At 59.3% G+C, this 57028-nt stretch carries 52 protein-coding genes and 1 pseudogene (1 of these 53 cut by a window edge); 27 read left to right on the top strand and 26 right to left on the bottom strand.

From position 1 onward, the window contains the following. The 8 genes from ftsW to lpxC form a co-directional block, all read left to right on the top strand. Positions 1–1047, top strand: the 3' portion of a protein-coding gene (gene ftsW / locus MO767_RS16745; RefSeq protein ID WP_282481485.1) for a putative lipid II flippase FtsW. It extends 165 nt beyond the left edge of the window; the window shows 1047 of its 1212 coding nt (coding positions 166–1212); its start codon lies beyond the left edge, outside the window; the stop codon is at positions 1045–1047. Continuing rightward, entirely contained in the window at positions 1037–2107 is a 1071-nt protein-coding gene (gene murG / locus MO767_RS16740) for an undecaprenyldiphospho-muramoylpentapeptide beta-N-acetylglucosaminyltransferase (protein ID WP_282481406.1), read from the top strand. The genes ftsW and murG overlap by 11 nt, the downstream gene beginning before the upstream one ends. Continuing rightward, positions 2100–3560: a UDP-N-acetylmuramate--L-alanine ligase gene (murC, locus tag MO767_RS16735; RefSeq protein ID WP_282481405.1), complete on the top strand. Its 1461-nt coding sequence runs from the start codon at positions 2100–2102 to the stop codon at positions 3558–3560. Before murG ends, murC begins: the two co-directional genes overlap by 8 nt. After that, entirely contained in the window at positions 3557–4513 is a 957-nt protein-coding gene (locus MO767_RS16730) for a D-alanine--D-alanine ligase (protein WP_282481404.1), read from the top strand. The genes murC and MO767_RS16730 overlap by 4 nt, the downstream gene beginning before the upstream one ends. 4 nt (positions 4514–4517) lie before the next feature. After that, a complete protein-coding gene (locus MO767_RS16725) occupies positions 4518–5387 on the top strand; it encodes a cell division protein FtsQ/DivIB (protein ID WP_282481403.1) in 870 nt (289 codons plus the stop codon). A 15-nt stretch (positions 5388–5402) separates the two neighbouring features. Further along, positions 5403–6662, top strand: coding sequence for a cell division protein FtsA (gene ftsA / locus MO767_RS16720; protein WP_033061341.1), 1260 nt, complete (start codon positions 5403–5405; stop codon positions 6660–6662). Between the two features lie 68 nt (positions 6663–6730). Beyond that, entirely contained in the window at positions 6731–7924 is a 1194-nt protein-coding gene (gene ftsZ, locus MO767_RS16715; protein ID WP_033061342.1) for a cell division protein FtsZ, read from the top strand. 112 nt (positions 7925–8036) lie between these two features. Continuing rightward, complete coding sequence (gene lpxC, locus MO767_RS16710; RefSeq protein ID WP_095130494.1) at positions 8037–8948, top strand: UDP-3-O-acyl-N-acetylglucosamine deacetylase; 912 nt, start codon at positions 8037–8039, stop codon at positions 8946–8948. A 69-nt stretch (positions 8949–9017) separates the two neighbouring features. Here the strand turns inward: lpxC and MO767_RS16705 are convergent, their stop codons facing one another. The 7 genes and pseudogenes from MO767_RS16705 to MO767_RS16675 form a co-directional block, all read right to left on the bottom strand. Beyond that, positions 9018–10514, bottom strand: a complete 1497-nt coding sequence (locus MO767_RS16705; protein ID WP_282481402.1) for a sensor domain-containing diguanylate cyclase — start codon at positions 10512–10514, stop codon at positions 9018–9020. Positions 10515–10661: 147 nt separating this feature from the next. Beyond that, positions 10662–10877: pseudogene (locus MO767_RS16700) on the bottom strand (OprD family outer membrane porin); the annotation flags it as partial. A 274-nt stretch (positions 10878–11151) separates the two neighbouring features. Further along, the gene (locus tag MO767_RS16695) at positions 11152–11376 is read right to left on the bottom strand and encodes a hypothetical protein (RefSeq protein ID WP_282481401.1); all 225 of its coding nucleotides are present in this window, start codon (positions 11374–11376) and stop codon (positions 11152–11154) included. 313 nt (positions 11377–11689) lie between these two features. Beyond that, complete coding sequence (locus tag MO767_RS16690; protein WP_282481400.1) at positions 11690–13054, bottom strand: heavy metal sensor histidine kinase; 1365 nt, start codon at positions 13052–13054, stop codon at positions 11690–11692. Then, a complete protein-coding gene (locus tag MO767_RS16685; protein ID WP_007916978.1) occupies positions 13044–13721 on the bottom strand; it encodes a heavy metal response regulator transcription factor in 678 nt (225 codons plus the stop codon). The genes MO767_RS16690 and MO767_RS16685 overlap by 11 nt, the downstream gene beginning before the upstream one ends. 9 nt (positions 13722–13730) lie before the next feature. Beyond that, on the bottom strand, positions 13731–16832 hold the full coding sequence (locus tag MO767_RS16680; RefSeq protein WP_282481399.1) for a multidrug efflux RND transporter permease subunit: 3102 nt from the start codon (positions 16830–16832) through the stop codon (positions 13731–13733). Continuing rightward, entirely contained in the window at positions 16829–17989 is a 1161-nt protein-coding gene (locus tag MO767_RS16675) for an efflux RND transporter periplasmic adaptor subunit (protein WP_282481398.1), read from the bottom strand. Before MO767_RS16675 ends, MO767_RS16680 begins: the two co-directional genes overlap by 4 nt. A 640-nt stretch (positions 17990–18629) precedes the next feature. Between MO767_RS16675 and MO767_RS16670 the strand changes: the two genes are divergently transcribed. Beyond that, entirely contained in the window at positions 18630–18887 is a 258-nt protein-coding gene (locus tag MO767_RS16670) for a hypothetical protein (protein WP_282481397.1), read from the top strand. 142 nt (positions 18888–19029) lie between these two features. Continuing rightward, positions 19030–20169 carry a transporter substrate-binding domain-containing protein gene (locus MO767_RS16665; protein ID WP_282481396.1) on the top strand — a complete coding sequence of 380 codons (1140 nt, stop codon included), beginning with the start codon at positions 19030–19032 and terminating at the stop codon, positions 20167–20169. A 60-nt stretch (positions 20170–20229) separates the two neighbouring features. Here MO767_RS16665 and MO767_RS16660 read toward each other — a convergent pair whose 3' ends face one another. From MO767_RS16660 to norR, 5 genes are all read right to left on the bottom strand, one after another. Next, a complete protein-coding gene (locus tag MO767_RS16660; protein WP_282481395.1) occupies positions 20230–20979 on the bottom strand; it encodes a YkgJ family cysteine cluster protein in 750 nt (249 codons plus the stop codon). Positions 20980–21062: 83 nt separating this feature from the next. Next, positions 21063–21389, bottom strand: a complete 327-nt coding sequence (locus MO767_RS16655) for a hypothetical protein (protein ID WP_282481394.1) — start codon at positions 21387–21389, stop codon at positions 21063–21065. Positions 21390–21431: 42 nt separating this feature from the next. Further along, positions 21432–21890, bottom strand: coding sequence for an N-acetyltransferase (locus MO767_RS16650; protein ID WP_282481393.1), 459 nt, complete (start codon positions 21888–21890; stop codon positions 21432–21434). 27 nt (positions 21891–21917) lie between these two features. Next, positions 21918–22820 (bottom strand): chemotaxis protein, encoded by a 903-nt coding sequence (locus tag MO767_RS16645; RefSeq protein ID WP_008147551.1) that lies wholly within the window; start codon positions 22818–22820, stop codon positions 21918–21920. Between the two features lie 286 nt (positions 22821–23106). Then, positions 23107–24657: a nitric oxide reductase transcriptional regulator NorR gene (gene norR / locus MO767_RS16640; RefSeq protein ID WP_282481392.1), complete on the bottom strand. Its 1551-nt coding sequence runs from the start codon at positions 24655–24657 to the stop codon at positions 23107–23109. A gap of 156 nt (positions 24658–24813) precedes the next feature. Between norR and hmpA the strand changes: the two genes are divergently transcribed. Then, entirely contained in the window at positions 24814–25995 is a 1182-nt protein-coding gene (hmpA, locus tag MO767_RS16635) for an NO-inducible flavohemoprotein (RefSeq protein ID WP_282481391.1), read from the top strand. A 53-nt stretch (positions 25996–26048) separates the two neighbouring features. Here hmpA and MO767_RS16630 read toward each other — a convergent pair whose 3' ends face one another. The 5 genes from MO767_RS16630 to MO767_RS16610 form a co-directional block, all read right to left on the bottom strand. After that, a complete protein-coding gene (locus MO767_RS16630) occupies positions 26049–26705 on the bottom strand; it encodes a PAS domain-containing protein (RefSeq protein ID WP_282481390.1) in 657 nt (218 codons plus the stop codon). A gap of 92 nt (positions 26706–26797) precedes the next feature. Further along, the gene (locus tag MO767_RS16625) at positions 26798–27925 is read right to left on the bottom strand and encodes an FAD-binding oxidoreductase (RefSeq protein WP_282481389.1); all 1128 of its coding nucleotides are present in this window, start codon (positions 27923–27925) and stop codon (positions 26798–26800) included. A gap of 155 nt (positions 27926–28080) precedes the next feature. Further along, positions 28081–29028, bottom strand: coding sequence for an ornithine cyclodeaminase family protein (locus MO767_RS16620; protein WP_282481388.1), 948 nt, complete (start codon positions 29026–29028; stop codon positions 28081–28083). A gap of 126 nt (positions 29029–29154) precedes the next feature. Continuing rightward, positions 29155–30642: an ATP-dependent RNA helicase RhlB gene (gene rhlB / locus MO767_RS16615; RefSeq protein ID WP_282481387.1), complete on the bottom strand. Its 1488-nt coding sequence runs from the start codon at positions 30640–30642 to the stop codon at positions 29155–29157. Between the two features lie 98 nt (positions 30643–30740). Beyond that, on the bottom strand, positions 30741–31397 hold the full coding sequence (locus tag MO767_RS16610) for an alpha/beta hydrolase (RefSeq protein WP_282481386.1): 657 nt from the start codon (positions 31395–31397) through the stop codon (positions 30741–30743). A 467-nt stretch (positions 31398–31864) separates the two neighbouring features. Here MO767_RS16610 and MO767_RS16605 point away from each other — a divergent pair, with 467 nt between their 5' ends. From MO767_RS16605 to MO767_RS16590, 4 genes are all read left to right on the top strand, one after another. Then, positions 31865–32896, top strand: a complete 1032-nt coding sequence (locus MO767_RS16605; protein ID WP_282481385.1) for an amino acid ABC transporter substrate-binding protein — start codon at positions 31865–31867, stop codon at positions 32894–32896. Between the two features lie 65 nt (positions 32897–32961). Then, positions 32962–34143 carry an amino acid ABC transporter permease gene (locus MO767_RS16600; protein WP_282481384.1) on the top strand — a complete coding sequence of 394 codons (1182 nt, stop codon included), beginning with the start codon at positions 32962–32964 and terminating at the stop codon, positions 34141–34143. A 10-nt stretch (positions 34144–34153) separates the two neighbouring features. Next, the gene (locus tag MO767_RS16595) at positions 34154–35251 is read left to right on the top strand and encodes an amino acid ABC transporter permease (RefSeq protein ID WP_282481383.1); all 1098 of its coding nucleotides are present in this window, start codon (positions 34154–34156) and stop codon (positions 35249–35251) included. Positions 35252–35261: 10 nt separating this feature from the next. Beyond that, positions 35262–36026: an amino acid ABC transporter ATP-binding protein gene (locus MO767_RS16590; RefSeq protein WP_008147575.1), complete on the top strand. Its 765-nt coding sequence runs from the start codon at positions 35262–35264 to the stop codon at positions 36024–36026. A gap of 64 nt (positions 36027–36090) precedes the next feature. Here MO767_RS16590 and MO767_RS16585 read toward each other — a convergent pair whose 3' ends face one another. Both MO767_RS16585 and MO767_RS16580 read right to left on the bottom strand, forming a co-directional pair. Further along, on the bottom strand, positions 36091–36579 hold the full coding sequence (locus MO767_RS16585; protein WP_282481382.1) for a type II toxin-antitoxin system MqsA family antitoxin: 489 nt from the start codon (positions 36577–36579) through the stop codon (positions 36091–36093). Continuing rightward, positions 36576–36887 (bottom strand): type II toxin-antitoxin system MqsR family toxin, encoded by a 312-nt coding sequence (locus MO767_RS16580; protein ID WP_282481381.1) that lies wholly within the window; start codon positions 36885–36887, stop codon positions 36576–36578. The genes MO767_RS16585 and MO767_RS16580 overlap by 4 nt, the downstream gene beginning before the upstream one ends. 167 nt (positions 36888–37054) lie before the next feature. Between MO767_RS16580 and MO767_RS16575 the strand changes: the two genes are divergently transcribed. The 5 genes from MO767_RS16575 (at position 37055) to MO767_RS16555 (ending at position 40989) form a co-directional block, all read left to right on the top strand. Then, positions 37055–37714: a FadR/GntR family transcriptional regulator gene (locus tag MO767_RS16575; RefSeq protein ID WP_282481380.1), complete on the top strand. Its 660-nt coding sequence runs from the start codon at positions 37055–37057 to the stop codon at positions 37712–37714. After that, positions 37704–39020 (top strand): CynX/NimT family MFS transporter, encoded by a 1317-nt coding sequence (locus tag MO767_RS16570; RefSeq protein WP_282481379.1) that lies wholly within the window; start codon positions 37704–37706, stop codon positions 39018–39020. Before MO767_RS16575 ends, MO767_RS16570 begins: the two co-directional genes overlap by 11 nt. A 113-nt stretch (positions 39021–39133) precedes the next feature. Beyond that, entirely contained in the window at positions 39134–39604 is a 471-nt protein-coding gene (locus MO767_RS16565) for a nuclear transport factor 2 family protein (RefSeq protein ID WP_282481378.1), read from the top strand. 40 nt (positions 39605–39644) lie between these two features. Then, positions 39645–39965, top strand: a complete 321-nt coding sequence (locus tag MO767_RS16560; protein WP_282481377.1) for a GIY-YIG nuclease family protein — start codon at positions 39645–39647, stop codon at positions 39963–39965. An 88-nt stretch (positions 39966–40053) separates the two neighbouring features. Beyond that, the gene (locus MO767_RS16555) at positions 40054–40989 is read left to right on the top strand and encodes a glutathione S-transferase family protein (protein ID WP_282481376.1); all 936 of its coding nucleotides are present in this window, start codon (positions 40054–40056) and stop codon (positions 40987–40989) included. 125 nt (positions 40990–41114) lie between these two features. Here the strand turns inward: MO767_RS16555 and MO767_RS16550 are convergent, their stop codons facing one another. Both MO767_RS16550 and yejK read right to left on the bottom strand, forming a co-directional pair. After that, entirely contained in the window at positions 41115–41465 is a 351-nt protein-coding gene (locus tag MO767_RS16550; protein WP_282481375.1) for a glutaredoxin family protein, read from the bottom strand. Continuing rightward, the gene (gene yejK, locus MO767_RS16545; protein WP_008147593.1) at positions 41465–42469 is read right to left on the bottom strand and encodes a nucleoid-associated protein YejK; all 1005 of its coding nucleotides are present in this window, start codon (positions 42467–42469) and stop codon (positions 41465–41467) included. Before yejK ends, MO767_RS16550 begins: the two co-directional genes overlap by 1 nt. Before the next feature lie 395 nt (positions 42470–42864). Between yejK and MO767_RS16540 the strand changes: the two genes are divergently transcribed. Next, positions 42865–43146: an HU family DNA-binding protein gene (locus MO767_RS16540; RefSeq protein WP_007905514.1), complete on the top strand. Its 282-nt coding sequence runs from the start codon at positions 42865–42867 to the stop codon at positions 43144–43146. 182 nt (positions 43147–43328) lie between these two features. Here MO767_RS16540 and rlmF read toward each other — a convergent pair whose 3' ends face one another. From rlmF to MO767_RS16515, 5 genes are all read right to left on the bottom strand, one after another. After that, the gene (gene rlmF, locus MO767_RS16535) at positions 43329–44351 is read right to left on the bottom strand and encodes a 23S rRNA (adenine(1618)-N(6))-methyltransferase RlmF (protein ID WP_282481374.1); all 1023 of its coding nucleotides are present in this window, start codon (positions 44349–44351) and stop codon (positions 43329–43331) included. A 120-nt stretch (positions 44352–44471) separates the two neighbouring features. Continuing rightward, the gene (locus MO767_RS16530; RefSeq protein ID WP_282481373.1) at positions 44472–47318 is read right to left on the bottom strand and encodes a valine--tRNA ligase; all 2847 of its coding nucleotides are present in this window, start codon (positions 47316–47318) and stop codon (positions 44472–44474) included. A 138-nt stretch (positions 47319–47456) separates the two neighbouring features. Then, positions 47457–47852, bottom strand: a complete 396-nt coding sequence (locus tag MO767_RS16525) for a DNA polymerase III subunit chi (protein WP_282481372.1) — start codon at positions 47850–47852, stop codon at positions 47457–47459. A gap of 8 nt (positions 47853–47860) precedes the next feature. Next, positions 47861–48289 carry a DNA polymerase III subunit chi gene (locus MO767_RS16520; protein ID WP_282481371.1) on the bottom strand — a complete coding sequence of 143 codons (429 nt, stop codon included), beginning with the start codon at positions 48287–48289 and terminating at the stop codon, positions 47861–47863. Between the two features lie 60 nt (positions 48290–48349). Continuing rightward, positions 48350–49840 carry a leucyl aminopeptidase gene (locus MO767_RS16515; RefSeq protein ID WP_282481370.1) on the bottom strand — a complete coding sequence of 497 codons (1491 nt, stop codon included), beginning with the start codon at positions 49838–49840 and terminating at the stop codon, positions 48350–48352. 306 nt (positions 49841–50146) lie between these two features. Between MO767_RS16515 and lptF the strand changes: the two genes are divergently transcribed. The 6 genes from lptF (at position 50147) to era (ending at position 56919) form a co-directional block, all read left to right on the top strand. Beyond that, on the top strand, positions 50147–51265 hold the full coding sequence (lptF, locus tag MO767_RS16510; RefSeq protein WP_282481369.1) for an LPS export ABC transporter permease LptF: 1119 nt from the start codon (positions 50147–50149) through the stop codon (positions 51263–51265). Continuing rightward, positions 51258–52319, top strand: coding sequence for an LPS export ABC transporter permease LptG (gene lptG, locus MO767_RS16505; protein WP_282481368.1), 1062 nt, complete (start codon positions 51258–51260; stop codon positions 52317–52319). Before lptF ends, lptG begins: the two co-directional genes overlap by 8 nt. Before the next feature lie 171 nt (positions 52320–52490). After that, positions 52491–54290, top strand: coding sequence for a translation elongation factor 4 (lepA, locus tag MO767_RS16500; RefSeq protein WP_008151572.1), 1800 nt, complete (start codon positions 52491–52493; stop codon positions 54288–54290). Positions 54291–54295: 5 nt separating this feature from the next. After that, entirely contained in the window at positions 54296–55150 is an 855-nt protein-coding gene (lepB, locus tag MO767_RS16495) for a signal peptidase I (protein WP_282481367.1), read from the top strand. Between the two features lie 184 nt (positions 55151–55334). Further along, a complete protein-coding gene (rnc, locus tag MO767_RS16490; RefSeq protein WP_033053426.1) occupies positions 55335–56024 on the top strand; it encodes a ribonuclease III in 690 nt (229 codons plus the stop codon). Beyond that, on the top strand, positions 56017–56919 hold the full coding sequence (gene era, locus MO767_RS16485; RefSeq protein WP_008151577.1) for a GTPase Era: 903 nt from the start codon (positions 56017–56019) through the stop codon (positions 56917–56919). Before rnc ends, era begins: the two co-directional genes overlap by 8 nt. Positions 56920–57028 lie beyond the last annotated feature (109 nt).

Genomic DNA, 57028 nt, shown 5'->3' with positions numbered 1-57028 from the left:
TATTACATGATTCGCCACCTTATCTACATCGTGCTGGGCCTGGGTGCCTGCATCGTCACCATGATGATTCCGATCGCCACCTGGCAACGCCTGGGCTGGCTGATGCTGATTGGTGCGTTCGGTTTGCTGGTGATGGTGATCATTCCGGGGATCGGCCGTGAAGTGAACGGTTCGATGCGCTGGATCGGCTTCAGTTTCTTTAACGTTCAGCCTTCCGAGATCGCCAAGGTGTTCGTGGTGATCTACCTCGCCGGTTATCTGGTGCGTCGCCAGAAAGAAGTGCGTGAAAGCTGGATGGGCTTCTTCAAGCCGTTCATCGTTCTGCTGCCGATGGCGGGTCTGTTGCTGATGGAGCCGGACTTCGGTGCCACCGTCGTGATGATGGGGGCTGCTGCGGCGATGCTGTTCCTCGGCGGGGTCGGGCTGTTCCGTTTTTCCTTGATGGTTGTCCTGGCGGTCGCGGCGGTGGTGTTGTTGATTCAAGTGCAGCCGTATCGAATGGCGCGCCTGACCAACTTTGCGGATCCGTGGGCCGACCAGTTCGGTGCCGGCTATCAGTTGTCTCAAGCGTTGATCGCTTTTGGTCGCGGTGAATGGCTGGGCGTTGGCCTGGGCAACAGCGTGCAGAAACAGTTCTACCTGCCGGAAGCCCACACTGACTTCGTGTTCTCGGTCCTGGCCGAAGAACTGGGTGCCGTGGGTTCTTTGTGCACGGTGGCGCTGTTCGTCTTTGTCTGTATTCGTGGCATGTACATCGGTTACTGGGCCGAGAAGGCCAAGCAATTCTTCGCCGCCTACATCGCGTACGGCCTGTCGTTCCTGTGGATTGGTCAGTTCCTGATCAACATCGGGGTAAACGTCGGCCTGCTGCCAACCAAAGGTCTGACCCTGCCGTTCCTCAGTTATGGCGGCAGTTCGTTGGTGATCTGCGGTGCCTGTCTCGGCTTGTTGCTGCGCATCGAGTGGGAGAGTCGAACCCACCTGGGCAGTGAAGAGACGGAGTTCCATGAGAGCGACTTCGCCGAGGAGTCAACCCATGGGCGCTAACGTGCTGATCATGGCGGGCGGTACCGGTGGCCACGTGTTCCCGGCGCTGGCCTGTGCTCGTGAATTCCAGGCCCGCGGTTACACCGTGCATTGGCTCGGGACACCGCGTGGCATCGAGAACGATCTGGTCCCGGTGGCCGGTATCGAACTGCATCGGATCAATGCCAGCGGATTGCGTGGCAAGGGCAAATTGTCCCTGCTCAAGGCGCCGTTCATGTTGCTCAAGTCGATCTGGCAGGCGCGGGCGATCATTCGCCAGCTGCGGCCGGTGTGTGTGGTCGGCTTTGGTGGTTATGTGACCGGTCCTGGTGGCGTTGCCGCCAAACTGGCCGGCGTGCCGGTAATCGTTCACGAGCAGAACGCCGTGGCCGGTACCGCCAATCGGTTGCTGGTGCCGTTGGCCGCCCGAGTCTGTGAAGCGTTCCCCGACACCTTTACCCTGTCGGGCAGCCGTCGAACCACCGGTAACCCGGTGCGCACCGAGCTGTTCCTCGAAACACCGCGACAGGCTCTGGCCGGTCGCAAGGCGCGTTTGCTGATCCTGGGTGGAAGCCTGGGCGCAGAACCGTTGAACAAGTTGCTGCCTGAAGCCCTGTCGCAAGTCGCCCCCGACCTGCGCCCGGAGGTGTTTCATCAGGCCGGCAAAAACCACGATGAAGTGACTGCGCAGCGCTATCGCGCGGCTGGCGTCGAGGCGCAAGTGCAGCCTTTCATCAAAGACATGGCCCAAGCCTATGGCTGGGCCGACCTGGTGGTGTGCCGTGCAGGCGCGTTGACCATCAGTGAACTGGCCGCCGCCGGTCTGCCCTCGATGCTGGTGCCTTTGCCCCACGCGATCGACGATCACCAGACCCGCAACGCCGATTATTTGGCCCGTGAAGGCGCTGCCTTCCTGATGCCGCAAAGAACGACTGGCGCAGCGGATCTTGCCGCACGCCTGACAGAGGTCCTGATGCAACCACAACGACTGACCGACATGGCCACCGCGGCACGCCGCCTGGCCAAACCCGATGCAACCCGTAACGTGGTCGATACCTGCCTGGAGGTGGCCCATGGTTGAGAATCAGAAAGCCATGCCGCAACCGGAAATGCGCCGCATCCGTCGCATCCACTTCGTCGGAATCGGCGGCGTGGGCATGTGCGGTATCGCCGAAGTGTTGTTGAACCTGGGCTATGAAGTGTCCGGTTCCGACCTGAAAGCGTCGCCGGTCACCGAGCGTCTCGAGTCCTTCGGCGCCCAGATCTTTATCGGCCACCGCGCCGAGAACGCCGCGAACGCCGATGTGCTGGTCACCTCCAGTGCCGTGAACACGTCCAACCCGGAAGTCGCCACCGCCCTGGAACGCCGCATTCCTGTGGTGCCTCGCGCTGAAATGCTGGCCGAGCTGATGCGCTACCGCCACGGCATCGCCGTCGCCGGCACCCACGGCAAAACCACCACCACCAGCCTGATCGCTTCGGTGTTCGCGGCCGGTGGCCTGGACCCGACATTCGTCATCGGTGGCCGTCTGAATGCCGCGGGCACTAATGCCCAGCTCGGCACCAGCCGTTACCTGATCGCTGAAGCAGACGAAAGCGATGCGAGCTTCCTGCACTTGCAGCCGCTGGTGGCTGTGGTCACCAACATCGACGCCGACCACATGGCGACCTACGACGGTGACTTCAACAAACTGAAGAAAACCTTCGTCGAGTTCCTCCACAACCTGCCGTTCTATGGTCTGGCGGTGGTGTGCCTGGACGATCCGGTGGTGCGTGAAATCCTGCCGCTGGTGAAACGCCCGACGGTCACCTATGGCTTCGGCGATGACTGCGACGTGCGCGCGATCAACGTGCGCCAGCAGGGCATGCAGACCTTCTTTACCGTGCTGCGTCCTGATCGCGATCCGCTGGATGTCTCGGTGAACATGCCGGGCAACCACAACGTGTTGAACGCACTGGCAACCATCTGCATCGCCACTGACGAGGGTGTCAGCGATGAAGCCATCGTCCAGGGCCTGTCCGGGTTCCAGGGTGTCGGCCGACGCTTCCAGGTCTACGGCGAACTGCCGGTAGAAGGCGGCAACGTGATGCTGGTCGACGACTACGGTCACCACCCGACCGAAGTCGCCGCGGTCATCAAAGCCGTGCGCGGTGGCTGGCCGGAACGCCGTCTGGTGATGGTCTACCAGCCGCACCGTTACAGCCGGACCCGCGACCTGTACGACGATTTCGTCAATGTATTGGCCGACGCCAACGTCCTGCTGCTGATGGAAGTCTACCCGGCCGGTGAAGAACCGATCCCGGGCGCCGACAGCCGCAAGCTGTGCAACAGCATCCGTCAGCGCGGTCAGCTCGACCCGATCTACATCGAGCGCGGTGTTGACCTCGCGCCCATCGTCAAGCCGCTGCTGCGTGCCGGCGACATCCTGCTGTGCCAGGGCGCCGGTGACATCGGTGGTCTTGCACCGAAACTGTTGAAAAGTCCGTTGTTTGCAGGCGCCGTTGCTGCGCCGAGTGTGGGGAAGTTGAAATGACTGCTGCTTACGCCAACCTCGTCTCCACTATTGCGCCGAAAGATTTCGGCCGCGTCGCCGTACTCTTCGGCGGCAAGAGTGCCGAGCGTGAGGTTTCCCTGAAGTCGGGTAACGCGGTTCTCGACGCGCTGCTGAGCGCCGGTGTGGATGCGTTCGGCCTCGATGTGGGCGATGACCTTCTGCAGCGTTTGCTGAACGAAAAGATCGACCGCGCCTTCGTCATCCTCCACGGTCGTGGCGGTGAAGACGGCAGCATGCAGGGCCTGCTGGAATGCCTGGGTATTCCGTACACCGGCAGCGGCATTCTTGCTTCCGCGCTGGCCATGGACAAGCTGCGGACCAAGCAGGTCTGGCACAGCCTGGGTATTCCGACGCCACGCCATGCAGTACTGAGTTCTGAGGCCGATTGTATTTCGGCGGCGACGGAACTGGGCTTCCCTTTGATCGTCAAACCGGCCCATGAAGGTTCAAGTATCGGGATGGCCAAAGTGACCTCCGCGTCGGAGTTGATCGACGCGTGGAAAGCGGCCAGTACCTACGATTCGCAAGTGTTGGTCGAACAATGGATTCAAGGTCCGGAGTTCACCATCGCCACCCTGCGTGACCAGGTGTTACCACCGATCGCCTTGGGCACGACGCACAGTTTCTACGACTACGACGCCAAGTACGTGGCTTCCGATACCCAGTACCGGATTCCGTGTGGCCTGGACAGCAACAAAGAAAAAGAACTGATGGACCTCACGGCGAAAGCCTGTGAGGCGCTGGGTATCGCCGGTTGGGGCAGGGCTGACGTGATGCAGGACGCCGACGGGCAGTTCTGGTTCCTGGAAGTCAATACCGCACCTGGCATGACCGATCACAGTCTGGTGCCGATGGCAGCTCGTGCTGCCGGTCTGGATTTCCAGCAACTGGTTCTGGCGATTCTGGCCGCAAGCATTGAGCCGCGAGGTTAAGAGCATGCAAGGCGCACAGCTGAGACATCAGCCCCCCGCACCGACCGGCCGCAAGCCGGTACCTCGGGGTGCCAGCCGAATGGTGGCCAAAGAGCCGATGTCTGCGCGCCTGCCGAAAGCCAATTTTGGTTTTCTGAAATCCTTGTTCTGGCCGGTGCTGTTGGTTGCACTGGGTTTCGGCACTTACGAAGGCGCGCAGCGTTTGTTGCCGTACGCCGACCGGCCGATCACCAAGATCAACGTGCAGGGCGACTTGAGTTACATCAGCCAGCAAGCGGTGCAGCAGCGGATCGCCCCGTACGTGGCGTCGAGCTTCTTCACCATCGATCTTGCGAGCATGCGCACCGAGCTTGAAACAATGCCATGGATTGCCCACGCCGAAGTGCGTCGGGTGTGGCCGGATCAAGTGGTGATCCGCCTGGAAGAACAACTGCCGGTGGCCCGTTGGGGCGATGAGTCGCTGTTGAACAACCAGGGTCAGGCGTTCACCCCGCGTGAGCTGGCGAATTACGAACACTTGCCACAGCTGTTCGGCCCACAACGGGCCCAACAGCAAGTGATGCAGCAATACCAGGTGCTGAGCCAGATGCTCAGGCCGTTGGGCTTCTCGATTGCGCGCCTGGAGTTGCGTGATCGAGGCAGCTGGTTCCTGACCACCGGCGCCGGCAGTGCGGGCCCGGGAATCGAACTGTTGCTGGGACGCGGAAACCTGCTGGAAAAGATGCGCCGCTTCATTGCCATCTATGACAAGACGCTTAAAGAACAGATTACGAACATTGCGCGCATCGATCTGCGCTACGCCAACGGCCTCGCTGTTGGCTGGCGGGAACCTGTAGCGCCCACGATAGCCCAACCCGCTGTCGCGAAGAATTAAGAAGAGGCAGGACCCATGGCAAACGTGCAAAGCGGCAAAATGATCGTCGGTCTCGATATCGGCACCTCCAAGGTGGTGGCGCTGGTCGGCGAGGTCTCGGACGACGGCACGCTGGAAATCGTCGGGATCGGTACCCATCCGTCCCGTGGCCTGAAAAAAGGCGTGGTGGTGAACATCGAGTCCACCGTGCAGTCGATTCAGCGCGCGATCGAAGAAGCGCAGCTGATGGCGGGTTGCCGCATCCACTCGGCGTTTGTCGGCGTGGCCGGCAATCACATCCGCAGCCTGAACTCTCACGGCATCGTGGCGATCCGTGATCGCGAAGTCAGCTCCGCCGACCTCGAGCGAGTTCTGGACGCCGCCCAGGCCGTGGCAATCCCGGCTGACCAGCGCGTGCTGCACACCCTGCCGCAAGATTACGTGATCGATAACCAGGAAGGCGTTCGCGAGCCCCTGGGCATGTCGGGCGTACGGCTGGAAGCCAAGGTCCACGTGGTCACCTGCGCCGTCAACGCCGCACAGAACATTGAAAAATGCGTGCGTCGCTGCGGCCTGGAAATCGACGACATCATTCTCGAGCAACTGGCTTCGGCCTACTCGGTCCTGACCGACGACGAGAAAGAACTGGGCGTGTGCCTGGTAGACATCGGCGGCGGCACCACCGACATCGCGATCTTCACCGAAGGTGCGATCCGTCACACCGCGGTGATCCCGATTGCGGGCGATCAGGTGACCAACGACATCGCCATGGCGTTGCGCACCCCGACCCAGTACGCCGAAGAAATCAAGATTCGCTACGCCTGCGCCCTGGCCAAACTGGCCGGTGCCGGTGAAACCATCAAGGTCCCAAGTGTCGGCGACCGTCCACCGCGCGAGCTGTCTCGTCAGGCCCTGGCCGAAGTGGTCGAGCCTCGCTACGACGAACTGTTCACGCTGATTCAGGCCGAACTGCGTCGCAGCGGCTACGAAGACCTGATCCCGGCCGGCATCGTGCTGACCGGTGGTACGTCGAAGATGGAAGGCGCAGTCGAATTGGCCGAAGAAATCTTCCACATGCCGGTCCGCCTGGGCGTGCCGCATGGCGTCAAGGGCCTGGACGATGTGGTCCGTAACCCGATTTATTCCACTGGCGTTGGCCTGTTGATGTACGGCCTGCAAAAGCAGTCCGACGGGATTTCGTTCTCGGGCATCAGCAGCCGCGACAGCTACAGCAATGAAGAACCGAAAGTCGCCTTGCTCGATCGCTTCAAGAGCTGGGTACAAGGCAATTTCTAAAGATTTACCGCAGCACCGCAGCAAAAAGCAGTAGGCGAAAAAACTAGAGAACGTAAAGGAGAGGGAAAATGTTCGAACTCGTAGACAACATCCCCGCAAGCCCGGTTATTAAAGTTATCGGTGTTGGCGGAGGCGGCGGCAACGCCGTCAACCACATGGTCAAGAGCAACATTGAAGGCGTTGAATTTATCTGCGCCAACACTGATGCCCAAGCGCTGAAAAGCATCGGCGCGCGGACCATCTTGCAACTGGGCACCGGCGTGACCAAAGGTCTCGGCGCTGGCGCCAACCCTGAAGTAGGTCGTCAGGCCGCTCTCGAAGATCGTGAGCGCATTGCCGAAGTCCTGCAGGGCACCAATATGGTGTTCATCACCACTGGCATGGGCGGTGGTACCGGTACCGGTGCTGCGCCGATCATTGCTGAAGTGGCCAAGGAAATGGGGATCCTCACCGTTGCGGTGGTGACTCGTCCGTTCCCGTTCGAAGGCCGCAAGCGCATGCAGATCGCCGATGAAGGCATCCGTCTGCTGTCTGAAAGCGTCGACTCGTTGATCACCATTCCCAACGAGAAGCTGCTGACCATCCTTGGCAAGGACGCAAGCCTGCTGTCCGCATTCGCCAAGGCCGACGATGTACTGGCCGGTGCCGTTCGCGGTATCTCCGACATCATCAAGCGTCCGGGCATGATCAACGTCGACTTTGCCGACGTACGGACCGTGATGAGCGAAATGGGCATGGCGATGATGGGCACTGGCTGCGCCAGCGGTCCGAACCGTGCACGTGAGGCCACCGAAGCGGCCATTCGCAACCCATTGCTGGAAGACGTGAACCTGCAAGGTGCACGCGGCATCCTGGTGAACATCACCGCCGGTCCTGACCTGTCCCTGGGTGAGTACTCCGACGTGGGTAGCATCATCGAAGCTTTCGCTTCGGAGCACGCGATGGTCAAGGTCGGTACCGTTATCGATCCGGACATGCGCGACGAGCTGCACGTGACCGTGGTTGCCACCGGTCTGGGCGCGAAAATCGAGAAGCCTGTGAAGGTTATCGACAACACCATGCACACGTCCGTGGCATCGCAGCCGCAGCAACAAGCGCCTTCCCGTCAGGAAGCGCCGGCTGTGAACTACCGTGACCTGGACCGTCCGACCGTCATGCGCAACCAGGCTCAGGCCGGTGCTGCGACTGCCGCGAAGATGAATCCGCAAGATGATCTGGACTACCTGGATATCCCGGCTTTCCTTCGTCGTCAGGCCGATTAATGGAATGTATCAGGGCTATGAAGGTGATTGGTGTTCAGCAAAGGTCTGGTCTGCTATCATCGCCAGCCTTTGTTGATACCAGTTCGCAATTTGCGCTGAAGCGGCCCAAGCCATGATTAAACAACGCACACTGAAAAATATTATCCGTGCTACAGGTGTAGGCCTGCACTCCGGGGAGAAGGTATACCTGACCCTCAAGCCTGCACCTATCGACACCGGCATTGTGTTTGTTCGTGCCGATCTCGACCCTGTGGTGCAGATTCCTGCCCGCGCGGAAAACGTTGGTGAAACCACGATGTCGACCACATTGGTCAGTGGTGACACCAAAGTGGATACGGTGGAGCACTTGCTCTCGGCCATGGCTGGCCTGGGCATCGATAACGCCTACGTCGAGCTCTCCGCGTCTGAAGTTCCGATCATGGATGGTAGCGCTGGACCTTTCGTATTCCTGATCCAATCGGCCGGCCTGGAAGAACAGGACGCCGCCAAGAAGTTCATCCGGATCCTGCGGGAAGTGACAGTGGAAGACGGCGACAAGCGCGCCACTTTCGTCCCTTTCGAAGGTTTCAAAGTGAGCTTCGAGATCGATTTCGATCACCCGGTTTTCCGTGACCGCACACAAAGTGCAAGCGTGGATTTTTCCAGCACTTCGTTTGTAAAAGAAGTCAGCCGCGCCCGTACCTTTGGTTTCATGAGTGATATCGAGTACCTGCGCAAGCACAACCTCGCACTCGGCGGCAGCGTTGAAAACGCTATTGTGGTCGACGCGGATGGTGTACTGAACGAAGACGGCCTTCGCTATGAAGACGAATTCGTGAAGCACAAGATCCTCGATGCAATTGGTGACCTCTACCTGCTGGGCAATAGCCTGATTGGTGAGTTCAAGGGCTTCAAGTCCGGACATGCATTGAACAACCAGCTGCTGCGCAAGTTGATTGAGCAGACAGATGCTTGGGAAGTCGTGACTTTCGAAGACGCCAGCACTGCACCGATCTCTTACATGCGTCCCGTTGCGGCCGTGTAAGTAAAAAACCTCTCTAGTTTTTTAAAGGCTGCCTTCGGGTGGCCTTTTTTTATGCCTGCGGGAAAGGCCTCAATCCGCAGCAACCACCCGGTTACGCCCACTTTCCTTGGCCTGATACAGCGCCTTGTCCGCTGCGAACAGTAGCTGTTCCAGACTTATCTCGAAGGAAGTGGTCCAGGTACTGATACCGATACTGACAGTAATCGGCGACTCGGCACCTGGCACCAGCGGCAACTGCTCCACTGTCGCTCGGATGTGTTCGGCAATCTGTTGCGCACCCTGGCTGTCGGTTTCCGCGAGAATCACCGAGAACTCTTCGCCGCCGTAACGGGCGACCAAATCCGCTGGTCGCCTCACATTGTCGGAGATCACCTTGGCCACCGAGCGCAAGGCATCATCGCCACCCTGATGCCCATGTCGATCGTTGAACGCCTTGAAGTGGTCGGCATCAATCATCAGCAGCGACAATGGCTGGCCGGAACGTTGAGCGCGGAACCACTCATGACGCAGGACCTGATCCAGCGTTCGGCGGTTGGCCAGGCCGGTCAAGGCATCGGTGGCCGCCAGTTGCGCCAGTTCCTGTTCGGCGTTGTGGCGCAGGCGCAGTTCCCGGCTGAGCAGCCAAGTCAGCCAGAGCAAGCTGATGCACAGCGCAATAGTCGCCACGCTAACCACTACCGCCGTGCGCTTCCACGAGGCAAACACTTCATCACTGGACAGTGCAGCGATAACGATCAACGGCAAGTTTCCCACCTTGGAGAACGTATACAGGCGTTTGTCCTTGTACTGGCTTGAAACACTGGTGAAGCTGCCGTTGCCTTCTTTGACGATGCGCTGAAAGTTGGGACGGCTGCTGAAGTCCTTGCCAATCAACTCTTCGGCCAAGCGGGGCTCCTGGGCCAGAAGAATCCCGTCCGAGCTGATCAGGTTGACCGAACTGTCACGACCGATGCTCAAGCTGTTGAACAGCTGATCGAAATAACTCAAGCGCATGGCGGCTTCGGCCACGCCAAGAAATTCGCCCTGTGAGCCGCTGACCCGGCGACTGAAGCTGATTCGCCATTCATGTTCAGCCTGTCTGGAACGGAAGGGACGGCTGATGAGCATGCTCGGGTCGCGATTGTTCACGTGCGACTGAAAGTATTCGCGGTCAGCAAAATTGCCCTTTCTGGGCTCTACCGAGGCCGAGTCGGCGATCACGTCGCCCTTGTTGTCCAGCAACAAAATGTCGCCCTTGTACGGCGCGGCAGCGGCACGGTCAAACAAGGCCAGATGGCGGATGGCAGGGGAAACGTTCTTGAGGTCTTCACGCTGGGAGGCAGCGATCAAGCCGAGCAAGGACAGGTCATAGAGTTCGACATTGCGCAGCACATCGGCGTCGATCAATTGCACGATATTGGTTGCTGCGCGAGTGGCAGACTGTTCAGCATTGGCGCGTTCGCGAATGAGCAGGAACGCCACGATGCTCAATATCGCAATCACCAGCAGCAAACTGCCGAGAACCAGAAGCCGTTCCGATCGCGTCGACCGGATCGGATGGTGAGATGTTGCACTGCTCACACTCATGGTTCTGACTTCTGCTAATGCGGCGTTATGAAAGTGTTTTGCAAGACTCAGGCAGAATCCCAGAAACCGTTTGCGTTCGGAGCGCCTGTATAAATCCCGGATAAAAAAAAGGCCAGCAAAACATGCTGGCCTTTTACTTATTGAAGCTTAGAAGACATTGCGCGGGTAGTCGACGATCACCCGATATTCATCGGTGTCCTGATCCACCGCGCCGTGGCCATTGCCGCCACGGTTGCTCGCCCATTGCAGGCGCAGCGCCAGGTTTTTGGCCTTGCCGTCCTGAACCACATACTTGAGTTTCCATGAGCGTTCGTTCGGGCCGTTGAAGTCCGAATATTGCTGGGAATTGCCGAGCGCTAGAGTCATCTGCGGCGTGAGCAGCAAGCGCCACCGTTGCAGTAATTGCAATGAATGACGGACTGAATCTAAGAGGGGGTCGCACTAACGGTAAAGCTCATTTGGTCAACTAAGAACCTCATTGTTTTGAAACTCAGGATGTTTGTTGTTAGGGGATATGAACTAAGGCTGTTTAAAACCATAACGAAAAAAAGCCGCTGATGGCAGCGGCTTTGAAGACAACTTTTCAAAGGGAAGAGCCGATGAAAAGTGTCGAGGAAAACAGAGTGATACTGGGCAATCAGCTGTCTTTCTCAACCGTTGGCTTGGCCTGAATGGCCGACGCTTGAGGGGTTTGCGCAGCTCCATGAGCCTTGGCCGTCATTTCGCTCTGATACTGTTCGAATGCAGCAGCGCGTGCGGATTTTTGCGCGACGAACGTCTGCGACTCTTCAGCGATGGCGAACGGAGACATAAACAAAGAGGACAAAACGAAAGCGCTGGCAATACCCATAGTGTTGGACATCTTTAAAACCTTCTTGCTTGGCAAGTGCTGTTTGGTGCGGCAAAGATAAGGGGGATTGGAGAGGGGAAAAAGAGCGGATTCATGAAAGGACTGTTGCGCTTAAAGCAACAGTAGATAGCCGGAGTGAACAAAATCCTGTGGCGAGGGGACTCTGTGGCGAGGGGGCTTGTCCCCGTTTCAGTGCGCAGCGCTGGCAGGATTTCGGTAACGCTATAGATTTTTGGGGCCGCTCCGCAGCCCAACGGGGACAAGTCCCCTCGCCACAGAAGCCCTTTCACCACAGAGTCCCCTTGCCACAGAGGGTCGGATTGGATCAGACAGGGAGGTGAATTCCGAAGGTATTCATACCGTGATCACTGCGCACAAACACATCTCCGCCGTGCATCAGCGCAATCGCCTTGACGATCGCCAACCCCAACCCATGGTTGTTGCCACTGTTGCTGCGCGACGCATCCACCCGATAAAAGCGCTCAAACAACCGCGGCAAATGTTCGCTGGCAATCGGCGACCCAGGGTTCGCAACCCCGATGCTGACCTGATGCTCCTCAACCTCGATCCGCACCTCAATCACCTGCCCAGGCTCGGTGTGCTGCACCGCATTGCTCAGCAGATTAATCAACGCCCGGCGCAGATGAGCAATCTCGATCCGCACTTGGGCATCACCACTGACCCGCACCTGAACCTGCGCGTCTTCAAGAATGAAATCCAGATATTCCAGCGTCGTCGCCACCTCGTCGGCCAGTGAGGTGGACGTCAGTTTGGTGGCTTTGCTGCCCTGATCCGCGCTGGCGAGAAACAGCATGTCGTTGATGATCGAACGCAGCCGCTCAAGCTCTTCAAGGTTCGATTGCAGTACTTCAAAGTAGTGTTCGGCGGATCGCCCGCGGGTCAGCGCAACTTGGGTCTGGCCGATCAGATTGGTAAGGGGCGAGCGCAGTTCATGGGCCACGTCCGCGTTGAACGACTCAAGGCGCGAGTAAGCCTCTTCGACCCGCTCCAGTGTCGAGTTAAACGAATTGACGAACTGATTCAGTTCCGGCGGCAGCGGCGATAATTGCAGGCGACCGGACAACAACGGCGGTGCCAGCCGCTGGGCTTCCTGGGACAACTTGATCAGCGGCTTGAGGCCGATCCGCGCCACCCAATAACCGAGGGCCGACGCCAGCAACACGCCGATGATCGCCAGGCTGATCAGGGCAATCAGCAGATGATGTTGAGTCTGCAAAAACGTCTCGGTGTCGATGCCGATCATGAAGCGCAACGGCGGGCGCTGGTCCTTGGCCGGGAACTGGCTGACTAGCACTTTCAGCGGATAAGGCTGATTTGGCAGATTCAAGTCGCGCATGCCCAGCGGCCCTTCGGCAAAGGCGCGGACCTGCGGCGTCAGGTTGCCGTATTCGTAGTGCGGATCACCGCTGATGATCCAGAAGCTGATGCGCTTGTCTTCTTCGCCGAGCAGTTTGAGCTTGTTGTTGATCTTCACCCAATGCTCGGGCGTGCCATAACGGCCGACGGTGGACTCGAGCACGCTGTAGCGCGCGTCCAGTTCAGCCTCGGGCAGCAAACCCAGGCCTTTATCGACCTGTTGATACAGCGCCCAGCCGATCAATAGAAACACCAAAAGCGCCACCAGCGTGAACATCCCACTGAGGCGCAGGGCAATCGAATTACTGGACACCACGGCTCTCCAGCACATAACCCATGCCACGAATCGTGTGCAGCAGTTTCTCGTCGAACGGCCCGTCGAGCTTGGCGCGCAGGCGTTTGATCGCAACTTCGACGACATTCGCGTCGCTGTCGAAATTGATGTCCCAAACCATTTCGGCGATGGCGGTTTTCGACAGGATTTCACCCTGACGGCGGGCCAGCACGCTCAATAGCGAGAACTCCTTGGCGGTCAGGTCCAGGCGCGTGCCGGCGCGGGTGGCTTTGCGGCTGATCAAATCTATCCACAGGTCGGCGATGCTCACCTGCACCGGTTCGTGGCCACCGCTGCGACGCGTCAACGCCTGAAGGCGCGCCACCAGTTCCAGAAAGGAAAACGGTTTGCCAAGGTAATCGTCGGCACCGTCGCGCAGGCCTTTGATGCGATCTTCCACACGCTCGCGGGCGGTGAGCATGATCACCGGGGTTTGCTTGCGCGCACGCAACGCGCGCAAAACGCCGAAGCCGTCGAGGCCCGGCAGCATGACGTCGAGGACGATCACCGCGTAGTCGCTTTCCAGCGCCAGGTGCAGGCCTTCAACGCCGTCGCGCGCCAGGTCCACGGTGTAACCCTGTTCCGTCAGACCGCGGTGCAGATAATCCGCGGTTTTTTCCTCGTCTTCGATAATCAGAACGCGCATGACCCCGCCTCAGTCTGTGGTTGCCAGCGCCGGCATCGGTGCGGGTTTGGGCTTATGGAAAAGCCGCTCAAGCCACAAGTATATGACCGGAGTGGTGAACAACGTCAGCGCCTGGCTCACCAGCAAGCCGCCGACCACCGCGATCCCCAAGGGCTGGCGCAGTTCGGCGCCGGTGCCGTAACCGAGCATCAATGGCAGCGCGCCGAGCAGGGCGGCGAGGGTGGTCATGATGATCGGCCGGAACCGTGTGATACAGGCCTGGTAGATCGCTTCTTCCGGCGGCAGCCCGCCCTTGCGTTGCGCTTCGAGCGCGAAGTCGGTCATCAGGATGCCGTTCTTCTTCACGATCCCGATCAGCAGCACCAGCCCGATCAGCGCCATGATCGAAAAGTCCTGGCCGCAAATCCACAACATGATCACCGCGCCGAGTCCCGCCGACGGCAGCGTCGAGATGATGGTCAGCGGATGCACGAAGCTCTCGTAAAGCACGCCGAGAATGATATACACCGCCACCAGCGCCGCCAGGATCAACCACGGTTGGCTGGCCAGCGAGCTCTGGAACGCCTGGGCCGCGCCCTGGAAGTTGCCGCTCATGGCGGCCGGCATGCCGATTTCAGCCTTGGCCTGGTTGAGCATGATCACCGCATCGCCCAGCGCCACACCGGGCGCCAGATTGAACGACAGGTTGGCGGCCGGGAACATGCCGTCATGGGCAATGGACAGCGGACCCACGGTCGGCGCATCGAATTTCGCCAGCGCTGACAGCGGCACCATTTCCCCGCTCAGGGGCGAGCGCAGGTAGAAATAGTTGAGGCTTTCGGCCTTGCCGCGCTGCTTGGTATCCAGTTCCAGAATCACGTTGTACTGGTTGATCTGCGTCTGGAACTCGTTGATCTGCCGCTGGCCGAAGGCGTCGTACAGCGCTTCATCGACATCACTGGCGGTCAGGCCGAATCGGGCCGCGGCGCTGCGGTCGATGTTGATGTGGGTGATGCTGCCGCCCAGTTGCAGGTCATTGGAAATGTCACGGAACGCCGGGTTACTGCGCAGTTTTTCCGTGAGGCGCTGGGTCCAGGTGCTGAGGACTGCACCGTCGTTGCTCTTGAGCACGTATTGGTACTGGGCGCGGCTCGGGCCGGAACTGAGGTTGATGTCTTGGCCGGCGCGCAGGTACAGCACGATGCCCGGGACTTTCATCAGTTGCGGACGAATCCGGTCAATGAACTGGCTGGCGGAGACGTCGCGGTCGCCGCGTTTTTTCAGGGAGATCCAGAAGCGACCGTTGGCGATGGTCTGGTTGCTGCCAGAAACGCCGACCGAGTGGGAAAACGCCGCGACCGCCGGATCCGCGGCGACGATTTCGGCCATTGCCAGGTGTTTTTTTACCATGTCGCCGTAGGAGATATCCGCGGCGGCTTCGGTGGTGCCGAGGACAAAACCGGTGTCTTGCACCGGAAAAAAAACCTTGGGGATAAAGATGTAACCGGCAATCGCCAGGCACAGAGACAGGAAGAACACCCCGATCATCAGCTTCTGGTGGGCGAGGGCGCGGCGCAGAAGTTTTTCATAGCCTGTCAGCAAGCGTTCGCCAAACGTAGGTTTGCTGTGGGCGTGATGCACCGGCGCGCGCATGAACAGCGCGGCCAGCGTCGGCGCCAACGTGAGTGAGACCACCACCGAAATCATGATGGTCGAAGTGGCGGTCAGAGCGAATTCCTTGAACAGCCGCCCGACCACGCCGCCCATGAACAGCAACGGAATGAACGCCGCCACCAGCGAAAAGCTGATGGAGACCACGGTGAAACCAATCTCGCCGGCACCTTTGATCGCCGCCTCGCGCATGCCGTCGCCAGCCTCAAGGTGACGGTGAATGTTCTCCACCACCACAATCGCATCGTCGACCACAAACCCCACGGCCACCACGATCGCCACCAGCGTCAGGTTGTTCAGGCTGAAACCCATGATGTACATCAGGGCGAAACTGGTGATCAGCGAAACACCCAGCACCGCCGACACAATCATCGTCGCCGACCATTGGCGCAGGAACAGCGCCATCACCGCCACTACCAGCATGATCGCTATCAGCAGGGTGACTTCCACTTCGTGCAGCGAGGCGCGGATGGTCTGGGTGCGGTCGACCAGCACCTTGACCTGCACCGATGCCGGCAACATGGCTTCGAGACCGGGCAAGGCAGCCTGAATGCGATCCACGGTTTCGACGATGTTGGCGCCCGGTTGCCGGGAAATCACCAGGTTCACCCCAGGCTTGTCACCGGCCCAGGCTTGCACGTAGGCATCTTCCGAACCGTTGACGACTTTGGCCACATCCTTGAGGTGAACCGGGGCACCGTCCTTGTAGGAAACGATGAGTTGGCTGTATTCCTCAGGATGGAACAACTGGTCGTTGGTCGACAGCGTCGAAATGCTCGACTCGCCGTACAAAGCACCTTTGGCCAGGTTGAGGCTGGTGTTCTGGATGGCCAGACGAATGTCCGCCAGTGTCAGGCCGATGGCCGCGAGTTTGTCGGCCGAGGCCTGTACGCGGATCGCCGGACGTTGCTGACCGGTGATGTTGATTTGGCCTACACCGTCGATCTGGCTGATCTGACGGGCGAGCAAGGTTTCCACCAAGTCGCTGAGTTCGGTGCCGGGCATTTGGGTCGAGTTGACGCTGAGGATCAGCACCGGGCTGTCGGCCGGGTTGACCTTCCTCCAGGTCGGCAAGGTCGGCATGTCTTTGGGCAGTTTGCCGGCGGCGGTGTTGATCGCGGCCTGTACTTCCTGAGCAGCGGTGTCGATGCTTTTGTCGAGGGTGAATTGCAGGGTCAGGTTGGTCGAGCCCAGTGCGCTGCTCGAGGTCATTTGGGTCACGCCAGGGATGGCGCTGAATTGCACTTCAAGCGGCGTGGCCACCGATGACGCCATGGTCTCCGGGCTGGCACCGGGCAATTGCGCGGCGACTTGGATGGTGGGGAATTCGGCTTCCGGCAATGGCGCGATGGGCAGGCGCGGGAAAGCGATGACACCGAGCAGCACCAGTGCAAAGGTCAGCAGAATCGTTGCAACCGGATGGTCGATGCACCAGGCAGAGATCGAGCCATGGCCCTTCATGGTTTCGGCTCCGATTGGACCACTTGCGGCGGGTCAGTCACTACATGCACCGTCGAGCCGGGCTTGAGTCGCGACTGGCCGTCGCTGACCAGCACATCGCCCGGTTTAACGCCTTTGATGATGTCCTGACCGCTGCCTTGATAGACCATTTGTACGGTGACGGTTTCGACCTTGTCGCCGTTGACCCGGTATACGAAATGTTGATCGAGACCGCGTTGTACGACGGTGGGCGGCACCACCAGCGCAGCTTTATCCAGTGCTGTCTGAATTTTTACCGTCACCAGCAGGCCCGGCCAGAATTTCTGCCCGGGGTTGTTGAATTCAGCTTTGGCGCGAATGGTCCCGGTGTTGGCGTTGATCTGGTTGTCGATCAGGGTCAAATGACCTTCGCCCAGCAGATTGCCGGTTTCGCCGTCAGTGTCGGCGCCGATGTAGGCCTTCACCTGAGCATGTTCCGGATCGTTGATCAGCCCCTGCAGGGTCGGCAGCATTTGCTGTGGCAGGGAGAACTCCACGGCGATCGGGTCGATCTGGGTCACCGTGAACAGGCCTTGAGCGTCGGTCATGCGCAGGAAGTTGCCTTCGTCTACCGTGCGAATACCGACGCGGCCGGTGACTGGAGAGCGAATCTGTGTGTAGGAAAGCTGCACTTGAGCGGCGTCGATCGAGGCCTGGTTACCTTGGGCGGTAGCTTTGAGTTGGTTGACCAGCGCCTGTTGCTGGTCATAAGTCTGTTTGGAAACGCCGTCGTCCACGCTCAATAGCTTGTAGCGCTTGAGGTTGACCAGTGCGACTTGCAATTGCGCCTGACTTTCGCCGAGTTGCGCTCGGGCCTGATCGAGGCTGGCGCGGATCGAGCGGTCGTCGATGGTGGCGAGCAGGTCGCCTTTGTTCACCAGTTGGCCTTCCTTGACCAGGATTCTGGTGAGGATACCGTCGATTTGCGGGCGCACTACCACGCTGTGCAGCGACAGCACTGAGCCGATGCCGCTGACGTAGCGGGGGACGTCTTTTTCGGTGACGTTCACTACCCGAACGGGGATCGCAGAGGGCGCGGTCAGTTTGGTGGTAGCGGGCTTGATGGCGTACCACAGGCCCAGCGCTGCCAGAACGATCAGAAGGGCTGCGAGCAAGGTGGGTATTTTCTGAATTCGCATGCGAGTGGGGCGCCGAGTCTGGGTGGTCGGAATTTTTTCAGGTTTATACCTTCCTTTATAAACCTGTTCTCCCGTCAGGAAGGTGACTGCTAACTGACGGCGCTGTCAGTTTGGACCTCTGCGGATCGACGCCGGCCCCCCTGTAGGAGCTGCCGGAGGCTGCGATCTTTTGATCTTGGCGGCCAGGTAGCCGATCAAGCTCTTGTGGACCGAGTACATATCCATTCCTGCGGTAACGGCCGCTGAGGGTTTCGCCCTTACGGCGACTCACTTTTTTTACAAGCGCCTAAAAAAAGTAAGCAAAAAAACGCTCGCCCCAAGCGTCCGGCCCCTCGCTTAGGCTCGGCGTTCCTTCGTTCCGGTATCCATCCGGGGACACTGCCCTCCGGTCTGCTTCGCGACGACCTACATGCCGCGTGTTCGACTGCGTCGAACGGCGCTGCGCGCCTCTGATCAGCGAGCCGGACACAGCAAAACCGTGTTGACGGAAAAGCTCAGGGCGTGAAGGCGTCAGGTCAGTCACTACAAAACCCGACGGACTCGCTTGCGGCGTGAAGCTTGCGGCTCCCGACACAGGTATACTGCCGCCTTTCGCGGCTCGCTGATCGGGCCCGACTCTATTGCATCACCCGGAGCTTTCATGACTTCCCCGACACAACCGCCGGTTGCCGACGCTTTGAGCGACGACCAGGCAGACCTGCCAGACAGCGTCGACTCCAGCGCAGACAGCGAAACCAAAGCCGCGGTCCCCGCGTTCAAGTTCCCGTTCAAACCCGGCGACCTGGCCGCGGCCAAGAACGCCAGCCAGCCTTGGTACAAAAATGGCGCCAAGAATGGCCATACCAAGACGCCGGGTGCGGCGCCTCCTGGCACTCGTCGCTCCATGGGTAAACGCTGACTGTCAGGCATTTTGTTGAGCGGTAATTGCTCTTCCTGTAATTGAGACCGTTCCCACAAGGATGAGCGATTCGTCCTCTGGGAAAGTCGGCGGCCACTCGTCAAAGATTCATACCCCTGAATTTTTGATGAAGGCCGCCAAAATGTCTCTTGTAAAAACCCTCTCTCTCCTTTCGCTAGTGGCCCTGGTCACCGGCTGCATGTCGGTTGTGCCCGATCCGCAGATCCGTTTCGGTGTCGAAGCCCTGGTTCCACCGTTCGAGAGTCGTAACGACAAGGGTGAGCTGGTCGGATTGAATATCGAGTTGGGCAATGCACTGTGTGCCGAACTCAAATCCCGCTGTGTCTGGGTTGATCAGGATTACGCGACCAACATTCATGCCCTCGAATCCAACCTTTTCGACGTGATCATGCCGATGACGGCAACATCGGCGCGTCGAGAACGGGTCGATTTCACCGATGATCTTTACCCCCTGAGCAGCCGTCTGGTGGCGCGCAAAGGGGCGAATCTTCAACCGGATGTGCGATCGCTCAAGGGCAAGCGTGTCGGCGTCCTGACAGGCACCAGCCGCGAAGCGTTCGCCAAGTCCCGCTGGGCCCCGGCCGGAGTGACAATTCGCAGTTTTGCTCTCAACAATCAATTGATCGCCGGCTTGCTGGCGGGTGAGCTCGACGCGACCCTGCAAGACTCGATTGAAATCACCCAGGCGCTTTTAAGTCAGCCTCAGGGGCAAGGTTTTGATTTTGTCGGTCCGGCGCTCAAGGACCCCATGCTGGGCAGTGGCGTGGCCATGGCTGTGCGAAAAACCGACACCCTGCTGCGCGATAACCTGAATGCGGCGCTTGAGCGTCTTAAGCAAAATGGCCAGTACCAGGCGATTACCCAGCGTTATTTGCCACCCGCAGCACCAGACTCGCCACGCTACTTTCCGAATGAGGAAGGTCTGCCATTCTCCGATGCGGTGCAGGTCGGCGAGACCCTTTACTTTTCCGGGATGATCGGCCTCGGGGCTGATGGTGAACTGGTGAAGGGCGGCATCGGCCCGCAGACGACCCAGGCCATGGAGAACTTGCGTACCGCGCTGCAACGCAACGGTTCGTCCCTGGCTCATGTAGCCAAATGCACGGTCATCCTTGACGACATAAGGGATTTTTCCGCCATGAGTGCTGTGTATCGCAGTTTCTTTCCGGCGGATCGTTTGCCCGCACGTACGACGTTTGCCGGCAAGTTGGTCGAGAACGCGCGGGTAGAAGTGGAATGTCTGGCGGTGACGGCCAGCTGATTTTTTTGACGACGGGCCACTGCGCAACGGGATTGCGCAATGGTTCCGAAGTCTTGCGTCTTAGGCTGCCCGCAACGAAATGAACGCGTAATTCTCGGGAGCATCAGTCGCCACGTGCGCCCCGGCCGCCTGCACTTGCCCGGCAATGTCCTCACCCGACACATGAAACAACCAGTCAGCGTCAGACTCAGCCAATGGCTGCGCCGCAACCTGATCGATGACCCTCGCAAACGCCGTCATGTCCGGCAGATAAGCAGTAAACCCATCGCCCTTCAGTGCTGTAGTCCGAATCCCCAGCAACGCGCAAATCGCATCCTTGGTCCGAATGTCATCGCGATCCGCCTGACGGGAGCGCTGGATTAATCCGACCAGTTCCTGATCCACCAACTCACCGCCCACAATCAGATCCGCTCCCTTTTCCCACGACTCGGGAGGACATTCCTTCACGGCAATGTTCAGGGGGATGTGCGGATTGATTTCCATCGGGTAGATGCGGCACACCAGCGGCCGGCGTTCGTAGATGCGGCAGAGGTTGTCTTCGTCAAGATTCCGGCAAGGACCGACGTTGTAGGCGGCAAAGGTGATGGCGATGTATGCCTCGGATGCGCCGCTTCGAACCCTCACCGAACGGCGTTCGGCGTGTTCGCGTTGCTGCACTGGCAGGCCCAGGCCATTGCCCAGGAAACCTTCCACCAGCACGATCACCTGACCACCATCAGCCGCCCACATCCGGGCTTCAGGCAGGGTCAGGGGTACGTGGTGGTCGTTGCAGCATTTGCCACAGCCTACGCAGGAAAACGTCGTATTCATTGAACGGCCAGTCGCATAAAAGGACATGAAGCGGCGACAGAATGCCGACGCAAGGGCCGCTATCAAAGCAAGTTATACGCCAGTCACTGCGCCTTGGTGGTGGGGCGGATGGAGTCCCATTCGGTGACGTAAGCGGTTTTGCTTTTCTTGTTGTAGAGACACAGTTCGGTGCCTTGCTGGCCTTTCATGTGTTTTTGCGGGTATTGGCCTTGCAACAGCAGCGCGGTGTAGCCAACCCGGTCATCGAACTGGGCGGCGTTGCCCACGGGTTTGGCATTCTTCAAGCCGCTGGCCTGGGTACAACTGGCGAGCACGGCTTTGTCGTAGGCGGCCCAGGCGTCGGGGCTGGAAGCCTGAGCCTGGGAGGCGAGAGCGGTGAGGCAGAGGAGGGTCAGGGTTGAGGCTTTCATGTTCGGCATCCTTGGGCGGGTATTGACCAAGGTCTGAGTATGTCAGGCCGGAACCGGTTCCCGGCGGATCACACGCATCCCGGCGCTTTCATACAGCCGCTGCGCCCGAAGGTTGTCTTCCAGCACCTTCAAATCCACAAAACCTTCGCGCCGCTGCTGAAATATGTTGAAAGCATGTAGCAGCAACGCGCGTCCTAGTCCTTGCCCCTGAACTCGCGGATGCACCACCAGGTTCTTGATGTAGGCGCTGGTCCAGCACTGGCAAACACCCACAATACCTTCGGCATCCAGAGCGATGAAGCACAGGCTCGGATCGTATTCCGGATCGGTTTCAAATCGCTGCTGCCAGACGTCCAGTGCCGGCACGCGACCGCCACCTTGCTGATAACCCAGTTCCATCAAACGATGAATAGCTTCTGCCAGTTCGGGGCGGTATTCACTGAGGACGATTCCCTGAGGCCAAGCGATCGCCGGCACACCTTCAGCGAGGTTGCGCCGCATCAGAAAGCAGAAGTCCTTGCTCAAGACTCAATGACCTTGTTCAGCGACAGCCTTGGCTGCTTCGATCAGGCACTTGGTCAGTTCCGGAGAGGAGAACTTGGTCAATACCGCGTTCGCGCCGGCAAGACGGGCCTTTTCGCTGTTCATCGCACTGTCCAGAGAGGTGTGCAGCAGCACATAGAGGTGCGAGAAATCCGGGGTTTCACGCAAGGTGCGGGTGAAGGCGTAGCCGTCCATTTCGGACATTTCGATGTCCGAGACGATCAGGTTGATCTGCTGGGCCGTGCCTTGCAGGTCCAGCAGGCAGTCGATGGCTTCCTTGGCACTGCGGGCTGTATGGCATTGCAGGCCGAGGTTGCGCAAGGTGTGAACCGATTGCTGCAACGCCACCTGACTGTCATCGACCACCAGAATCCGCGCGTTGCCGAGTACTTCGGCGTCTTCCATGCTCAATTCGGTCGGGGCCGTTTCGATCTGTGCCGGGGCGATGCCATGGATCACTTTTTCGATGTCCAGCACCTGTACCAACGTGCCGTCTACCGAGGTCACGCCAGTGATGTACGAACGCACGCCGCCAGAGCCAAAGGGCGGCGGACGGATGTCGGTGGTCAGGCAGTGGACGATCTTGCTCACCGCTTGAACGTGCAAACCCTGCTTGGAACGGCTGACATCGGTGACGATCAGGCAGCCACCGTTCGGGTCTTCCAGTGGTCGTTCGCCGATGGCACGGCTGAGGTCGATCACCGACAACGAGGCACCGCGCAGGGTGGCGATGCCTTTGACGTGGGGATGCGACTCCGGCAGCTTGGTCAGCGGCGGGCAGGGAATGATTTCACTGACTTTCAGCAGGTTGATCGCCATCAGCTTGCCGCTGCGCAAGGTAAACAGCAGAAGCGAAAGTGAATCTGCGCGGGCTTTGTTTGAAGACATAAAAACCTTCTGTGGAAAAAGGTGATGGGCGACCGCGAGGATCGCCAACAGCTATCGATGCCGGGTTATCGACTTGTTGCGGGCAGGCTTTAGGCTTATTCCGTCGCCGGCCCGGTCAGTGCGATCCCTGTAGCAGCTGCCGAAGGCTGCGTCCGGCTGCGTAGCAGTCGTAAATCCCGAGCCCTCGGTGCACCAGATACAGCACGGTGAATGGTTTGGCGAGGACTGCGGTCGAGCGCGACCCCGGCTCGAACGCAGCCTTCGGCAGCTGCTACAAGGGATCGCGTTATTTCATGCCCAATCTTTTGGCCATTCTTCCAAGATTCGCCCGATCCAAGCCTAGCTCACGCGCCGCACTCGCCCAATTGTTATGGTGCCGTTCCAGACAGGCGTTGATCAGTCGACGCTGATAATCCTCGGTCGCCGCCCGCAAGTCTCCCGAGACCAAAGCAGCAGGGCTGGCAGGGACTGGCTCGGTGGCAAGCGCAACGCTGCCATTGGGCAAATCCAGATCCGCCGCGCTCAAACTCAGAATCTTCGGCCGCTCCTTGCAGTTACCCAGCGCCTTCAAGGCACTGCGGCCAATCAAGTGCTCCAGCTCCCGCACATTGCCCGGCCATGCATACGCCAGCAATGCTGCCTGCGCATCGCTGTTCAGGCGCAGGCTGTTGAGGCCCATGCGTGAACGGTTCTGCTCGAGGAAATAGCCGCTGAGCAGCAGCACATCCCGCCCACGATCACGCAGTGCGGGTACCAGCAACGGATAAACGCTCAGGCGGTGATAGAAGTCGGCACGGTAGCGGCCGCTGCGCACTTCCTCCGCCAGGTCGCGATTGGTCGCGGCGATCAGACGTACGTCCACCTGATGTTCTTTATCCGAGCCCAATCGCTGCAGCTGACCACTTTGCAGGACTCGCAGCAATTTGGCCTGGACGGTCAGGGACAGTTCACCGACCTCATCGAGAAACAGCGTGCCGCCATTGGCCAGTTCAAACTTGCCGCGCCGATCGTTCATTGCGCCGGTGAAGGCGCCGCGGACATGGCCGAACAATTCGCTCTCCACCAGCGTGTCCGGTAGCGCGGCACAGTTGAGGCTGATGATCGGCTTGTCGGCCCGAGGCGATGCGGCGTGGATGGCTTGGGCGACCAGTTCCTTGCCGACCCCGGTTTCGCCGGTGATCAGCACGGTCAGATCGCTGCCGCCCACCAGGTTGATTTCTTCCACCAGCCGTTTGTGGGCCTTGCTCTGGCCAATCATCTCGCGGTTCTGCTGGCCGCTGGCTTGTCGGTAAACCTCGGCACGCTGGTGTTCGTCTTCGACACGATTGGCCAGGCGTTCGATGCGCTCGGCGGCGTTGACCGTGGCGGCGGCGAGGCTGGCGAAGGCTTCCAGGGCGTCCAGTTCGATCGGTTCGAAGCGCTCCGGATCGAGTGCGTCGAGGGTCAGCAAACCCCACGGACGCTCGTCGATAAACAGCGGGCAACCCATGCAGTCGTGGACTTCCAGATGCTCATCGAGGCCATCGACCAGTCCGTCGTAGGGGTCGGGCAAGTCGCTGTCGGCGGCGAAACGGGTCGGGCCGTGGCTGCTGAGCAGCGCTTCGAAGCGCGGGTGTTCGCTGACTTTGAAGCGTCGGCCGAGGGTGTCGGTGCTCAACCCGTCGACGGCCAGCGGCACCAGCCATTCGCCATCAAGGCGCAGCAGCGCGGCAGCATCGCACGGGAGCAAGGCGCGCATGGCTTCGAGCAGGCGCCGGTAGCGCTCGCCTTCGGGGAGTTCGCGGGACAGGTCGGAGACCAGTGGCAGCAGGGCGGTAAGCAGGGATTTTGCAGTCATAGTGACTCCATGTAGTCGGTATGACTATAAGTCAGCCTGTGTCGATATGACTATAAAGATTTTAACTAATTGATTTATAAGGTTTTATTTTCTGGCACGGAAACTGATAAGTACAAGGCAGTCAGTTAGCAATCCAAGTAGATCAGGAGTCGCCTTATGCTTAGCGTTCAAGACCGTGCAATCGTCAAATCCACCGTGCCCTTGCTGGAAAGCGGTGGCGAAGCATTGATCACTCATTTCTACCGCATGATGCTCTCCGAGTACCCGGAAGTCCGCCCGCTGTTCAACCAGGCCCACCAGGCCAGCGGTGATCAGCCGCGCGCCCTGGCAAACGGTGTCTTGATGTATGCGCGGCACATCGACCAACTCGACCAGTTGGGCGACCTGGTGGCCAAGATCATCAACAAGCACGTGGCCCTGCAAATCCTCCCGGAACACTACCCGATTGTCGGCGCCTGCCTGCTGCGAGCCATCTCTGAAGTGCTGGGCGACGAGATCGCCACGCCTGAAGTGATGGCCGCCTGGGGGGCTGCTTATGGTCAATTGGCCGACATCCTGATCGGCGCCGAAACCAGCATCTACGACCAGAAAGAACAGGCACCGGGCGGCTGGCGCGGGGCGCGGGAATTCATCGTGGTGGGCAAGGTCGAGGAGAGCGCGGAAATCATCTCGTTCTACTTCGAACCGGCGGACAAAGGCCCGATTCTGGCGGCAGAACCCGGCCAGTACATCGGTATGAAACTGATCCTCGATGGAGAAGAGATTCGTCGTAACTATTCGCTGTCGGCCCTGGCGAACAAAGGCCAGTACCGGATAAGCGTCAAACGTGAAACCGGTGGTCGCGCCTCCAACCATCTTCACGATCAATTGCACGTGGGCGCCAGCATCCAGCTGTTCCCGCCATCGGGCGAGTTCACCCTGACCGAAAGCGACAAACCGTTGGTGCTGATCAGCGGTGGCGTCGGCATCACCCCGACCCTTGCGATGCTCGAAGCGGCGCTGGCGACTGAACGGCCGGTGCACTTTATCCACTGCGCGCGTAACGGTAGCGTTCACGCCTTCCGTGACTGGATTGATGGCTTGGCCGAGCGTCACCCTCAACTCAAACGCTTCTATTGCTACGACGAAGATGATGGCGTGAGCCCGGCGGCGCACAAGGTTGGCCTGTTGAGCCAGGAGCAACTGGGCGAGTGGTTGCCGCAGCAGCGCGATCTGGACGCGTACTTCCTCGGTCCTAAAGGCTTCATGGCGGCGGTCAAGCGCCACCTCAAAGCCTTGGGTGTGCCGGAGAAGCAAAGCCGTTACGAGTTCTTCGGGCCGGCTTCGGCGCTGGAATAACGCTAACGCCGGGTACTCTGTGGCGAGGGAGCAAGCACCCTCGCCACAGGTTTTCAGCCCTTCAATTCCTTCAAATGCTTGTACACAGTCGCTCGGCCCATGTTCAGCACGTTCGCCACATAGTTGGAGGCGCTTTTGCCTTTGAAGGCGCCCTCGGCGTGCAGTGCCAGCACCAGTTCGCGTTTATGGTCACGGGTCAGCAGGTTCAGGCTCAACTGACGTTCGCGTAGCCAGGCGTGGAGGAAAGTGTTGATGCGCTCCTGCCAGTCATCGCGAAACAGCGAGTCCGGTTGCGGAATCAACTTGCTCGGTGACAGGAACAGATCCAGCGCGGCCTTGGCATTTTCGAACAACGAAATATTCAGATTGATGCACAGCACCGCCAGCGGATGACCTTCGCTGTCGCGCAGCACGCTGCTCAGGCTGCGAATCTTCTGGCCATCCCAATTGAGCTTTTCGTACGGCCCGATGTTTCGTTCGCTGATCTCTTCGCTGAGCATGTCCTCCAGCGCCGAGTCGTCACCGATTTCCCGTTTGGACAGGTTGTTGGCGATGTAGTCGACCTTCTGGGTACGCAGGTCGTGCAGCACCACCTCGGCGTGAGGAAAGAACAATGTGGCGATGGCATCGGCGATCGCGCGGAAATTGTCCAGCGGCGAGCTCCTCAATGCAGAGTCATCACCGGCCGGTTCGTGTTCTTGGGCGTTCATAAAGTGGAGCTCCAGACAGCATCAGCGCCCCGTCAAAAAAGGGCGCTGGGAGTTTGCCGCAATCGTGTCGACACGTCACCTGCGTCCGAAAGTCATCCCAGCCGAGCGGGGGAGAGCATCCCGGGGTTCAGACCGAAGCGAGTCAGTTGCTCGGGCAAGGCTTCACCGCGCACCAGTGCAGCGCTGGCCTGGCCCATGGCCGGCGAGGTCTGGATGCCATAACCGCCTTGTGCCGCTACCCAGAATAGCCCCGGCACCAGTGGATCGAAACCGGACATCAAATCCCCATCGCTCACGAAGCTGCGCAAGCCGGCCCAGGTGCGGGTCGGACGGCGGATGGTCAGGGTGGTGGCTTCTTCGATCTGGTAGATACCCATCGCGATATCCAGCTCTTCGGGCTGCACGTCGTGCGGTTCCACCGGGTCGGCGTTGGCGGGCGAGCCGAGGAACATTCCGGCGTCGGGCTTCATGTAGAAGGATTCATCGAGGCTGACCAGCATTGGCCAATGGTGGATGTCCACGCCCTCGGGGCCGGCGAAGATGAACGCCGCACGGCGCTTGGGTTGCAGACCCAGCGGTTTGGCGCCGGCCAGCTCACCGATTTTGTCGGCCCAGGCACCTGCCGCGTTGATGATGATCGGGGCGCTGAAGGTTTGACCGTTGGTTTGCACATGCCACACACCTTCGGCGTCCCGGGTCAGGCTCAGGACTTCGCTGTCGGTATGAACTTCGCCCTTGTTGCGTCGGATGCCGCGCAGGTAGCCCTGGTGCAAGGCATCGGTGTCGATGTCGCTGGCGGTCGGATCATAAATTGCGCCATGGACTTTTTCCCGGCGCAGGATCGGCAGGCGCGCGAACGCTTCGTCGGCGCTGAGCAGCTGCATTTCCGGCACCGTGGCTTTGGCGCTCAGGTATTGATTGTTCAGTTCGTCCGGGTCGCCGGTGAAGTCCACGGTCATCTCGCCACGCGGGGTCAGTAGCGGGTGTTCGCAGAAACCGGCCGGAGGGGCGTCGAAGAAGTCGCGGCTGGCTTGGGTCAGCGCCCGAACCTGCGGGGTGCCATAAGCGGCGGTGAACAGCGCGGCTGAACGTCCGGTGGAGTGGTAAGCCGGATGGGATTCGCGTTCGAGCACGATCACTCGGGCGTGCTGCGACAGCCAGAAACCGGTGGAAGCGCCGGCAATCCCGCCGCCGATGATGATGAAGTCTGCCTGGCTCATGAACGTCTCCTGATGGGGCGTAAATGCTAAATGCTATTGATATCGATACCCCCTGTGGGAGCGAGCTTGCTCGCGATAGCGGTGTATCAGTCAACATCATTGCTGAATGACAAGCCGCAATCGCGAGCAAGCTCGCTCCCACAGGGTTTGTGGTGTTAGTGCTGTAGGCGGTAGATGGCATTGGCCAGTGCAATGTCTTCCAGGCCCAGGCCAATGGAGCGGAAGAACACATGGCGGTCGTAGTCGGGGCGCTGGACTTTTTCGCTGAGCAGATCGGGCAGGTCGCCGATGATCGCGTTTTTGTCCCAGCCATGTAGTTCACCGGCAATCAGCATCTCGCCGGCCGAGCCCGGGGTGGTCAGACGATAATCGCAGAACACTTGCATGTCATTGAGGCTCTGCGGCGGTACTTCATGGGCGCGCGGCGCGTTGGTGCTGATGGAGGTGATCAGCGCCGGTTTGCTCAAGCTTGACGGGTCGATCACCGGGCCTGCGGAAGAGGTGCACAACATGATCACGTCGGCGTCTTGAACCGCTGCTTCACGACTGTCGACGATGGTCAGCCGAGGATCGAGACTTTGGAGCTGTGCCAATACTTCGGGATTCTTGTCGCTCAGGCTCGGCGAGTAGAGGCTGATGCTTTGCCAGTCGCGCAGACCCTTGACGTAGTGCAGGTGCGCCTGGGCGACCTTGCCGCTGCCGATGATTGCCAAGCGTCGGGCCTTCATCGGGGCGAGGGCGTCGACCGCTACTGCAGTTGTTGCAGCGGTGCGTGCCGTGGTCAGTTCACCGGCATCGCAGAGCAACAGCGGCTGGCCAGTCTGCATCGACATCAGCAGCGTCCAGGCAGTCACCAGCGGGCCTTGTTCGCGCACGATGTACGGCGAGGTCTTGACCCCGTAAACGCCGTCTTCGGCCAGCACGCCCAGGTAGTTGATGAAGTCGCCAGCGCCTTGCGGGAATTCCACCAGTTGTTGCGCCGGTTGTACGGCCTGCCCAGCGGCCAGGTCGCGGAACAGTTTGCGCAGGATCTGCGGCACGTCGACCTGCGCCAGCAACTCGCTGGCCTGAGCTTGGGTGATCACGTAAGGCGTACTGGACATGGTCGGCTCCGGGAGCTGGAAGTAAACTAATTTGTCCATTATGGACTTTTAGTTGTCTCGATCAATGTCCGGACGAAAAAAAAGCGCAGTCCGTTTCCGGCTGCGCCTCTTTTAGTGCGACCCGTGTTACGGGCGCTTGCGCTCAACCGCCCGCAGCAGATGCGTCGGTGGCGTTTCGCAGCTGATCTTGCGACCCAACAGCGCCTCGATGGACGGTAGCTGGTAGGAGTCATCCTCACCGGCAAAACTGATGGACACGCCATCGGCGCCGGCACGACCGGTACGGCCGATGCGATGCACGTAGTCGTCCGGGACTTCCGGCAGGGTGAAGTTGATCACGTGGCTGATGCCGTCGATGTGAATGCCGCGACCGGCCACATCGGTGGCGACCAGGACGCGGATCTTGCCTTCGCGGAAACCTTCCAGGGTCTTGATGCGCTTGTGTTGTGGCACGTCGCCGGACAGTTGCGCGGCGTTGACGCCGTCACGCACCAGGCGTTCTTCGATGCGCCGCACTTCATCCTTGCGGTTGGCGAACACCATCACCCGCTCCCAACCGTTGTCGGTGACCAGGTTGTAGAGCAGTTTGTATTTGTCGGCACCGGCCACGGCGTAGATGTGTTGCTCGACGTTTTCGCTGGCCACGTTCTGCGACTCGATCTCGACGATCGACGGGTCGGTGGTCCATTGCTTGGCCAGGTTCATCACGTCTTCGGTGAAGGTCGCGGAGAACAGCAGCGTCTGACGCTCGTTTTTCGGCGGAGTCTGGCGAATGATCTGACGCACTTGTGGGATGAAACCCATGTCGAGCATCCGGTCGGCTTCGTCCAGGACCATGACTTCGACCATGTCCAGGTGCACGTCGCCGCGCTGGTTAAAATCCAGCAGACGGCCCGGGGTGGCCACGAGGATGTCGCAATGACGGGCTTCGAGGTGCTTGAGCTGCTTGTCGAAGTCCATGCCGCCAACGAACGTCATGACGTTGAGGCCGGTGTACTTGGTCAGGTCGGCTGCGTCCTTGGCGATCTGCACCACCAGTTCACGGGTCGGCGCGATGATCAGCGCCCGCGGCTCGCCCATGTAACGCTCTTTCGGCGGTGGGGTTTCCAGCAACTGGGTGATGATCGAAATCAGGAACGCTGCGGTTTTGCCGGTGCCGGTCTGGGCGCGGCCAATGGCATCTTTGCCGGCCAGGGTGAAGCCGAGGACTTGTGCCTGGATCGGCGTGCAATACGGGAAGCCCAGGTCCTGGATGGCGTGCATCAGTTCGGGGGCGAGTTTGAAATCGTGGAAACGGGTTTTGCCTTCCTGGGGTTCGACGGCGAAGTCTTCGAGTTTCCAGGGGATAACCGGTGCTTTTGGCTTCGGTTCACGACGCGGCCGGGCAGGTTTTTCAGCTTCGCTGCTTGGTTCTTCAGAGGCTTGAGCCTCAACGGGTTGGACGGCCGGTGTGGTCATCGGCTCGTGCTTCGGTACCGCTACGGTTGCGGTCCGGCCAGACTGATTACCGTCGGTGCGGTGGCTGGGATGGTGAGACGGAGCGTTGGAGACTGGCGCGAGCTGCTCAGTCTCGCTTTTACCGAACATTTTCTTGAGTGCTTTGAGCACGGTCATCTCATCAATTGGTTAAGGAATATACGCCGGCCAGTGTAATGCAAGAATCGGGCGCGGCGTAGTGGGATGGATCAATGGGCTGCTTTTCACATAAACAGTTAACGCAAGCGCTCGGCGAGCCAGACACCAATGTCGCGAATCTCCTCGGGTAACACTTCGTGACCCATTGGGTATTCCTGCCATGTCACGGTGACACCATGCTGCTTTAAATACTCATAAGCGGTGCGGCCCATGGAGTTTTGAACGACGTCATCGTACTGGCCGTGTAAAGACAGTACGGGAATGCGCTGCTGGCTGGCGGAAAGCTCCAGTTCATCGCTGAAGGTCGGTGCATAGGTCGAGAGGGCAAGTACGCCACCCAGAGCTCCCTGCCATTTCAGAAACGCGGTGTGTAACGCCACCGCGCCACCTTGGGAAAAACCTGCCAGAAATATTCGCGAGGCGTCTATTCCGGTGGCTCGCTCCACTTCGATCAAATTGACGATCCTTTGTGCCGACTCTTCCAGCTGCTCGCGGTTGATCGCACGCGCGGGGCTCATGGCCAATATGTCGTACCAGCTAGGCATCTCGTAACCACCATTGATGGTCACGGCGCAGGTCGGTGCCTGAGGGAGAACGAAGCGGGTGGTCAGCAGGCTTTCCTGCAACGCCTCGGCCACCGGCAAGAAGTCGTAGCGATCAGCGCCCAGGCCGTGCAGCCAGATAACGCAGGCGTCTGCGGGCTTGACGGGCTGAAGAATCAGGGGCTCGGTCATGGTTGCTCCAATGTTGTGCAGGCGCTCTCATTGAGTGCGAGGTCTGAGGGCGTGCCTGGTTGATCAGTTAATAAGTTGTCGCAAGGCTACAAGTTTTGCTATTGACCTGTCGCTAAATCGCTTCAGCGAGCGGTCTGGTACGGGCTTTGCTACGGGCTAACGGTGCAACCCATCTCGCGCCTTGCGGTAACACTATCAGTGTACTGCTGGCGGTGGGATAGCAAAGAATCCGGTGATGGATGTTCGCCAGTGGCCGTTACGGGCTTCGCGAACGTGAAAGGGCTACAGCCCGTTCGGCCGATTGGTGAGAAGTGAGTTGTCCATGATGTGGATTTTCTCCTACTAGACTCATAGCGCAGGTCTTACGTCGGTTGACCCCAAAAAAAGCCAACACGGGTCAACAACGCCTCATAAGGGTGCGACTGGACTGAAGCTCCGACACAACAAGAGCAAAACTGGAGGTTTGAATGAAGATGTTGAAATCCACCCTGGCTATCGTGACTGCAGCCGCAGTACTCGGTGTCAGTGGGTTCGCTCAGGCGGGTGCAACCCTGGATGCAGTGCAGAAGAAAGGTTTTGTACAGTGCGGCGTCAGTGATGGTCTGCCGGGCTTCTCGGTACCGGATTCGACTGGCAAGATCATCGGTATCGATGCCGACGTCTGCCGCGCTGTGGCCGCTGCCGTATTCGGCGACGCGACCAAGGTCAAATTCAGCCAGTTGAACGCCAAAGAGCGTTTCACCGCGCTGCAATCCGGCGAAATCGACATGCTGTCGCGCAACTCCACCATGACCAGTTCCCGTGACGCGGGCATGGGCCTGAAGTTTCCAGGCTTCATTACGTATTACGACGGCGTAGGCTTCCTGGCCAACAGCAAGCTGGGCGTAAAAAGTGCCAAGGAACTGGACGGCGCGACCATCTGTATTCAAGCCGGTACCACCACCGAGCTGAACGTGTCCGACTACTTCCGTTCCAACAACCTGAAATACACCCCGATCACCTTCGACACCTCCGATGAAAGCGCCAAGTCGCTGGAATCCGGTCGTTGCGACGTGCTGACCTCCGACAAGTCCCAGCTCTACGCACAGCGCAGTAAGCTGGCCTCGCCAAAAGACTACGTCGTTCTGCCGGAAACCATTTCCAAAGAACCTCTGGGTCCTGTCGTGCGTAACGGCGACGACGAGTGGCTGGCCATCGTTCGTTGGGTTGGCTACGCCATGCTCAACGCCGAAGAGGCGGGCGTGACGTCCAAAAACGTGGCTGAACAAGCCAAGTCCACCAAGAACCCGGACGTTGCCCGTCTGCTGGGTGCTGATGGCGAATACGGCAAAGACCTGAAACTGCCGAAGGACTGGGTCGTCAAGATCGTCGGTCAGGTTGGTAACTACGGTGAAGTCTTCGAGAAAAACCTCGGCAAGAGCACTCCGCTGGAAATCGATCGTGGCTTGAACGCCCTGTGGACCAACGGCGGCATTCAATACGCACCACCAGTGCGCTGATGGTTCTATCACCCGGTGGGCCAACCACCGGGTGATGTTCTGTTCCATTCTTTGCGGGGCACTTCATGCAAAATTCAATCGGCGCACCAAAGCAGAGGCTCAGCCTCAGCGATCCCAAAGTGCGTGCGTGGCTGTTTCAGATCATCACCATTGTGGCGGTGGTCTCGATGGGCTGGTATCTGTTCGACAACACACAGACCAACCTGCAACACCGGGGTATTACATCCGGTTTCAGTTTTCTGGAGCGCAGTGCCGGTTTCGGCATCGCTCAACACCTGATCGACTACACCGAATCGGACAGCTATGCCCGGGTGTTTGTCATCGGCCTGCTCAACACGCTGCTGGTGACTGTCATAGGCGTGATCCTGGCGACGATCCTCGGGTTCATCGTCGGTGTGTCACGGCTGTCGAAGAACTGGATCATCAGCAAGCTGGCGACTGTTTATGTGGAAGTCTTCCGCAACATTCCGCCGCTGCTGCAAATTCTGTTCTGGTACTTCGCGGTGTTCCTGACCATGCCGGGGCCACGCAACAGCCATAACTTCGGCGACACCTTCTTTGTCAGCAGCCGCGGCCTGAACATGCCGGCCGCGTTGACGGCGGATGGTTTCTGGCCGTTTGTGGTCAGCGTCGTCGTGGCCATTGTCGCCATCGTGCTGATGAGCCGCTGGGCCACTAAACGCTTCGAAGAGACCGGCGTACCGTTCCACAAGTTCTGGGTGGGCCTGGCGCTGTTCCTGGTGATCCCTGCGCTGTGCGCATTGATCTTCGGCGCGCCGCTGCACTGGGAAATGCCGAAGCTGCAAGGCTTCAACTTCGTCGGTGGCTGGGTGCTGATCCCGGAATTGCTGGCGCTGACCCTGGCCCTGACGGTGTACACCGCGGCGTTTATCGCCGAGATCGTGCGTTCGGGCATCAAGTCGGTCAGCCACGGCCAGACGGAAGCGGCGCACTCGTTGGGATTGCGCAACGGTCCGACCCTGCGCAAGGTCATCATCCCGCAAGCCCTGCGCGTGATCATTCCACCGCTGACCAGCCAATACCTGAACCTGGCGAAGAACTCCTCGCTGGCGGCCGGTATCGGTTATCCGGAAATGGTTTCGTTGTTTGCCGGTACGGTGCTGAACCAGACCGGGCAAGCGATCGAAGTGATTGCCATCACCATGAGCGTGTACCTGGCGATCAGTATCAGCATTTCCCTGCTGATGAACTGGTACAACAAGCGCATTGCGCTGATCGAGCGGTAAGGAAAAGCGCATGACAACTCATACTTTCAAACCTGACATGCCGCCCCCGAACCGCAGTATTGGTGTCGTGGCGTGGATGCGCGCGAACATGTTCTCCAGCTGGCTTAACACCTTGCTGACCCTGTTTGCGTTCTACCTGATCTACCTGGTGGTGCCGCCGATCCTGCATTGGGCGATCCTGGACGCCAACTGGGTCGGCACCACGCGCGCTGACTGCACGAAGGAGGGCGCCTGTTGGGTGTTCATCCAGCAGCGTTTCGGCCAGTTCATGTACGGCTACTACCCGCCGGAACTGCGCTGGCGTGTCGACCTGACCGTGTGGCTGGCGGTCATCGGTATCGCACCCTTGTTCATCTCGCGCTTTCACCGCAAAGCGGTGTACGGCCTGAGCTTCCTGGTGCTTTACCCGATCATTGCCTACTTCCTGCTGCATGGCGGCATCTTCGGCCTGACCAGCGTGGCGACCAGCCAATGGGGCGGCTTGATGCTGACCCTGGTGATCGCCACCGTCGGTATCGCTGGCGCTTTGCCGCTGGGGATCGTCCTGGCGCTGGGGCGTCGTTCGAACATGCCGGCGATTCGCGTGGTCTGCGTGACCTTCATCGAGTTCTGGCGTGGCGTGCCGTTGATTACAGTGCTGTTCATGTCGTCGGTGATGCTGCCGTTGTTCCTGCCGGAAGGCATGAGCTTCGACAAGCTGCTGCGGGCACTGATCGGCGTGATCCTGTTCCAGTCGGCGTACGTCGCCGAAGTGGTGCGCGGTGGTCTGCAAGCGATTCCCAAAGGTCAATACGAAGCGGCTGCAGCGATGGGCCTCGGCTACTGGCGCAGCATGGGCCTGGTGATTCTGCCGCAAGCCCTGAAGCTGGTGATCCCCGGCATCGTCAACACCTTCATTGCGCTGTTCAAGGACACGAGCCTGGTGATCATCATCGGCCTGTTCGACTTGCTCAACAGCGTCAAACAAGCAGCCGCCGACCCGAAATGGTTGGGCATGGCCACCGAAGGCTATGTGTTCGCGGCCCTGGTGTTCTGGATTTTCTGTTTTGGTATGTCGCGCTATTCCATGCATCTGGAACGCAAGCTCGACACTGGCCACAAGCGTTAGGAGTTCTGTAATGAGCGAAGCAATCAAAAAGCCTGTGAGCCCTGAAGGCATTATTCAGATGCAGGGCGTGAACAAGTGGTACGGCCAGTTCCACGTATTGAAAGACATCAACCTGAACGTTAAACAGGGCGAGCGAATCGTCCTGTGTGGCCCGTCTGGTTCCGGCAAGTCCACCACCATTCGTTGCCTCAACCGTCTGGAAGAACACCAGCAGGGCCGCATCGTGGTCGATGGCGTGGAGCTGACCAACGACCTCAAGCAGATCGAATCGGTTCGCCGTGAAGTCGGCATGGTGTTCCAGCACTTCAACCTGTTCCCGCACCTGACCATCCTGCAGAACTGCACGCTGGCACCGATGTGGGTGCGCAAGATGCCCAAGCGCAAGGCCGAAGAAATCGCCATGCATTACCTGGAGCGCGTCCGCATTCCGGAGCAGGCGCATAAATTCCCGGGGCAACTGTCCGGCGGTCAGCAACAGCGTGTGGCGATTGCCCGTGCCCTGTGCATGAAACCGAAAATCATGCTGTTCGACGAGCCGACCTCGGCACTCGACCCGGAAATGGTGAAAGAGGTTCTCGACACCATGATCGGCCTGGCCGAAGACGGCATGACCATGCTCTGCGTAACCCACGAAATGGGCTTCGCCCGTACCGTGGCCAACCGTGTGATCTTCATGGACAAGGGTGAAATCGTTGAGCAGGCTGCGCCAAACGACTTCTTCGATAATCCGCAGAATGAGCGTACCAAGCTGTTCTTGAGCCAGATTTTGCATTGATCCTGCGCAGACGTTGAAATGAACCCGGACTTGATCCGGGTTTATTTTTGCCTGGGGTTTGAGGTCAGGAGGTTAGTGCCGCGTCCAGTTCCGGATGGCGGGCCGCCAATAGTTGTTTGAGGGCGGCACCTTCGTTCAAGACCTGAATTTCAGCCAACAAATAGGGATGACGATCCAATAGCTGCATCAGTGAGAATAACGGTTTGGGCGCAGGTAGCTCGCCACGTTCATACCGCGAAAAGGCGTTGTTCCCACCGCCGGACAGCAACTGCACTGCGTTTTTTTGCGTAAGGTGGAGTTTGCGGCGGATACGCTTTATCTCGGAGCCAATAAGTTGCAGGCAGTCCTTGAGCAATTGATCGCCGGCATCCGAATAGCGGTCGGCGCTGTCGGTGTCATGATCGAATTCGATTTCACCGCAAACCCTGCACTCCCAACCCGCAAGATCGCAAACAAGTCGCGACATCTGTTTGTAATTGACGGAGAGGGTACGTCCTTCGAAATGCCCCATTCCATCGTGAGTGCCGCAGTTGACGCATTGCTGCGTTCTCATAGGTTTTTCTCCTTGAAGGAGACTACCGGATGCCCACCACCGGGGCGGTAAGACACTTTGATGTAAATCTCCATTCCATGAAATGTTGTGTGATAAACGTCTTGCCAGACCCGGTGGACGACATAGGTGGTCATGGATTTGAAGAGCATTCGGCGCTCCAGTGCGCTGATCGCCTGGATCATTTGGCAGAGGTTCAAACCCATGTCATTGCCCGATTCCAGAGCCCGTCGGGTGAACGCCTTTTTGCCTAACCTGACAACCTCTGACTTGACCACCGCCAAGTCGTAATGGGGTGTGCTCTTTTCCATAAGAAACCAAAAAACCTGCCCCTAAAATTACCCTTAAAGGGTAATTTTGACTAATCGAAAATCCCGCTCCATTTCCCACTCCCTGACCGTAGGCGGTTGCCGTCCTACAAATAGCTGACTAAGATGTGAGAAAATTCATCCTATGATTGGATGAAAGGGCGAATCCAATGTCAGAAATTTCTCCACTCATAAAGCGGTCCCTGGTCGATCAGGCCCTGGACCAGTTACGCCTGCGCATTACCGAAGGCGTCTGGACGGTCGGCCAGCGTTTACCCACCGAACCCGAGCTGTCCGCCGAGTTGGGCATCAGCCGCAACACCGTGCGTGAAGCCATGCGCGTATTGGCGTTTTCCGGGTTGATCGAAATCCGTCAGGGCGACGGCAGTTATCTGCGGGCGGTGGTCGATCCGCTCGACACCATGAAGGCGCTGTCCCGCTGTTCCCACGAGCAGGCCCGGGAGACTCGGCACATTCTGGAAGTCGAGGCCATCGGCCTGGCGGCGCTGCGTCGTACCGACGAAGACCTGGTGGCATTGCGCGAGGCGTTGGGCGTCAGTGGCAGTCACTATCACGGCGATCTCGACACGTATATCGCCTGCGATCTGGTGTTCCACCGGCGTTTGGTGGACGCCGCGCATAACCCGACGCTCAGCGAGCTGTATCGCTATTTTTCCAGCGTCATCGGTGCGCAGTTGCGCGAGACCCTGAACATTTCTCCTCGACGCCAAGAGGTGTTCGACCTCCATATCGAACTGATTGATGCCGTCGAGCAACGCGACCCGGAACGGGCCAAAGCCCTGTCGAGGCAGTTGATCAATGAACCTTGAGACCGAGACCCCCATGTCCAGCCAGCAGGTCAACAAAAGCAGCATCCCCCACGCCAAGCGCACGGCGGAGCTCGAAGAGCTGCTGATCGACGCCGAGGCGGATGACGAACAGGTCCAACAAAGTCACCCGATCCTGCGGCGGCCGTGGCTGCTGTTGCTGGGCCTGATTCTGGTGGCGCTGAACCTGCGCCCGGCGCTGTCGAGCATGGCGCCGATGCTCAGCGAGGTTTCGAAAACCCTCGGTTTGTCGGCAGCTCAGGCCGGTTTGCTGACGACGTTGCCGGTGCTGTGCCTCGGCTTGTTTGCACCGCTGGCGCCCGTGCTGGCCCGACGTTTCGGTGCCGAGCGAGTGGTGCTGGGCATTCTCTTGATGTTGGCCGGCGGGATCATCCTGCGCAGTTCGTTCGGCGAGATCGGCCTGTTTGCCGGCAGCGTGCTGGCTGGCGCGAGCATCGGTGTGATCGGCGTATTGCTGCCCGGCATCGTTAAACGCGACTTTGCGAAACACGCGGGCACCATGACCGGCGTCTACACCATGGCCCTGTGCCTGGGGGCGGCGATGGCTGCGGGTGCGACCGTGCCGTTGAGCGAGCATTTCGACCAGAGCTGGGCCTTGGGGCTCGGCTTCTGGGTGGTTCCGGCATTGGTCGCGGCGATTTTCTGGTTGCCACAAGTCGGGCAGAAACACGGCGCGCACAACGTCGCGTATCGGGTTCGCGGTCTGTTGCGTGATCCACTGGCCTGGCAGGTGACGCTCTACATGGGCCTGCAATCTTCTCTGGCCTACATTGTGTTCGGCTGGTTGCCGTCGATCCTGATCGGTCGCGGTCTGACGCCGACCCAGGCGGGTCTGGTGCTGTCAGGCTCGGTCATCGTTCAGTTGGCGAGTTCACTGGCGGCGCCATGGCTGGCGACGCGTGGCAAGGATCAGCGTCTGGCGATCGTCATCGTCATGCTGCTGACCCTTGGCGGCCTGTTCGGTTGTCTTTACGCACCGATCGAAGGCTTGTGGGGCTGGGCGATCCTGCTGGGTCTTGGGCAGGGCGGTACGTTCAGTCTGGCGTTGACCCTGATCGTGCTGCGTTCGCGGGACGCCCATGTCGCGGCGAACCTGTCGAGCATGGCCCAGGGCTTCGGCTACACCTTGGCGTCCATGGGGCCGTTCGCGGTCGGCATCGTGCATGACTGGACCGGCGGCTGGAACGCCTTGGGCTGGATTTTCGGCATCATCGGCCTCGGGGCGATCATCGCCGGCCTGGGCGCCGGACGTTCGCTGTACGTCCAGGTCGAAAGCGAAAAGGTCTGACATCCGCACACTGTCGGTATTCGGCTCACGAATGCCGATAGTGTTTCGCGCCTTTGTTGACTATCGTGCAGGCAATCTTTTGAAACCACTTTGCAAGCGCAGGGAGCCTGTCCATGAGTGATGCCCACAACGCATTGATCACCCAGTTCTACCAAGCCTTCCAGCGGCTGGATGCCGAGGCCATGAGCGCCTGCTATACCGACGACGTGGTGTTCAGCGATCCGGCGTTCGGTGAACTGCGCGGCCAAGAGGCCGGCGACATGTGGCGCATGCTCACTACCCGGGCCAAGGATTTTTCCCTGACGTTCGATAACGTGCGCAGCGACGAGCGCACGGGCGGCGCCCATTGGGTGGCGAAGTACCTGTTCAGCCAGACCGGCAACACTGTGGTCAACGACATTCAGGCACGTTTTGTTTTTCGCGACGGCAAGATCTGCGAACACCACGACAGCTTCGACATGTGGGCCTGGTCTCGACAGGCGCTAGGTTTCAAGGGGCTGTTGTTGGGCTGGACGCCGGCGGTGAGAAACGCCGTGCGTGCGCAAGCCTTGAAGGGGCTGAAGGCATTCCAGGCCAGTCGCTGATAAGATCGCGGCTTGTTTCCTTTCAAGCCTTGAACGTCACGTGAACACCGCCAGCGAATCTTCCGTCATTGCCGCCGAGCCGACGCTGCCTGTCAGCAAACCCTGGTTCGTCTACCTCGTTCGCGCGGCCAATGGTTCGCTCTACTGCGGGGTCAGCGATGATCCCGTGCGCCGCTTCGCCACTCACCAGAGTGGCAAGGGCGCACGCTTTTTTCTTTCCAGCCCTGCCGTGGCATTGGTTTACACCGAAGCCTGCCGCGATAAAAGCGAAGCGCTGCGGCAGGAACGGCTGATCAAAAAACTCAAGAAAAGCGCCAAGGAGTGCTTGGTGGCGACCGCTGCTACGGGCTTATCAATCTGACTGATAAGTTCCCATCAGGCAGATGGGTGTGCTGCTCAGGGAATGCGCGTTAAGCTGCTGATTCCTTATCCGTGCGGCGGAGCCGAGCATGTCAGAGTTAATTCTTCATCATTACCCGACGTCCCCTTTTGCTGAAAAGGCCCGCTTGCTGCTGGGCTTCAAGGGGCTGTCCTGGCGCTCGGTGAAGATCTCGCCGGTGATGCCAAAACCCGACCTGACCGCCCTGACCGGCGGCTACCGCAAAACGCCGGTATTGCAGATTGGCGCGGATATCTATTGCGACACGTCGTTGATCGCCCGTCGTCTGGAGCAGGAAAAAGCCTTGCCGGCGTTCTTCCCGGAAGGTCAGGAAATGATCGCTGCGACCTTCGCCGCGTGGGCGGATTCGGTGGTGTTCCAGCACGCGGTCAGCCTGGTGTTTCAACCGGAATCGGTCGCCGTGCGCTTTGGCCATATGCCACCGGAAGCGATCAAGGCGTTCATTGCCGATCGCACAGAGTTGTTCAGCGGTGGCAGCGTCACACGGTTGTCGGCTGAACAGGCCCGGCATCAGTGGCCGACGATCATGGCGCGTCTGGAGCAACAGCTTCAGCGCGAACAGGGCGACTTCCTGTTCGGCGAGCCGTCGATTGCCGACTTTGCCCTGGCCCATCCGTTGTGGTTCCTCAAGGCTACGCCCGTCACGTCACCGTTGGTCGATGCTTATCCGGCGGTTTCGGCGTGGCTGAGTCGCGTGTTGGGCTTCGGTCATGGTGCGTTCAGCGAGATGACGTCCGAGGAGGCGCTGGAGGTTGCGCGCAATGCCACACCGGCCGCATTGCCGGATGAGCAATTCGACGAGCCGAATGGTTTTGAGATTGGACAGCAGGTGGTCATTGCCGCCATCGATTACGGCGTTGACCCGGTGGCGGGTGAGTTGCTGTTTGCGGGCAGTGAAGAATTGATTCTGCGTCGTGAAGACGAGCGGGGCGGTGTGGTGCATGTGCACTTTCCGCGATTCGGGTTCCGCATCGAAAAACGCTGACACAAACACCTGTGGCGAGGGGATTTATCCCCGTTGGACTGCGTAGCAGTCCCTTTTCTTTGGGGCCGCTTCGCAGCCCAACGGGGATAAATCCCATCGCCACAGGTATTGATAACCCTGATGGATTACTTCAGTGCGGCGAGAATGCTGTCCGGGTCATACCCGCGAATCAACGTCCCGTTCACATCGATGATCGGAATCCCGCCGCCACCTAGCGCCTCGTAGGCCTTGCGCGCCTCGGCATCCTTCTCGATATCGAACTCCTTATAGGGAATGCCCTTCTGATCGAGAAAGCGCCGAGTCAGTTTGCAGTAACCACACCATTCAGTGGCGTAGAGCACGACGTTGGCCTTGGCCTGAGTCTGCTCCGACACCCCCTGCGCCGGATGGAACACCCGCTCGATCTTGCCCCAGTTCTGGTAGACCACGACCACCAGCAGGATCAGCAGGCATTTCTTCAGTACGCCGCCGAGCATCAGTTACGTCGCTTGAGCTGATCGGTGAGTTGGGTCGGCAGACCTTTGATGATCAGCGTGCCGGCTTCTTCGTCGTATTCGATCTTCGAGCCCAGCAGGTGCGCTTCGAAGCTGATGGACAGGCCTTCGGCGCGACCGGTGAAGCGACGGAACTGGTTGAGGGTCCGTTTATCTGCCGGGATCTCCGGCGACAGGCCGTAGTCCTTGTTGCGGATGTGGTCGTAGAAGGCTTTCGGGCGTTCTTCGTCGATCAGCTCCGAGAGTTCTTCCAGACCCATGGGTTCGCCCAATTTTGCCTGGCTGCTGGCGTAATCCACCAGGGTCTTGGTCTTCTCGCGGGCGGACTCTTCCGGCAGGTCTTCGCTTTCGACGAAGTCACTGAAGGCTTTGAGCAGGGTGCGGGTTTCGCCGGGGCCGTCGACGCCTTCCTGGCAGCCGATGAAGTCGCGGAAATACTCCGAAACCTTTTTGCCGTTCTTGCCTTTGATGAACGAAATGTACTGCTTGGACTGCTTGTTGTTCTGCCACTCGGACACGTTGATCCGTGCCGCCAGGTGCAGTTGGCCCAGATCCAGGTGCCGGGACGGGGTCACGTCCAGTTGATCGGTCACTGCAACGCCTTCACTGTGGTGTAGCAGGGCGATCGCCAGGTAGTCGGTCATGCCTTGCTGATAATGCGCAAACAGCACGTGGCCGCCCACAGAGAGGTTCGATTCCTCCATCAGCTTTTGCAGATGTTCCACCGCCACCCGGCTGAACGCTGTGAAGTCCTTGCCGCCATCGAGGTATTCCTTCAGCCAGCCGCTGAACGGATGCGCCCCGGACTCGGCATGGAAGAAACCCCAGGCCTTGCCTTGTTTGGCGTTGTAGCTCTCATTGAGGTCGGCAAGCATGTACTCGATGGCGCTCGACTCGGCCAGTTCAGAATCGCGAGCGTGGAGAACTGCAGGTGTGCCGTCGGGTTTTTTGTCGATCAGGTGGACGATGCAATGACGGATCGGCATGGGCTTCTCGGCTGATTGAAGAGAGGAGGGCGTGCTCCCCGAAAAAGCGCTCAGTGTACCGCAACCACTGGTTTTGGCGCGGCACGAAGGGCAATTCGCAGGTGTCCGATTGCGCTTATGCTGTTTTTTACAGTTTTAGAGCAATAAACCTGACCAAATGGGTAGCTAGAGGCGGATATTTCCCCGTCTCTGTGCTAGTTTTGCCCGGTCTTACGCGAAGTCACTGCGTTAAGCGTGCATTCAGCATTTGTCAGGTCGAACCAAACCCTGATTTCGGTATCTATAACCCCGACTCGTCGCGGTTATGGCCGAGGGTGCCAGATCCAGAAGATCGGGCTCGATGGCTGACACTGCACTCTGCAATCCATATGAATTTGATAGGGAAGGAACACTACATGGCTCTTACTAAAGACCAACTGATCGCCGACATCGCTGAAGCTATCGACGCGCCAAAAACCACCGCGCGTAACGCTCTGGACCAACTGGGCCAAATCGTTGCCGATCAGCTGGAAAACGGCGGCGAAATCACTCTGCCAGGTATCGGCAAACTGAAAGTGACTGAGCGTCCTGCCCGTACTGGCCGCAACCCTTCGACTGGCGCTGCCATCGAAATCGCTGCCAAGAAAGTTATCAAGCTGGTTGTGGCCAAAGGCCTGACCGACGCTGTTAACAAGTAAGACGCAGTAAAAAAAGCCGTGCTCCGGAGTGATCCGGGCACGGCTTTTTTGTGTCTGCGATTTACCACCAGCACCGCTATACCAATGTGGGAGCGAGCTTGCTCGCGATGGCGGCCTGTCAGTCAACACTTGTGCTGAATGTTATGGCCTCATCGCGAGCAAGCTCGCTCCCACAGGGTCAATCAGCTTTTGCGAGCCCAACGTTCGCGCCAGACCTGCTGCTCGGACTTGGTCTGGAAGGTCCAGGCGACGAAGCGGCTTTGCTTCTGCCCCTGAGACATTTCCACAACCTGGCTTTCCAGTACGCCGGCCTTTTTCAGCGCCGTCTGGATCGCCGGCAGGTTGGAGGCTTTCGAGACCAGGGTGCTGAACCAAAGCACTTTGTGTTGGAAATGCGCGCTCTCAGCGATCAGTTGCGTCACAAATCGTGCTTCGCCACCTTCACACCACAATTCTGCCGATTGGCCGCCAAAGTTCAGCACCGGCAGTTTGCGTTTTGGATCGGCACGGCCCAGGGCGCGCCATTTACGCTCGCTGCCTTTGGTCGCTTCGTCCATCGAGGCGTGGAACGGCGGGTTGCACATGGTCAGGTCAAAGCGTTCGCCGGGTTCGAGCAGGCCCAACAAAATGTGCTTGGGATTAGTTTGCTGGCGCAACTGGATGGCTTTGTTCAGTCCGTTGGACTGCACGATGGCTTTGGCGGCGGCCACGGCCGTCGGGTCGATTTCCGAGCCGAGGAAGTGCCAGCGGTAGTCGCTGTAGCCGATCAACGGATAGACGCAGTTGGCGCCCATGCCGATATCGAGCACCTTGACCGGTGCACCACGTGGGATTTCGCCGTCGTTGACGCTGGCCAGCAGGTCGGCCAGGAAGTGCACGTAGTCGGCACGCCCCGGAACCGGTGGGCAGAGGTAGTCGGCCGGGATGTCCCAATGGGCGACGCCGTAGAACGACTTGAGCAACGCACGGTTGAACACCCGCACTGCGTCCGGGCTGGCGAAGTCGATACTTTCCTTGCCGTACGGATTGATGATCACGAACTTCGCCAGTTCCGGCGTGGTTTTGATCAGCGCCGGGAAGTCGTAACGACCCTGATGGCGGTTGCGCGGATGCAGGCTGGCCTTCTCGCGGGGCTCCACGGCTTTGGCCGGGGTGGCGGTGTCAGGCTTCTTGCGCGCGGGGCGGGGTGTGCGGGGGGCGTTCATGGGCGTGGTCGATTCGGGTATGGCTAAAAGTGGCGGGTATTGTCCCACATCTACGGGGGATTCTCGGCGCAAAAAAAAACGGGAGGCCACCAGGCCTCCCGTTTTCATTGCGATTTGCCGTTACAGGCTGGCAATCCGCGCATGCTGCTCGGCCAACTTGCCCAAAGCCTGTTCTGCTTCAGCCAGTTTGGCGCGTTCCTTCTCGATGACTTCGGCCGGGGCCTTGTCGACGAAACCGGCGTTGGACAGCTTGCCGCCCACGCGCTGAACTTCGCCCTGTAGACGCAGGATTTCCTTGTCCAGACGCGCCAGTTCGGCGTCTTTGTCGATCAGTCCGGCCATCGGCACCAGCACTTCCATCTCGCCAACCAGTGCGGTGGCGGACAGCGGTGCTTCTTCGCCAGCAGCCAACACGGTGATCGATTCGAGGCGAGCCAGCTTCTTCAGCAGGGCTTCGTTCTCGGTGAGACGACGCTGATCTTCGGCGCTGACGTTTTTCAGGAACAGGTTCAACGGCTTGCCAGGACCGATGTTCATTTCGCCACGGATGTTACGCGTGCCGAGCATCAGGCCTTTGAGCCATTCGATGTCGTTCTCGGCGGCCGGATCGATGCGCTCTTCATTGGCCACTGGCCACGGTTGCAGCATGATCGTCTTGCCTTCGATACCGGCCAGCGGCGCGATACGCTGCCAGATTTCTTCGGTGATGAACGGCATGAACGGATGTGCCAGACGCAGCGCGACTTCCAATACCCGAACCAGCGTGCGGCGGGTGCCACGCTGACGTTCGATCGGCGCGTTTTCGTCCCACAGCACAGGCTTGGAGAGTTCCAGGTACCAGTCGCAATACTGGTTCCAGATGAACTCGTACAAGGCTTGTGCGGCCAGGTCGAAACGGAACTGGTCGAGCTGACGGGTCACTTCGGCTTCGGTGCGCTGCAGCTGCGAGATGATCCAGCGATCCGCCAGTGACAGCTCGTAAGCCTCGCCGTTCTGGCCGCAGTCTTCGCCCTTGTCCAGAACATAACGCGCGGCGTTCCAGATCTTGTTGCAGAAGTTGCGATAGCCTTCGACGCGGCCCATGTCGAACTTGATGTCGCGACCGGTGGAGGCCAGCGAGCAGAAGGTGAAGCGCAGGGCGTCGGTGCCGTAGCTGGCGATGCCGTCGGCGAACTCGTCGCGGGTCTGCTTCTCGATCTTCTTCGCCAGTTTCGGCTGCATCATGCCGGAGGTGCGTTTCTGCACCAGGTCTTCGAGCTCGATGCCGTCGATGATGTCCAGCGGGTCCAGGACGTTGCCCTTGGACTTGGACATCTTCTGGCCTTGGCCATCTCGCACCAGGCCATGAACATAAACGGTCTTGAACGGAACTTGCGGTGTGCCGTCTTCGTTCTTCACCAAGTGCATGGTGAGCATGATCATCCGGGCAACCCAGAAGAAAATGATGTCGAAGCCGGTCACCAGCACGTCGGTGGAGTGGAATTTCTTCAGGAATTCGGTCTGCTCAGGCCAGCCGAGCGTCGAGAATGTCCACAGGCCCGAACTGAACCAGGTGTCGAGAACGTCGTTGTCCTGTTGCAGCGCAACGTCCGGGCCGAGGTTGTGCTTGGCACGTACTTCGGCTTCGTCGCGACCGACGTAGACCTTGCCCGACTCGTCGTACCAGGCCGGAATCCGGTGGCCCCACCACAACTGACGGCTGATGCACCAGTCCTGGATGTCGCGCATCCACGAGAAGTACATGTTTTCGTACTGTTTCGGCACGAACGCGATGCGACCGTCTTCAACAGCTGCGATGGCTGGCTCAGCCAAAGGCTTGGTCGACACATACCATTGGTCGGTCAGCCACGGCTCAATGATGGTGCCGGAACGGTCGCCTTTCGGCACTTTCAGGGCGTGATCATCAACGCTGACCAACAGGCCAGCGGCGTCGAATGCAGCAACGATTTGCTTGCGCGCTTCGAAACGGTCGAGGCCGGCGTATTCGGCCGGAATCTTGCCGTCGATGCTTTCGTTCAGCGTGCCGTCGAGGTTGAACACCTGACAGGCCGGCAGTACGGCGGCGTTCTTGTCGAAGATGTTCAGCAGCGGCAGGTTGTGGCGCTTGCCGACTTCGTAGTCGTTGAAATCGTGGGCCGGGGTGATTTTCACGCAGCCGGTGCCGAATTCAGGATCGCAGTAATCATCGGCGATGATCGGAATGCGGCGGCCGACCAGCGGCAGCTCGACAAATTTGCCGATCAGGGCTTGGTAGCGTTCATCGTTCGGGTTAACCGCTACGGCGGAGTCGCCGAGCATGGTTTCCGGGCGGGTGGTCGCGACGATCAGGTAGTCGTTGCCTTCAGCGGTCTTGGCGCCATCGGCCAGCGGGTATTTCAGGTTCCACAGGAAACCTTTCTCGTCGTGGTTTTCCACCTCGAGGTCGGAAATCGCCGTGTGCAACTTGGTGTCCCAGTTGACCAGGCGCTTGCCGCGGTAGATCAGGCCGTCTTCGTGCAGGCGCACAAAGGCTTCTTTCACGGCTTCCGAAAGGCCGTCGTCCATGGTGAAGCGCTCGCGGCCCCAGTCCACGGACGAGCCGAGGCGGCGGATCTGACGGCTGATGTTGCCGCCGGACTGATCCTTCCATTCCCAGACTTTTTCGAGGAATTTCTCACGGCCCAGATCGTGACGATTCTGGCCCTGGGCTTCGAGTTGACGCTCCACCAGCATTTGCGTGGCGATACCGGCGTGGTCGGTACCCGGCTGCCACAGGGTGTTACGACCCTGCATGCGGCGGAAACGGATCAGGGCGTCCATGATCGCGTTGTTGAAGCCGTGACCCATGTGCAGGCTGCCGGTGACGTTCGGCGGCGGGATCATGATGGTGTAGGACTCGCCCGCGCCTTGCGGGGCGAAGTAATTCTCTGACTCCCAGGTGTTGTACCAGGAAGTTTCAATGGCGTGCGGCTGGTAGGTCTTATCCATGCGCGGCGGGACCCTATTGGCATTTATTCAGGAAAAGCCGGCAAGTATAGCGGGGCATGGGGCGCAGGGCGAGCGGGTGCAGACAGGGCGCAGGCCAAATGTGGGAGCAGGCAAACCTGCTCCCACAGGAGATGGGTGTTACTCGTACTGACTCAACAACCGTTCCATCCGCGCGCTGAGGCGGCGTTTGATTTCGGTTTCGATGTGCGGGGCGAAGTCGTCGATTACGTCTTGCATGATCAATTGCGCGGCGGCGCGCAGTTCGCCATCCAGGTGCAGCAGGTCCTCGGGGCTCTTGCTGGCGGCGGGCGCCGGTTGGGCAGCAGGGGCGGCAGGGGCGAGTGGCGCCGGTTCGAGAATGGGTGGGCTGGCGCCGACCGTATCGAACAGCATTGGAATCTGTTCCTGATCATCGTCCTCGACCGTGTCGGTGAGCAAGGGCGGTTGCAGGTTGTCATCGCCGAGCAGTTGGCGGATCGACTCAAGGTCGTCCAGCAGATGCGCGGACTTTTGCAGCGGTTTTGGAGTGTCCATCGGAATGCTCAGAGTCGCTGTAAACGGTGATCTTGCAGAGGATAGCCCTGTTCGCGGTAGAAACGGAAACTCTCCCGCGCAGCCGTACGAATCGTCGAATCTTCCACCACCACTTCCGCCACGCGGGCGAACTTGTTGGCGAATGCCGGGACTTTCAGGGCGAGATTGACCAACAGGTCCTGATGCGGACCGCAGTCATCGCCAAGGCCCAACACAATGAAACCCTCCGGCTCGCTTTCGGCGGGGCCGTGGGGCACGAAGCTTTCGCCCTTGAAGGCCCACAAACGCGCATCGAGGTCATCACGCTGGGCAGCATCGCTGCAATGCAGATAGATGCGGTGGCCCATGCGCCAGGCTTTCTCGGTGAGCTTGCAGGCAAAGTCCAGCCGCGCTGAAGGATCGGCGCTGGGCAGGACATAGAAGTCGACTTTGGTCATTGCGGTTCCTGAGCTTCAAGTGGCATCACCCGAGAGTGACACCACCGGAAGTCATCGGTTTCAGGCTTTGGCGCGGTCCAGCAGGTATTGGGTCAGCAATGGAACCGGACGGCCAGTGGCGCCCTTGTCCTTGCCGCCGCTAGTCCAGGCTGTGCCGGCGATGTCCAGGTGCGCCCAGTTGAGGTTCTTGGTGAAGCGCGACAGGAAGCAGGCAGCGGTGATGGTGCCGGCTTTCGGGCCACCGATGTTGGCGATGTCGGCGAACGGGCTGTCCAGCTGTTCCTGGTACTCATCGAACAGCGGGAGTTGCCAGGCACGATCGTCAGCCGATTGGCCGGCGCTCAGCAGTTGGCCGATCAGTTCGTCGTTGTTGCCCAGCAAGCCCGACGTGTGGGAACCCAGCGCAACGACGCAAGCGCCGGTCAGGGTCGCGATGTCGATCACTGCTTGCGGCTTGAAGCGCTCGGAGTAGGTCAGTGCGTCGCACAGCACCAGACGGCCTTCGGCGTCGGTGTTGAGGATTTCCACGGTCTGGCCGCTCATGGTGGTGACGATGTCGCCAGGACGCGAAGCATTGCCGCTCGGCATGTTCTCGGCGCAGGCCAGGATGCACACCAGGTTGATCGGCAGTTTCAGCTCGAGCACGGCACGCAGGGTGCCGAATACGCTGGCAGCGCCGCCCATGTCGTACTTCATTTCATCCATGCCGGCGCCCGGTTTCAGGCTGATGCCGCCAGTGTCAAAGGTGATGCCTTTGCCAACCAGTGCGTACGGCTTCTCGGATTTCTTGCCGCCGTTGTATTGCATGACGATCAGGCGCGGTGGCTGGGCGCTGCCCTGGCCCACGGCGTAGAACGAGCCCATGCCCAAGTCCTTGATCTTCTTCTCATCAAGGACTTCGACTTTCAGGCTTTTGAATTCTTTGCCCAGGTTCTTCGCTTGCTCACCGAGGAACATCGGGTGGCAGATGTTCGGCGGCAGGTTACCCAGGTCGCGGGTGAACGCCATGCCATTGGCGATAGCGGTGGCGTGGGCCACGGCGCGCTCGACTTCAGCCTGTGCAGCCTTGATGGTCACCAGGGTGACTTTCTTCAGGGCGCGAGGCTCGGCTTTCTGGCTCTTGAATTGATCGAACGTGTATTCGCCGTCCACCAGGGTTTCGGCCAGCAGGCGGGTCTTGCCGTAGCTGTCACGGCCTTTGACCACGATTTCGTCCAGGGCCAGCACTGCGTCGCTGCCGCCCAGGCCTTTGAGGGTGTTGAGGATACCGGCAATGATTTTACGGAACGGGCGGTCGCCCAGCTCTTCATCCTTGCCAACGCCGACCAGCAGCACGCGCTCGGCCTTGAGGTTCGGCAGGCTGTGCAGCAACAGACTCTGACCGACTTTGCCGGCCAGGTCGCCGCGCTTGAGCACAGCGCTGATGGCGCCACCGCTCAGTTCGTCGAGTTGTTTGGCGACGGCGCCGAGCTTGCGGCCTTCGCCGACGGCGACCACCAGAGTGGCGGTTTTCAACGTTTCTGGGCTAACGCTTTTTACAACCAGTTCCATGTCCGGGTCCCTGAATTAATGGTCAACACGCAAGTGCTCGACGGCATGCATTCGAGCTTGCTTATAAATAGAAAGACGCAGGTCACGGCCCGCGACAAAGGCCGCAGTTTGAACCTCGCTACCGGCGCCTGACAACCCTCGGTTGTACGATCTTCAGCGCATTACCCGCCTGCTTGAGCATGCGCAGTGACAGGCGCACTCAATCACAGGATAATGCGCCATCTTTTTCGGCGGCTCTGCCCTGCGGGCTGTCTGATATGTTTGCTTGTTTGGCCGCCTTAGCCTGACAACCCTGGAGTGTCTGGTTTGATCGTCTTCCGTTATCTATCCCGCGAAGTCATGTTGACCTTGAGCGCCGTCAGCGCTGTGCTGCTGGTCATCATCATGAGCGGTCGCTTCATCAAGTACCTCGCCCAGGCAGCCTCTGGCCTCCTGGATCCGGGTTCGCTGTTCCTGATCATGGGCTTTCGTCTGCCGGGTTTCCTGCAGTTGATTTTGCCTCTGGGCCTGTTTCTCGGCATCCTGCTGGCCTACGGCCGCCTGTACCTCGAAAGCGAAATGACCGTGCTGTCTGCCACCGGCATGAGCCAGCAGCGTCTGCTTGCCATGACCCTTTTTCCAGCCACCCTGGTTGCAGTGGTGGTGGCGTGGCTGAGCCTGAGCCTGGCGCCACAAGGCGCCAATCAGTTCCAGTTGCTGCTGAACAAGCAGGATGCCCTGACCGAGTTCGACACCCTGGAGCCAGGTCGCTTCCAGGCCCTGCGTGACGGAACGCGGGTGACCTACACCGAAACGCTGTCGGACGACCGCATCAACCTCGGCGGCGTGTTCATTTCGCAGAAGAACGTCAATTCCGAAAACAAGGATCGCGGGATTTCCGTGCTGGTGGCCGAGAAGGGCCGTCAGGAAATTCGCCCCGACGGTAACCGTTACCTGATTCTCGACAACGGCTATCGCTATGACGGCAATCCGGGGCAGGCCGACTACCGGGCGATCAAGTACGAGGAGTACGGCGTATTGCTGCCCAAGCCGGATGTCAGCGACGAAGTGACCGACCGCGACGCAATGACCACCAGATTTTTGCTGGACAGTGACGACATCCGCTTGCGTACCGAGCTGCAATGGCGTCTGTCCTTGCCGTTGCTGGTCTTCATCGTGACCTTGATGGCGGTGCCGTTGTCGCGGGTCAATCCGCGTCAGGGGCGCTTCCTCAAGCTGTTGCCGGCGATTCTTCTATATATGGCTTACCTGTCCATCCTGATTGCCGCTCGCGGCGCCCTTGAAAAGGGCAAAATCCCGCCAACTCTGGGGTTGTGGTGGGTGCATGCAATCTTCCTGGTCATCGGCCTGGGCTTGCTCTATTGGGAACCCCTTCAGTTGAAGCTGGCGAGTCGTCGCAGCGCGCTGGAGGTGGCTCGTGGATAAGCTCGATCGCTACATTGGTAGCAGCGTGTTCGTGGCAATTCTGGCGGTACTGGGGATCATTCTTGGTCTGGCGACGCTGTTCGCGTTCATCGATGAAATGAGTGAGGTCAGCGATACCTACACCTTGGTCGACGTGTTGAGTTATGTCCTGCTGACCGCGCCGCGTCGTCTTTACGACATGTTGCCGATGGCTGCACTGATCGGTTGCCTGATAGGCCTCGGCAGTCTGGCCAGTCACAGCGAGCTGACCATCATGCGCGCTGCGGGCGTGTCGATCGGGCGCATCGTCTGGGCGGTCATGAAGCCAATGCTGATCCTGATGGTGGTGGGTGTGCTGATCGGCGAATACGTTGCGCCGGCCACCGAAGTCACCGCTCAGGCCAATCGCTCGCTGGCCCAGGGCAGCGGCGATGCGCAAAGCGCCAAGCATGGCCTGTGGCACCGTCAGGGGGACGAGTTCGTTCACGTCAACTCCGTGCAGCCAAACGGTTTGCTGTATGGCGTGACCCGTTATCGCTTCGACGATCAGCGCCACATGTTGTCCTCAAGCTTCGCCAAGCGCGCCGAATTCGACAAGGATCACTGGCAGCTCAGCGATGTCACGACCACGTTATTCCATGACAAGAACACCGAAGTGGTGACCGCTCCGATCGAGCGCTGGAACGTGGCGTTGAGCCCGCAACTGCTGGATACCGTGGTGATGTCGCCCGATTCGCTGTCAATCAGTGGTCTGTGGGGGTACATCCACTACCTGGCTGACCAGGGCTTGAGCAATGGTCGTTACTGGCTGGCATTTTGGGTCAAGGTGTTGCAACCGCTGGTCACCGCCGCGCTGGTGCTGATGGCGATTTCCTTCATTTTCGGTCCGTTGCGCTCGGTGACCCTCGGTCAGCGGGTGTTCACTGGCGTGCTGGTGGGCTTCACCTTCCGTATTGTTCAGGATTTGCTCGGTCCTTCGAGCCTGGTCTTCGGTTTCTCGCCGCTGTTTGCGGTACTGATTCCGGCGGGTGTTTGTGCCCTGGCCGGGGTCTGGTTGTTGCGCAGGGCCGGTTGATCAAGGGTTTCTCCTGACCTTGCAGGTCACTCAAAACGCCCCTGTCGCAAGACCGGGGCGTTTTTGTAGGCGCCGTCTGACCTGCGAACGTGACGCTTGCGCCGTGGATCAGGTACAATTCCCGGCTATTTTTCGGCGGGCTATGCCTGCAGCCTTTTTGAGTGTTGATCCGTGAGTGATTTGAGTCATATCCGCAATTTCTCCATCATCGCCCACATTGACCATGGCAAGTCGACGCTGGCCGATCGCTTCATCCAGATGTGTGGCGGCCTTGCCGAGCGCGAAATGGAAGCCCAGGTTCTGGACTCCATGGACCTGGAACGTGAACGCGGGATCACCATCAAGGCCCACAGCGTCACCCTGTATTACACCGCACGCGATGGCATCAAATACCAGCTTAACTTCATTGACACCCCGGGCCACGTTGACTTCACCTACGAAGTCAGCCGGTCGCTGGCGGCCTGTGAAGGCGCGTTGCTGGTGGTCGATGCCGGTCAGGGCGTTGAAGCGCAGTCGGTAGCCAACTGCTACACCGCGATTGAGCAGGGCCTGGAAGTGATGCCGGTCCTGAACAAGATCGACCTGCCTCAGGCCGATCCGGACCGCGTCAAAGAAGAAATCGAAAAAATCATCGGCATCGATGCCACCGACGCGGTCGAGTGCAGTGCCAAGACCGGTCTGGGCGTCGACGAAGTGCTAGAACGTCTGGTCAAGACCATTCCTGCGCCGACCGGCAACTATGAAGATCCGCTGCAAGCGTTGATCATCGACTCCTGGTTCGACAACTACCTGGGCGTTGTTTCCCTGGTTCGCGTGCGCCACGGTCGTGTGAAGAAGGGCGACAAGATCCTGGTCAAGTCCACCGGCAAGATCCACCTCGTGGACAGCGTCGGTGTCTTCAACCCGAAACACACCGCCACCGTTGACCTGAAGGCCGGCGAAGTGGGCTTCATCATCGCCGGCATCAAGGACATTCACGGTGCACCGGTCGGTGACACCCTGACCTTGAGTTCTACGCCGGACGTCGACGTGCTGCCAGGCTTCAAACGCATTCAGCCGCAGGTATACGCCGGCCTGTTCCCGGTCAGCTCCGACGACTTCGAAGATTTCCGTGAAGCCCTGCAAAAGCTCACGCTCAACGACTCGTCCCTGCAATACACCCCGGAAAGCTCCGACGCCCTGGGCTTCGGCTTCCGTTGCGGGTTCCTCGGCATGTTGCACATGGAAATCATCCAGGAGCGCCTGGAGCGCGAGTACGACCTGGACCTGATCACCACGGCGCCGACGGTAATTTTCGAGCTGCTGCTGAAAACCGGTGAAACGATTTACGTCGACAACCCGTCGAAGCTGCCAGACCTGTCCTCGATCGAAGACATGCGCGAACCGATCGTGCGGGCCAATATTCTTGTGCCGCAAGAGCACCTGGGCAACGTCATTACCCTGTGCATCGAGAAGCGTGGCGTACAGCACGACATGCTGTTCCTCGGTACCCAGGTTCAAGTGACCTACGATTTACCGATGAACGAAGTGGTCCTGGACTTCTTCGACCGTCTGAAATCCACCAGCCGTGGCTATGCATCGCTGGATTACCATTTCGATCGTTATCAATCGGCTAATCTGGTGAAACTGGATGTGCTGATCAACGGTGACAAGGTCGACGCCCTGGCGCTGATCGTGCACAAGGATAACGCGCACTACAAAGGTCGCCAGTTGACCGAGAAGATGAAAGAACTGATTCCACGTCAGATGTTCGACGTCGCGATCCAGGCCGCCATTGGCGGGCAGATTATTGCGCGGACCTCCGTCAAGGCACTCAGAAAGAACGTATTGGCCAAATGCTACGGCGGTGACGTCAGCCGTAAGAAGAAACTGCTTGAAAAGCAAAAGGCCGGTAAAAAACGCATGAAGCAAGTCGGTAACGTGGAAATTCCACAAGAAGCCTTCCTTGCAGTGCTCAGGTTGGATAGTTAGGTCCTATGTCACTAAATTTCCCGCTGTTGCTGGTCATCGCCGTGTTCGTCTGCGGCCTGTTGGCGTTGCTCGATCTGCTTTTCCTGGCGCCGCGTCGGCGTGCCGCCATTGCCTCCTATCAGGGCAGCGTCAGCCAGCCTGACGGAGTGGTGGTCGAGAAACTGAACAAAGAGCCGCTGCTGGTCGAATACGGCAAGTCGTTCTTCCCGGTGTTGTTCATCGTGCTGGTACTGCGTTCGTTCCTGGTGGAACCGTTCCAGATTCCTTCCGGCTCGATGAAACCGACCCTGGATGTTGGCGACTTCATCCTGGTGAACAAGTTTTCTTACGGGATCCGCTTGCCGGTGATCGACAAGAAAGTCATCGAAGTCGGTGATCCACAGCGCGGCGATGTGATGGTGTTCCGCTACCCGAGCGATCCGAACGTCAACTACATTAAACGTGTGGTGGGCCTGCCGGGTGACCAGATTCGTTACACCGCCGACAAGCGCCTGTTCGTCAACGGTGAGTCAATTGCCGAACAACTGGTCGGCTCCGAGCCGGGAACGTTGGGTAGCGCCGAGCTCTACAAGGAAAAACTCGGCGTCGCCGAGCACCTGATCCGCAAGGAAATGAGCCGTTACCGCGCAACGCCGGACCATTCGTGGACCGTGCCTGCCGGGCACTACTTCATGATGGGCGACAACCGCGACAACTCGAATGACAGTCGCTACTGGGATGATCCGAGCATTCCCAAGGATCTGCTGGGCATGGTTCCCGACAAGAATATCGTCGGCAAGGCCTTCGCAGTCTGGATGAGCTGGCCGGAACCTAAACTCAGTCACCTGCCGAATTTCTCGCGGGTTGGCCTGATCAAGTAATCACACACGGCGCTGTTGAACACAGCGCCGAATGCATTTCTGGAGTCGGCATAATCGACGCCGGAAGCATGAAAACAACGATATTCAGGACGTTATTTTTGAACACAGCGTTAATTGTCCCAAGCCTGCGCCGCATCACGGCGATGGCGGTGGAACCCAACCACGAACTCAGCGTGGGTAAACCGTGAGCGTCTCCTTAAGCCGTCTCGAGCGTCAGCTCGGCTACACCTTCAAGGATCAGGAACTGATGGTCCTGGCCCTGACTCACCGCAGCTTTGCCGGGCGAAACAACGAACGCCTGGAATTCCTCGGTGATGCCATCCTTAATTTTGTCGCTGGCGAGGCGCTGTTCGATCGCTTCCCGCTGGCCCGCGAAGGTCAGTTGTCGCGCTTGCGCGCACGCCTGGTGAAAGGCGAGACCCTGGCCGTACTGGCTCGCGGTTTCGATCTGGGCGAATACCTGCGCCTGGGTTCCGGTGAATTGAAAAGCGGCGGTTTCCGTCGCGAGTCGATTCTGGCCGATGCCCTTGAAGCGCTGATCGGTGCGATCTACCTGGATGCCGGCATGGACATGGCACGCGAACGCGTGCTGGCCTGGCTGGCCGGGGAGTTCGAAGGCCTGACGCTGGTCGACACCAACAAAGATCCAAAAACCCGTCTGCAAGAGTTCCTGCAGTCGCGGGGTTGTGAACTGCCGCGTTACGAAGTGGTGGATATCCAGGGTGAGCCGCATTGCCGGACGTTCTTCGTCGAATGTGAAATCACCTTACTGAATGAAAAAAGCCGAGGTCAGGGTGTGAGCCGTCGTATTGCCGAACAGGTAGCGGCCGCTGCAGCACTGATTGCCCTGGGCGTGGAGAATGGCCATGACTGATTCAACTGCAACTCGCTGTGGCTATGTCGCCATCGTCGGCCGTCCCAACGTGGGCAAGTCCACGCTGCTGAACCACATCCTCGGTCAGAAGCTGGCGATCACCTCGCGCAAGCCTCAGACCACTCGCCACAACATGCTCGGCATCAAGACCGAAGGCGCCGTGCAGGCGATCTACGTCGATACCCCCGGCATGCATAAAGGTGGCGAGAAAGCCCTGAACCGCTACATGAACAAGACCGCTTCGGCGGCGTTGAAAGACGTCGACGTGGTGATCTTCGTGGTTGACCGCACCAAGTGGACCGACGAAGACCAGATGGTCCTCGAGCGCGTTCAATACGTGACCGGCCCGCTGATCGTGGCGCTGAACAAGACTGACCGCATCGAAGATAAAGCCGAGCTGATGCCGCACCTGACCTGGTTGCAGGAACAGTTGCCGAACGCGCAGATCATGCCGATCTCGGCCCAGCACGGGCATAACCTCGAAACGCTGGAGCGCGTGATTGCCGGTTACCTGCCGGAAAACGATCACTTCTTCCCGGAAGACCAGATCACTGATCGCAGCAGCCGCTTCCTCGCCGCTGAACTGGTACGTGAGAAAATCATGCGCCAGATGGGCGCCGAGCTGCCGTACCAGATCACCGTCGAAATCGAAGAGTTCAAGCAACAGGGCAAAACCCTGCACATCCATGCCTTGATCCTCGTCGAGCGCGACGGCCAGAAGAAAATCATCATTGGCGACAAGGGCGAGCGGATCAAGCGCATCGGCACCGAGGCACGCAAGGACATGGAGTTGCTGTTCGACTCCAAGATCATGCTCAACCTCTGGGTCAAGGTGAAAGGCGGCTGGTCCGACGACGAACGCGCCTTGCGTTCGCTGGGTTACGGCGACCTGTAACACCCGGTTCCTGTTACACCGAAGAACCCCTGTGGGAGCGAGCTTGCTCCGGGCGGCGTTCCGACGATAGCGGTCTGCCAGTCAACATCGATGTTGAATGTCATGCCCT

Source organism: Pseudomonas sp. UYIF39, assembly GCF_029963765.1.
Taxonomy (GTDB): Bacteria; Pseudomonadota; Gammaproteobacteria; order Pseudomonadales; family Pseudomonadaceae; genus Aquipseudomonas.
This window is presented reverse-complemented; position numbering and strand designations above follow the sequence as displayed.

What these genes read in the sequence shown, in the direction of transcription:
- murG (WP_282481406.1), top strand. Translation starts at nt 1,037, where the DNA reads ATGGGCGCTAACGTGCTGATCATGGCGGGCGGTACCGGTGGCCACGTG.
- murC (WP_282481405.1), top strand. Translation starts at nt 2,100, where the DNA reads ATGGTTGAGAATCAGAAAGCCATGCCGCAACCGGAAATGCGCCGCATC.
- MO767_RS16730 (WP_282481404.1), top strand. Translation starts at nt 3,557, where the DNA reads ATGACTGCTGCTTACGCCAACCTCGTCTCCACTATTGCGCCGAAAGAT.
- MO767_RS16725 (WP_282481403.1), top strand. Translation starts at nt 4,518, where the DNA reads ATGCAAGGCGCACAGCTGAGACATCAGCCCCCCGCACCGACCGGCCGC.
- ftsA (WP_033061341.1), top strand. Translation starts at nt 5,403, where the DNA reads ATGGCAAACGTGCAAAGCGGCAAAATGATCGTCGGTCTCGATATCGGC.
- ftsZ (WP_033061342.1), top strand. Translation starts at nt 6,731, where the DNA reads ATGTTCGAACTCGTAGACAACATCCCCGCAAGCCCGGTTATTAAAGTT.
- lpxC (WP_095130494.1), top strand. Translation starts at nt 8,037, where the DNA reads ATGATTAAACAACGCACACTGAAAAATATTATCCGTGCTACAGGTGTA.
- MO767_RS16705 (WP_282481402.1), bottom strand. Translation starts at nt 10,514, where the DNA reads ATGAGTGTGAGCAGTGCAACATCTCACCATCCGATCCGGTCGACGCGA.
- MO767_RS16695 (WP_282481401.1), bottom strand. Translation starts at nt 11,376, where the DNA reads ATGTCCAACACTATGGGTATTGCCAGCGCTTTCGTTTTGTCCTCTTTG.
- MO767_RS16685 (WP_007916978.1), bottom strand. Translation starts at nt 13,721, where the DNA reads ATGCGCGTTCTGATTATCGAAGACGAGGAAAAAACCGCGGATTATCTG.
- MO767_RS16680 (WP_282481399.1), bottom strand. Translation starts at nt 16,832, where the DNA reads ATGAAGGGCCATGGCTCGATCTCTGCCTGGTGCATCGACCATCCGGTT.
- MO767_RS16675 (WP_282481398.1), bottom strand. Translation starts at nt 17,989, where the DNA reads ATGCGAATTCAGAAAATACCCACCTTGCTCGCAGCCCTTCTGATCGTT.
- MO767_RS16670 (WP_282481397.1), top strand. Translation starts at nt 18,630, where the DNA reads ATGACTTCCCCGACACAACCGCCGGTTGCCGACGCTTTGAGCGACGAC.
- MO767_RS16665 (WP_282481396.1), top strand. Translation starts at nt 19,030, where the DNA reads ATGTCTCTTGTAAAAACCCTCTCTCTCCTTTCGCTAGTGGCCCTGGTC.
- MO767_RS16660 (WP_282481395.1), bottom strand. Translation starts at nt 20,979, where the DNA reads ATGAATACGACGTTTTCCTGCGTAGGCTGTGGCAAATGCTGCAACGAC.
- MO767_RS16655 (WP_282481394.1), bottom strand. Translation starts at nt 21,389, where the DNA reads ATGAAAGCCTCAACCCTGACCCTCCTCTGCCTCACCGCTCTCGCCTCC.
- MO767_RS16650 (WP_282481393.1), bottom strand. Translation starts at nt 21,890, where the DNA reads ATGCGGCGCAACCTCGCTGAAGGTGTGCCGGCGATCGCTTGGCCTCAG.
- MO767_RS16645 (WP_008147551.1), bottom strand. Translation starts at nt 22,820, where the DNA reads ATGTCTTCAAACAAAGCCCGCGCAGATTCACTTTCGCTTCTGCTGTTT.
- norR (WP_282481392.1), bottom strand. Translation starts at nt 24,657, where the DNA reads ATGACTGCAAAATCCCTGCTTACCGCCCTGCTGCCACTGGTCTCCGAC.
- hmpA (WP_282481391.1), top strand. Translation starts at nt 24,814, where the DNA reads ATGCTTAGCGTTCAAGACCGTGCAATCGTCAAATCCACCGTGCCCTTG.
- MO767_RS16630 (WP_282481390.1), bottom strand. Translation starts at nt 26,705, where the DNA reads ATGAACGCCCAAGAACACGAACCGGCCGGTGATGACTCTGCATTGAGG.
- MO767_RS16625 (WP_282481389.1), bottom strand. Translation starts at nt 27,925, where the DNA reads ATGAGCCAGGCAGACTTCATCATCATCGGCGGCGGGATTGCCGGCGCT.
- MO767_RS16620 (WP_282481388.1), bottom strand. Translation starts at nt 29,028, where the DNA reads ATGTCCAGTACGCCTTACGTGATCACCCAAGCTCAGGCCAGCGAGTTG.
- rhlB (WP_282481387.1), bottom strand. Translation starts at nt 30,642, where the DNA reads ATGACCGTGCTCAAAGCACTCAAGAAAATGTTCGGTAAAAGCGAGACT.
- MO767_RS16610 (WP_282481386.1), bottom strand. Translation starts at nt 31,397, where the DNA reads ATGACCGAGCCCCTGATTCTTCAGCCCGTCAAGCCCGCAGACGCCTGC.
- MO767_RS16605 (WP_282481385.1), top strand. Translation starts at nt 31,865, where the DNA reads ATGAAGATGTTGAAATCCACCCTGGCTATCGTGACTGCAGCCGCAGTA.
- MO767_RS16600 (WP_282481384.1), top strand. Translation starts at nt 32,962, where the DNA reads ATGCAAAATTCAATCGGCGCACCAAAGCAGAGGCTCAGCCTCAGCGAT.
- MO767_RS16595 (WP_282481383.1), top strand. Translation starts at nt 34,154, where the DNA reads ATGACAACTCATACTTTCAAACCTGACATGCCGCCCCCGAACCGCAGT.
- MO767_RS16590 (WP_008147575.1), top strand. Translation starts at nt 35,262, where the DNA reads ATGAGCGAAGCAATCAAAAAGCCTGTGAGCCCTGAAGGCATTATTCAG.
- MO767_RS16585 (WP_282481382.1), bottom strand. Translation starts at nt 36,579, where the DNA reads ATGAGAACGCAGCAATGCGTCAACTGCGGCACTCACGATGGAATGGGG.
- MO767_RS16580 (WP_282481381.1), bottom strand. Translation starts at nt 36,887, where the DNA reads ATGGAAAAGAGCACACCCCATTACGACTTGGCGGTGGTCAAGTCAGAG.
- MO767_RS16575 (WP_282481380.1), top strand. Translation starts at nt 37,055, where the DNA reads ATGTCAGAAATTTCTCCACTCATAAAGCGGTCCCTGGTCGATCAGGCC.
- MO767_RS16570 (WP_282481379.1), top strand. Translation starts at nt 37,704, where the DNA reads ATGAACCTTGAGACCGAGACCCCCATGTCCAGCCAGCAGGTCAACAAA.
- MO767_RS16565 (WP_282481378.1), top strand. Translation starts at nt 39,134, where the DNA reads ATGAGTGATGCCCACAACGCATTGATCACCCAGTTCTACCAAGCCTTC.
- MO767_RS16555 (WP_282481376.1), top strand. Translation starts at nt 40,054, where the DNA reads ATGTCAGAGTTAATTCTTCATCATTACCCGACGTCCCCTTTTGCTGAA.
- MO767_RS16550 (WP_282481375.1), bottom strand. Translation starts at nt 41,465, where the DNA reads ATGCTCGGCGGCGTACTGAAGAAATGCCTGCTGATCCTGCTGGTGGTC.
- yejK (WP_008147593.1), bottom strand. Translation starts at nt 42,469, where the DNA reads ATGCCGATCCGTCATTGCATCGTCCACCTGATCGACAAAAAACCCGAC.
- MO767_RS16540 (WP_007905514.1), top strand. Translation starts at nt 42,865, where the DNA reads ATGGCTCTTACTAAAGACCAACTGATCGCCGACATCGCTGAAGCTATC.
- rlmF (WP_282481374.1), bottom strand. Translation starts at nt 44,351, where the DNA reads ATGAACGCCCCCCGCACACCCCGCCCCGCGCGCAAGAAGCCTGACACC.
- MO767_RS16530 (WP_282481373.1), bottom strand. Translation starts at nt 47,318, where the DNA reads ATGGATAAGACCTACCAGCCGCACGCCATTGAAACTTCCTGGTACAAC.
- MO767_RS16525 (WP_282481372.1), bottom strand. Translation starts at nt 47,852, where the DNA reads ATGGACACTCCAAAACCGCTGCAAAAGTCCGCGCATCTGCTGGACGAC.
- MO767_RS16520 (WP_282481371.1), bottom strand. Translation starts at nt 48,289, where the DNA reads ATGACCAAAGTCGACTTCTATGTCCTGCCCAGCGCCGATCCTTCAGCG.
- MO767_RS16515 (WP_282481370.1), bottom strand. Translation starts at nt 49,840, where the DNA reads ATGGAACTGGTTGTAAAAAGCGTTAGCCCAGAAACGTTGAAAACCGCC.
- lepB (WP_282481367.1), top strand. Translation starts at nt 54,296, where the DNA reads ATGTCACTAAATTTCCCGCTGTTGCTGGTCATCGCCGTGTTCGTCTGC.
- era (WP_008151577.1), top strand. Translation starts at nt 56,017, where the DNA reads ATGACTGATTCAACTGCAACTCGCTGTGGCTATGTCGCCATCGTCGGC.